Genomic DNA, 57,273 nt, shown 5'->3' with positions numbered 1-57,273 from the left:
CAAAGGGAGCTCAAGCCCATAAGGAGGGCCTACGAGGCATGGGTCGAGGCCGGACTTCCGCTCGATTGGGACAGGCAAGCCTTCGAGGCCGAGCGCAAAATGGATTCTAAAAAACACCTTGCCAAATAGGAGCGTCAGACCAGAAGTGCCCCCGTTCGTAGCTCCGAAGGAGCAGAACGGGGGCACTTCATTGGTCGAGGACGTTTTCAAAACCAAGCCCGGCCCCGGCCGGACAGCCCACGAACGCTACAAGTTCTTGACACCCATCGCGCGCATGGCGTTCAGGATGGCGATGATCGCCACGCCTACGTCGCCGAACACGGCAAGCCACATGTTGGCGATGCCCAGCGCTGCCAGCACAAGGATCAGCAGCTTAACGCCCAGCGCAAAGATGATGTTCTGCCAGACGATCGTCATGGTCTTGCGTGCCACGCGGATCGCGCGGGAAATGTTGGACGGCTTGTCGTCCATGAGCACGACATCGGCGGCCTCGATCGCAGCGTCAGAACCCATAGCGCCCATGGCAATGCCCACATCGGCGCGCGTAAGCACGGGCGCATCGTTGATGCCGTCGCCCACAAAGGCGAGCTTGCCCTTGCCACTCTCGGTTGCAAGCAGCGCCTCGACGCGCTCGACCTTATCGCCCGGCAGCAGCTGCGCGTGGAACTCGTCGAGACTGAGTTGCTTGACCACAGACGCCGCAACCTCCTCGCGGTCGCCCGTGAGCATGACGGTGCGCTTGACACCGGCGGCGTGCAGGTCGCGAATCGTTTGCTCAGCATCGGCCTTGACGGTGTCTGCAATCACGATGTGGCCGGCGTACACGCCGTCAACGAGCACATGCAGAATCGTTCCGACGACCTCGCAATCGGGCGCTTCGACTCCGGCCGCGGCGAGCATCTTTGCGTTGCCAACGACGACGTGCTTGCCGTCGATGGTTGCCGTCACGCCATGGCCCGCGTCGTTGGTGGAGTCGCTTACGCGCTTGGGGTCGACCTCGCCCTGGTAGGCGACACGTACGGACTGCGCGATGGGGTGATCGGAGAACGACTCAGCAAGGGCTGCGACTTCAAGCAGCGATTGCTCGGTATAGCCTGCCTCGGGGTGCACCGCCACGACCGAAAACGTGCCGTTGGTGAGCGTGCCGGTCTTGTCGAAGACGACGGTGTCCACGTCGGCGAGCGTTTCGAGGTAGTTAGAACCCTTGATGAGAACGCCTAGTTTGGATGCGCCGCCGATGCCGCCAAAGAAGCTGAGCGGCACGCTGATCACGAGCGCGCACGGGCAGCTGACGACCAGGAAGGTCAGGCCGCGCAGGATCCAGTCGGACCAGGCGCCGGTGACCAAGCCGCCGCCAAGCGCGAGCACCGCGGCAGCGCCGGTGACGGCGGGCGTGTAGACGCGGGCGAAGCGCGTGATAAAGTTCTCAGTGCGCGCCTTCTTTTCGCTGGCATTTTCCACGAGCTCCAGGACGCGTGCGACGGTGGACTCGCCAAAGGGCTTGGTGGTGCGCACGTGGATGAGCCCCGTCATGTTGATGCAGCCGCTGATGATATCGTCTCCGGTTTTGGCCGGGCGGGGGACCGACTCACCGGTAAGGGCGGCGGTGTCGAGCTGGGTTTCGCCCTCGACGATGACGCCGTCGATAGGCACGCGCTCGCCGGGCTTGACCACGATCACGGTGCCGACCGCGATGTCATCGGGGAAGACCTGCTCGAGTGTGCCGTCGGGCTGCTCGACGTTAGCGTAGTCGGGCGCGATGTCCATCATGGCACTGATCGACTTGCGGCTCTTGCCCACGGCGTACGCCTGAAACAGCTCGCCAACCTGGTAGAACAGCATGACGGCGGCGCCTTCGGCCATGTGCGGGTCGGTATCGGGGAAGAGCACCATGGCAAACGCGCCGATGGTCGCGACGGCCATGAGGAAGCTCTCGTCGAAGGCCTTGCCGCGGCGGATGTTGTTGAACGCCTTCTGGAGCACGTCGTAGCCGGCAATTAGGAACGGCACCAGGAACAGCACGAAGCTGGCGTAGATGTCACCCGGGGTACCGAATGCGGCGGTAAGGGCACCGAGTTCGTCGAGGGCATACACCACCGCAAAAATGCCCAGTGCTACCAGGATGCGGTTGCGCTTATGCTTGAGTGATTCTTTTTTCTTGCGCTTCTTCTTTTTCTTTTTGGGGTCGGCGGTGGCCATGACTCGTATCCTCCCATTTGAATGTATGAACACTCGCTCATATAATTTCGCGAGCAAAGGTCGCGGCAAGCGCGGTCTTGCGGGTTGGCGTAAACCTTGGCTAGAGAATGATCTCGCAGTCCGGCTCGGCGTCGGCCGTAAACTCAACAACGCGGTTGAGCACCTCGTCGAACTCAGCATCATCGGCCTCGAGCGTCAGCTTCTGGGTCATAAAGTTGACGGACACGGATTTGACGCCCTCGAGCTTGGCCAGCTCGTCCTGAAGCTCGCGCGCACAGTTGGCGCAATCGATCTCATCGAGCTTGTACTGCTTTTTCATGGTGGGTTCCTTTCCCGTTTTTGCGGCTTGGGTGCAGGCCGCGCTGGTACCGTGGTTGGTTGCTATTCGCAGATATGGCTCATGCCCTGGTTGAGCATGGTGTAGACGTGGTCGTCGGCGAGCGAGTAGAGGATATTGCGCCCGTCGCGCCGGAATTTAACCAGGTGCGACTGCTTGAGTGTGCGCAGCTGGTGCGACACCGCGGACTGCGAGGTTTCGGTCGCTTCGGCGATGTCTGCCACGCAGAGCTCGCGGCCCATGAGGGCGTAAAGGATCTTGATACGCGTGGTGTCGCTGAAGACCTTGAACAGGTCGGCGAGGTCGTAGAGAAGCTCCTCGTCGGGAAGGTCCTCGGGCGAGCAGGTGGTGGGGATCACTGGCTCGGTGGCCTCGGTGTCGGGTTTCGTTTCATCAACGCGGATGCTCATTGCAATATCCTTTCATATGAACATACGCTCAAATAACTTACTTCCGATTATATGAGCGTATGTTCATATGTCAATAACGTTTAAGTAATTCATCGCACAAAATGATGGGGAATAGTGGACGAGATTCCGGATTGAGCGGTTTTGATAGTCGATGCCGAGGTGGGTGCCCCCGCGCCGTGCAAAAATTGGAGTATTCTGCAACTATAGGGGGTCTGTTTATCTATTTCGGGCCAAATAAAGCCGCTCAAGAGTTATCCAAGGGCGGTAAACAGATAAGATCTTCCTCAAGTGTTGCCTAACGTTCCCGTTCGATAGCGTCTTTGTTTCTCATTTGGATTAACTTGTGGGTGCTGGAGGGCCGACCCTGCTGAATACTCGCAATTTTGCACATCGCTAGGGTACCCACCTTGTTAGCCGGTCTAGCTTCCGGCCCCGAAGATCCTGCCCTCGGGCGCGAGGCTGCTTGTTTGGGCAAATGATGGGCTGTCGGATTCGACTGTCTGCATGTCATCGATTGCTGTAACTTCATTAATTGTCGGGTCATCCAGCGTGATGCCTTCGAGTGTTGCTTTTTCGAGGTCGATTCGTTGGCGCTCTTCGGAATCCTGGCGAAGCTGCTTCTGAATTCGCCTTTTCTCTTCTATAAACCTTCTGAGCACAAACTGTCTCAGGTCCTCTTGCATGATTTGAAAGTCTTTTGGTAGACGCGAGGGGCGTACGCCCTCTTTCCGCTGGATTGCTTCCATGACCCTAACGAAAGAGCTGGCATGCATAAAGGAATAACGGCTGACGGTGATGATTCCGTATCCCATGGACGCAAGCGCATTCTTGCGTTCCTCATCGATGGCGCGGTCTTCTTCCGCGTCATGATAGAAACCGTTGTATTCAATGTCTGTGCGAGATTTCTTTAGATACGCATCCATAAAGAACTTTTTGCGTCTCGTGAGATTCTTTGCGGCGGCGGTGACCTGCACCTCGTAATCGGTCTCAATTCCCTTAATACCAAGCCCTCCTTCGCTTTTGGGCAGCGTTAGCATCATGACAAATGCCGTTTCCATGGGAGACCGGCATCCGTCGCGTACACATTGGATCGCCTTTCGGGCAAGGGCCAAACCGTCGCATCTGGTAATGGAATTAAAGAACTGCTTTAACCTCTCGGTCGAGGTGAGCGCGAAACGCTCGTTATAAGAGGTGGAAGAGCCGGTTCCAAGGGAGTAAGCGCTGCACAATTCAAAGTAGTACTCCACCAGTTCGCGAAAAGGGAGATAGGTGGCGGCTTGAAGTGCGCAAAGCTCAACGCCAACAATGAAGATGCCATCTTCAAGCTCTATAAAGCGTGAGTTCGAGAATCGTTTTGACGAAACGTGGCATTGACAGTTCATTGCATAGCGCGCATTCCTGCGATCAAACACCATCACCTCGAGGGAATCATTTGCGTCGAGGGAAACATCATTTTTGGTGAGCCATTCTGTGGCTGCGTCAAGGAGCGTTCCGGTGGGACATGATCCCTAAATCGCGGCAGGACTACAGGATTCGATGCCTTTCGCAGACACCGAATGCGCGGCCTGGTAGACCGCTTTTGCAGTGGTATGTGACAATACGATACTCATGGTATATATCGTGTCAGCTAATGCCGTGTTGATGGCACTGAGTGGAAAAGCCGTTTTAGAGGTCTAACCAAATGCTGTCCAAAAGCTTGACGCAATTATGAGTTGGTATGCCCTAAATAAAAGTTTTCGCAGCTTAGCTATAGCATATAAATACTCAATTGCTGCACATTTGATATCGATGTATCACCATCCGACAACGAATTGCGTGTTGGGAATTGGTCGAAATCGTTCAAAATGAGGGTTCAGAATTTGTGATGGCAGATCTATCTGTGGAACGTAGGGCGGCCCCGCTGCGGGGTTTCCCGCTGCGAGGCCGCTCGTGATCTACGTCGGAGTTTGTCGTAGACGTTTCTACTTGGCAAACAGGTTCTTGAGGTTGAACTCGGCTTGGACGGTGCGGAGCATGAGGTCGGTGTCGTCGAGGCCCAGGTGCTGCTCGTTGGCGTCGGCGGCGAGGGTGCCGCGGCGGCGGGCCCAGTTCTCGAGCGCGGCGGGCGCGGACTCGCGGGGGAGCGAGCGGACGTCGGCATCCAGGCTGCGGCAGATCTGGCGCGAGTCGATGACGATAATCTTGCCGGCGCGGCGTGCCTCGGCGTAACCGTCCAGATGAATTTTGAACCAGCTGTCCTCGAACGCGGCGTTATGCGCCATGTACGGGTATTTCTTCATAAGCTTGAGCAGCTGCTTCTGCAATTCCTTGTTCTCGCGGAACGGCTTTTTGCCGTCAATGTCGTCCCAGGTGATGTGGTGGATATTCGACAACGGCACATCCTCGCCGCGGTAGATGTCGGGCAGGCCACAGTAGTGTGCCTCGGCGTCATGCGGCACGGCGTCGCTGGTGAGATCCATGATCTCCCAGCCCACGTTGATGATATAGCCGCGCTCGGGTGCACGGCCGGTGGTCTCGATGTCGATACCGAGCACGGTGCCCTGGATGGGCTTGCGGGCGTAGGCCACGCCGAGCGCGTCGCGGTCGCCGCGGATCTCGCGCATGACCGACGCGGCGGTGCGCTTTTGCATCTTACCGATGGCGGCGCAGGTGTCGGCATCGGACAGGCCGCGCGAAAGCGTCGCGGGCGTCACGTTGCGCAGGCGTGCCTCGCCAATCTGGTCGCACAGGTCGCGGTTGCGGTCAGCCAGGTCGCGCACGGTGGCAAAGTCGAAGCTGGGGTCGCCCTCGGCGGTAAAGTACTCGGTTTCGAGCACCTTAAGGGCCTCCTCGCCCTTCTGGCGCTCGGACTCCATGGCGCCGTGATCGCCATAGATAAACATGGGAATAAACGGCTGGCGCTCGTATTCGAGTGCTTGTGAAACGTTCATATAACTGCTCCTTGGACGGGCCGCACCGCGCGGCTCGGGTTCATTGAGATGTGGCGAGATGATAGTTTACCATGGGCAACTATTGGCATCGCGCCTAGGACAACTACAATACCCTAGTTGACCGCTAGGACTTTTACAATGCTGCCGAAAGACATGAAAGGTTCCATCCGTCATGGATTTGCTGATTGATATTCTGCTCGACGCCGGCAAGGACACGCTCTCGCTGGCGCCGTTTTTGTTGGTGACGTATCTTGCTCTCGAGACACTTGAGCACGTTGCGGGCGACCGCGTCAACGGCGCTATCAAGCGCGCCGGCGCTGCGGGTCCCGTGGCTGGCTCGCTGCTGGGCATTGTGCCGCAGTGCGGATTTTCGGCCATGGCAGCAACGCTGTACGCCGGTCGTGTCGTGACCTTGGGCACGTTGGTGGCGGTGTTCCTTTCGACCTCCGATGAGATGCTGCCGCTGTTGCTCGCCGAGCAGGTGCCCGTGCAGACCATGGCGATGCTTTTGGCTTCGAAGGCACTGATCGCGCTGGTCACGGGCTTTATCGTGGACGCGGCTATCCGCGGCCTTCGTCGTAATGCCCGCGCGCATGCGGCGATTCGCCGTACCGTGCTGGGGACCGCTGCCAATCCGGCTCATGTGAACTGCGCGCACGACGACCATACCGGGGGCGACATCATTGATGAAGTGGCCGAGGCGGGCGTGAGCGCCGACCACATCCACGAGTTGTGCGAGCGCGACCATTGCGGTTGCGATGATGATGAAGATGAACACGAGCGCGACCACGGACACAGCCATGACCACGGTCACGCAGGCGAGCATGAGCACCACCACGGCCATGGGCACGACCACGGTCACTCCCACGAAGGTGCGCCCGTCCTGTCGATTATCCGCAGCGCGATCTCGCACACCGTGCAGGTTTCGGTTTTTATTTTCCTGGTGACGCTGATTCTAGTTGCCGTGCTCGAGACCTTCGGAGAGTCCGCGATCGAGCAGTTCCTGCGTGGCAACGAGACGCTCGCCGTCTTGGGCTCGGCACTCGTCGGCCTGATCCCCAACTGCTCGGCCAGCGTGGTCATTACGCAGCTGTACCTGGAGGGCGCGCTACAGCTGGCGCCGATGCTCGCCGGCACGCTCATTTCCGCCGGCGTGGGCTATCTTGTCCTGTTCCGCACCAACCGCAGCGCTCGTGAAAACGCCGTGTTCCTGGTCATGATGTACGTCATCGGCGCCGGCTGGGGCCTTATCCTATCCGCCTTCGGCCTCTAAGTAGGCCTAAAAAATGGGCTTCAAATAGCCATGCTCGGCGCCTGCGCAATGCGGCGACGCATGGCATTTTGAAGCCCGTTTTTTGTTGAGCCATGGATTCCGAGCGCTCACACCGCTCAAAACAAAAAGGTAGATTTCCGGGCATGTCCCGAAAATCTACCTTGGTTAGCGCAGCAGCTCGGTGAGGTTGCGCTTAAAGCGGGCCCGGTCTTCGCTGGTAAATGCCGCCGGACCGCGAGTGCGACCGCCGGCGCGGCGCACCTTCTTTTCCTCGTGGCGAATAAACAGTTGCATGTCGATGGTCGCCTTATCGTAGACGCGCCCGCGCACGCCGATGGCGGCGGCATCGCGCCCGAGCACCATGCTCGCCAAGCCAATGTCCTGCGTCACGACTACGTCGCCCGCCTGCAGGCGTTCGACAATGGCAAAGTCGGCGCTGTCGGCGCCCACGCTCACATCGAGCGTCGTGACCCAAAATCCGCGTCGCGCATGCTCGACGTCGCGCGGATCGTCGCGGCGAATGTGGCGTTCCAGGTTCTGTGTGCTGTTGCCGGCGATAACGACGGCGACGCCCGCCCGCCGCGCGCAGTCAATTGACTCGCGCGTGACCGGGCAGGCGTCTGCATCAATAAAGAGCGTTCGCGGCATCTAGTGCACCAGTTTGCCAAATTGAATAGCGCGAACAATCAGCGTTACGCCAAACACCAGCAGTGCGGCGCCGCTAAAGATGACGAGCATCTTGGCCGACCACAGCGGATAGATAAACACGAACATGCCGGCGATGATGGAGAGCGCGCCGCTCAGGATGGCGAGGGCACGGTTGGACGAAAGCTCGGACTCCAGAATGGACATGACACCTTCGACGATCCAGCCAAAGCCGGCCACGATAACCACCATCGTGGTGAGCGTCGCGGTCGAGAAGGCCTGGTTGCGCAGGATTATGACGCCGCCCAAGATAATGAGTAGGTTGGAGATGATGCTCGTCACGCGCCAGCCGGTGGGCAGCAGTGGCTCGAAAACAGCGGTAAACAGCCTGATCGCGGCCGTGATCACAAAGTAGAAGCCCAAGACGGTCGTTAAGAAGACGAGGGACTTGGCGGGCGCAAACAGCAGTGCGATGCCGGCGACGAGCGCCAAGACGCCCGTGATGGCGTAAATCCAGCGCACGGCCTTGACGGCCTTGCCTGCCATGCTTTTCTCGTCAAATCCAAACTGGCTCGATTTTTGGTCATCATTCTTAAAGATGCCCATAATGTCTCCTTTCCGTGCGGCGTAAGCCTTGATCGTTACGACCAGTATCGCCTAAAGGCGCTGACGTATGGGTCGGGGAGGGTGAAACGTAACCCAAAGGCCCCGAATTGTTTCCGTTGTTCCCCACGTCGCGATTTTCTATTCAACAGGTGTAGAACATTGCAGCCCTGTTCGTTATTGCCTACGTTTTAGGTTAGATTTTCCTAAGAACAATTGCCCGAAATTGGGGGTCCCTATGAACGAAACAGTTCCCGCGGCGCCGTCTAGCGCGGAGTCGATGGCAAAGCAAGGTTGCGAAAAGCTCGGCCTGGACACGTTTGACGCGCTGGTCCGCCGCGCCCGTACGTGCCGTCGCTTTGACGAGTCCATGCGCGTGCCGCGCGAGTTTTTGCTCGAGCTGGCGGAACTGGCGCACCTGGCTCCCTGCGGCGCCAATGCTCAGCGTCTGCGTTTTCATGTGGTAAGCGGTTCCGAGGACTGCGCTCGCGTGTTTGACGAGCTTGCATGGGCCGGCGCGCTTAAGGACTGGTCGGGTCCTGCCGAGGGCGAGCGCCCGACCGGCTACATCGCGATTCTTGCCGAGCGCGCCGTTCCGGGCAAGCCCGCCGCTCCTATTACCGAGGTCGACACGGGCATTGCCGCGCAGACGATGATGCTCGCCGCCCGCAGCGCCACGCCCGAGGTGGCTGCCTGCATGTTCAAGGCCTTTACGCCCCACGCGATCGATGCCATGGGGCTCGATAGCGACAAGTATGAGCTCAAGCTGATCATGGCGTTTGGCGTTCTGGCCGAGACGCAGGTGATTGATGCGATCGATTCCAACCCCGACGGCTCAATTAATTACTGGCGCGACGAGGCGCAGGTGCACCACGTACCCAAGCGCCCGCTTGCCGACGTACTGGTGTAGCTGAGCGTCACCGCGGTGTGATCCGGCGGTAAACCACCACAAAGGTACCTGTCCCCTTTGCGGTGGTGCGAGGGGAGGACGTGTGGCAGATTTGTATTTGGTGCGGCATGGGCAGACTGAGCTCAATGTGCAGAACATTTTGCAGGGCGGGCACGATTCGCCGCTTACGGCGCGCGGGCGCGAGCAGGCGCTGGCGACGCGCGCGGCGTTTGAGGCGCGTGGCGTGACCTTTGACCGTGTGTATTCCTCGCCGTTGGGCCGGGCGCGGCATACGGCTGAGCTAATTGCTGGTGAGGGCCGCTCGATAGAGCTGGTCGATGACCTGCGCGAGTGGCATTTGGGCTCGCTGGAGGGTACATCAAATCGCGAGATGCCGCCGCAGCCCTGTGGCGATTATCCGGTGGCCTTTGGTGGCGAGTCTGAAGGCGAGCTCCAGTCGCGCATGGTCGCGGCGCTGTCCCACATCATGGCCAGGCCGCAGCACGACTGTGTGCTGGCAGTCTCCCACGGCTCTTCCTGCCAGGAGTTTCTTGAGTATGTGACTGGCGGGGGAGAGCTACCCGACAACGGTGCCGTGCTTCATTTTGGCTATTGCGACGGTGCGTTTTCGCTCCTTGATTGGTAACGAACGAAAGGACCCCTATGAATAAAGACCTGTATCTGGTTCGTCATGGGCAGACAATATTCAACCTTGAGCGCATTATTCAGGGTTGGAGTGACTCGCCGCTCACGCAGCTGGGATGCGACCAGGCGGCACGTGCCGGCATGTTCTTACGTGCGCGCGGCATTGAACCCGATCATGCCTACACCTCCACACTTCATCGCACCGAGCAGACTATCGCCAACCTGTGGCCGGGCTTGGCGTACGAGCGCCTGGACGGTCTGCGTGAGTGGTTCTTTGGCGACTTTGAGGCCGAGCGCGTGATGCTTATGCCCGAGCGGCCGTGGCGAGATTTCTATCGTCAGTTTGGCGGCGAGGGCCAGATGCAGGTGCGCGAGCGCATGGCGGCGACGATAACCGATCTTATGCGACGTCCGGACCACGAGTGCGTGCTCGCGGTGAGCCACGGCTCGGCTATCAAGGAGTTTTTGGACCACGTGCGGGGCGCGGCGGCCGACGAGCGCGAACGCGTGCCGGGCAACTGCTCAGTGCTGCAGTTTGCGTTTGACGATGCGGCCGATACGTTTGAACTGGTCGAAGTCTTTACGCAGGAAGACTACGCGCGCGAGCTGGGGCTTGAACCGCTCGTGGCTACTGCGGGTCCGCAGCGCGGATAACGCGAGCGCGGCGGCACGGGTCGTCGGCATAACTTCTCGACGCAAAAGGGGCGGAGATGCATGTACCTGCTGCATCTCCGCCCCCTGTTTGTTGGGCTGCCGATTTTTGTGCTGGACGGTCTGGTCTTGCTAGAACCGCGCGACCTGGTGCGTGAGCAGACCCGTCGGAACCTGCGCCGCGCCGCCGCTGACCTGCGCGGCGGGGAAGAGCGCAGCTACGGCAAAGTTGAACGGCTCTTTGCCCGTGTAGGTGCCGGCGGCACGTGCATCGTCGGCCAGGAGCTGTGATGCCTCGACTAGTGCGACAGCGTAGGCAGGGTCGTCGGCCAGTGCCGGCTCCGGCGCCTGGTCGAGCATGGCGCGGATGGCCCCGACGGCGTCCTCGCGCTTGACCTCCCACACGCGGTGCGTAATGCCGGCGGGGTCGGTGACGGCATAGAGTGAAGCGCCCTCTTTTGCGGCGCCGAGGATGATATCCATGACGGGAGAGGCTTCGTAGACAAGCGTTACGGGACGGGGCTGTACCTTGAGGTCGGCGATTGCGCGCGCAGCGGCGGTCGTATCGGCGGCAACCGCGTCGCCGCCCGCCAGCGCACCAACCGGGCAGATCGCCACGACACCCGTCACACGTCCCGGCTCGCCCGAGCATTCGTACACGTAATACGCCGCACCCGGGTCCTTGAGCATCAGACCATCGGCAATGGCTCCGCGCAGAGCATCGTTGCCGCTCAGGATGCTGCCCATTGCAGGCAGCGCCTCGAGCACGCGGTCCTGAGCCGGGCGGATGCAGGGAAACGGAAGTGCTTTCATGGGCGGTCCTAACGCACGAGTCGGTTTGTTCGCGGCTTATTATGCCCCAACTTGGCCGCTCGCGTCCCAGAGCACGTTATCGGCGAGCGCGATTAGCACCTGCTGACAACGAACGATATCGGCGTGGGGCACATATTCGTTGGGCTTGTGCGCGAGCGCGAGCGACCCGGGACCGTAGCTCATGCAATTGCGGTTGTCTGTCTTGCCGGCAATGACGGCGGTGTCGGTGTAGCCGGTAAAGAAGCCGACGGTCGTGTCCGCGTCCGTCACGTCATCGGCGGCACGCTTGAGCGCTGCTAGAAGGGGAGAGTTCGGGTCGCGCTCGATGGCGGGGCGGTCGCCCGTCACGGTGTAGCTGCCATGGCAACCGGGAACGGCGGCTTCGGCGCCGGCGATGGCCTGCTCTACCATGCGCGTCGCGGCGGCCGTATCGGTCGGCGGGGTCAGTCGCATGTCGACCCAGGCTTTGGCGCGGTCGGGTACGACGTAGGGGCGATATCCGCCCTCGATTTGGCCAAACGTGATGGTCGAAGGCCCCAGCTCATCGTGCGCGGGCAGCGCCACAAACGCGCGACGGAGCGAACACACGACCTCGGCCATGGCGGCGACGGCATCCGCGCCCTTCCAAGGCTGGCTCGCATGCGCCGTGACGCCGGTCATCTCGATCTCGAACCACGTGCGACCCTTGTGCGCCACCTGGATCTGTCCGTCGGTGGGCTCGGTGTCCAGCACCCATTCACGCGAGCCGACCCAGCCAGCATCGATGGCTGCCTCTGAGCCGCGCATAAAATCTTCCTCGTCGACCGAGCAGATGAGCGAAAAGCCGCGGCGGGGCAGCGCGCCATCCGCCGCCACGCGCTCGAGCGTATGGACCAGTGCGGCAATGGCGCAGGCCAGGCCACTCTTCATGTCGCAGGCACCGCGGCCGTAGAGCTTGTCGTTACGCACAACCGCTCCGAGTGGCGGCGTGTTTGCGTCCCAGCCATCGCCCAAGGTAACGGTATCCATGTGGCAGATATAGACCAGCCGCGCCTCGTCGCTCAAACCGGGCACGGTGACCATGAGATTGCGGCGTCCGGTCAGCACCTCGAGTTCCTCAACCTGCACGGCATGGAGCACCGGATGGCTCAACCGCCCCAGTTGAGCCTCAACCAACGCTTTGATATAGCGTTCAATCTCGCCCTCATACGCACCTGGGTCGGAACTGTCGATCCGCACGAGTCCTTGCGTAAGCCGCCAAGCAAAATCTGTATCTACCATAGGCACCTCACAGATAGTTAGGTCAACATACAGATTGTATGCCAAGAAGCGGCTCAGTGCATTTAATGGAGCGCTCACAAAAATGGGGGCGCCTCTCGTGCGAAAGGCGCCCCCGCGGGCATTCAATGTCAGCGACGGGCAGGCCACATGGGGAACTGCCCGTCAGATCAGCCGGCGCTACTTGATCACGCGCACGCGATACATCGACGGAATCTGCTTGAGCGCCTCGATGGTGCTGCTGTCCAGGTGCTCATCGGTGTCGAACATGGTGTAGGCGTTCTCGCCGGCGGACTCGTTGGTCATACGCTGCACGTTGGCGTTGTCCTTGGCCAGGATGGCCGTGATCTGGCCGATCATGTTGGGCACGTTGGCGTGCAGGCAGGCAATGCGGCTTGCGGCGCGCGCCTTGCCCATGCTGCAGGCGGGGTAGTTGACGCTGTGCGCGATGTTGCCGTTCTCCAGGTAATCCTTGAGCTCGCTGATGGCCATGTCTGCGCAGTTGGCCTCGGCCTCGCCGGTGCCGGCGCCCGAGTGCGTGGTGATAAACGTATTGGGCATCTTGACGGTCTTGGGAGTGGCAAAGTCGCAGCTAAACCAGCTGAGCTTGCCTGCACGCAGGGCGGCGTCGACGGCGTCCTCGTCAATGATGGTCTCGCGTGCGTAGTTGATGAGCACGGCGTCCGGTGCCAGCAGGTTAATCTGCTCGGTGCTGATCATGCCGATGGTGTCGGCCTTGCTGGGCACGTGCACGGTGAGGTAGTCGCAGCCGCGGCAGAGATCCTCGAGCGTGCCCACGCGCTGCACCTCGCGGCTCAGCACCCACGCGTGCTCAACGGAAATGAACGGATCGTAGCCATAGACGTCCATGCCCAGATCGACGCAGGCGTTGGCGACCTTGGAGCCCACGTTGCCCAGGCCGATGACACCGATGCGCTTGCCCTTGAGCTCGCGGCCCACAAAGGCCTTCTTGGCCTTTTCGGCATCGACCTGAATCTCGGGGTCGTCGGCGTTGTCACGCACCCAGTTCATTGATTGCACCACGCCGCGGCTCGAGAGCACCAGCATGCCCAGGACGAGCTCCTTGACGGCGTTGCTGTTGGCGCCGGGGGAGTTAAAGACGACGACGCCCTTCTTGGCGTACTCCTCGACGGGGATGTTGTTGACGCCGGCGCCGCAGCGGGCGATGGCACGGATGCCCTCGGGCAGCTCGTAGCCGTGCAGGTCGGTCGAGCGCATCAGGATCGCATCGGCCTCCTCGGCGGTGCCCACAAACTCGTAGCCCTCGCCAAACTCGACCTTGCCGTCCTTGGTAATGTCATCGATGGTTTTAATCTTGCGCATGGAAAACTCCTTAGCAGGTTTTGATCTAAGCAGGGTGGTCTGAAGTGGCTGGTCGGCCCGCGCGTTGCGGGCTAGTTAGATCGCGGACTCAAACTATGCTGTGCTTCGAAGTCCTTCATGTACGAGGCCAGCGCCTGCACGTCCTCCATGGTGACGGCGTTGTACACGCTGGCGCGCATGCCGCCGACGAGGCGATGGCCCTTGACGTTTTGAATCTGGCGCTCGGCCGCGCCTGCAACAAAGGCCGCATCGAGCTCAGCGTCGCCGGTGCGGAAGGTGACGTTGGCGATGGAGCGGCTGTTGGCCTGCGTGGTGCCATGGAACAGCTCGCTGTGCTCGAGCAGGTCGTAGAGCAGGTTGGCCTTGGCCCAGTTGCGCTCGGCCATGGCGGCAAGTCCGCCGGTCTGCTCCACCCAACGGAACACCTTGCCGCACACGTAGATGCCAAAGGTGTTGGGCGTGTTGAGCATGGAACCCTTGGCGGCCTGGGTCTTAAGGTCCAGGTACTGCGGCGTCTGCGCAAAGGCGGGGCCTTCGGCGATCAGGTCGTCGCGCACGATAACCACGGTGACGCCCGCGGCGCCGGCGTTTTTCTGAGCGCCGGCGTAAATGAGCCCGTAGCGCTCAACGTCGAGCGGCTGCGACAGGAAGCAGCTCGAGACATCGGCGACTAGCGGCACATCGCCGCAAGCGGGCAGCTCGTGGTACATGGTGCCAAAGATGGTGTTGTTTTGGCAGATGTAGACGTAGTCGAGCCCGTCGCCCGCGGCCTCGTCGGCAATGCGCGCGTTGATGTCGGCCATGTTGGGAATGCGGTCGAAGTTGGTGTCCTCGGAGCTCGCGAGCAGCACGGCCTCGCCGTACTTGGCGGCTTCTTTGTATGCCTTGTTGGCAAAGTTGCCGGTCACGATGTAGCCGGCGCGGCCGCGGCGCATGAGGTTCATGGGGATGCCCGCAAACTGCAGTGTGGCGCCGCCCTGCAAAAATAGGACACGGTAGTTGTCGGGGATGCTCAGCAGGCGGCGCAGGGTTGCCTCGGCGTCGTCGATGATCTGCTGGTACATGCTAGATCGATGGCTCATCTCGAGCACGGACATGCCGCAACCGCGGTAGTCCATCATCTCGTCGGCGATCTCGGCGAGCACGCTTGTGGGCAGTGCGGCCGGGCCAGCTGAGAAGTTGTGCACACGTGCCATCTTCTAGTTCCCCCTCGTAGTCGTTTGAACGTTCGGGATACTTTAGCACAGTGGAGCGCCAGGCGCGACCGCATCACGGTAAAACCCGAGTGTGTCGCTATGATTTACAGGATGGTTACATGGGGGAGGCTACTTGAGTAGTTTGAATCTACTCAAAGGGTTCTTTCGATGGTCCTCGATTGCCAGAATGCTGATGTTTCGCTGCTCAACATCCACGTGGTAGTACACGCCGTAGTGCGCGCAAAAGAAGACCCTGCAGTCAATGGGCGGAAAGGCCGCCTGATAGTAGGGGTCGTATCCTTCGCCAAAATAAGGATGCTCGGCTAGAAAGTCGATGAGGTTGCCGATTCTGGCGTAGACTCGCTTCGAAGGAATCTCGGCATAGGCATAGAGTGCCTCGTCAGTCATGACAACATCAAAAGGCTCATCAAGTTCGTCGAGCTCTGAGTAGAACTCGACGTCTGCGTTATCCAATTTCATGGCGAGCTGCCCTGATGCGATCTGCATCTGCCTTGGCCTGTTTCCACGGTCGCACACGACCGTTTACTAAGTCGTCGTAGCCACGCGTGATGGCTCGCTGGATGCGTTCTTCGCGCTCCTGAATGGCGGTTAGTGCGCGGGTCTGCTCGTCATAGGCCTCGGCATCCATAACGACAAGCGATGCCGATCCGTTTTTGGTTAGGTAGACGGGCTCTTTGGTTTGGTGGCAGCTATCTGCTATGGAACCAAAGTTGCGTTGCAGATCGGAAATAGGCTTTACGACAGGCATATGAAACTCCTTACATAGAATCATATGTATAACTCTATGCTGATTATAGCGGAGGACGAGGGGTCTCAGCGCGAAAGGAGTGTTATGCGTATGCGCGTCTGAATTCACAAGCGCGTTTATGCTCGAAGGACTAAGCATGACTGTCCGGTGAGATATGTCGCTTTGTGGTATCCACCCCATCCATCAAGTCTGTCGTCTCAACGGCTCCAACAACCGCAATAAACCAGACCCTCTTTTCGCCGTTCACAGAATATTTTTACCGTTCAGAGAGTTTTCGCAGCTAAAATGTTGTGCAACAAAATGTTGCTCAATGGATGCGAAGCGTTTTGTCGTATGAATCAAATGTACCTATTTGATTCGTCGAGAGGCTGAACGACATGAGCATGCCCACCACCTATCGTGGTTCTATGACACGCGAGCAGTGGCTTGTTAATGAGACGCGTGTCGTTGCGCGCCTCATGGCGGACGAGAGCCTTTCTGATACGAAAGAGATCGTTGAAAAGGTTACCGCCCAAAATCTCTTTCAATATCCTACTGAGCGTGAGCAAAAGTCTATCGCCCGTGCTTGCTGCCGCCGGTTGTTGGCTCTTAGCGAAGACGAAGGCGTGCGCGCGAGCCTGATTAATCTTGCTGCGCATGGCTCGCTCGAACAGCTTGCGCAGGTCAACCTGTATGCAATGATGTGCGACAACCGAGTTGTCTGGGACTTTATGACGTGCGTGATTGCCCCTAAGTTCAGTCTTTTTGATCTCTCGCTTCGAAAATCGGAGATCGTTACGTTTATCGAAGGGCTTCGCGCGCAGGACGATCGCGTTGCAACGTGGTCGGATGCTACGTGCAATAAAGTGCGCCAAGTCCTCGTCAACTGTATAGAGGGTGCTGGATTGTATAGCCGCAAAACTGAAGCCCTTCGTCCGCCATTGCTCGATTTTGAGCTCGAGCGTTGCGTTCGGGCCAACGACGATGCTGCGGTTCTGCCCGCCTTTGGCATAACGGAATAGGGGTGCGAGATGACAGCAACCGAGTTGCCTTCAATCGACATGAGCTTTGAGCTCATTCGTTCCAAATTCCACGACCCTGAGTTTTTGAATTGTCGTGGCTTGGGTGGCGAGGTTCCACTCTATATCTATCCATATGCAGCTAGGCAAGAGGACCAGGTACGTGCTCTGACTCAGCAGCTAGTGGATGATAACGAACGCGAGCGCCAGGCGAAAATCGACACCCCTAATTTTGTTTCGTTTGATCTGTGGAGCGTATTTATCGGCATTTGCGAAAAACGCGGCATCTTAGAAAAGATGAGCGCCCTCGAGGAAAAACGAGGCAGCGATCATTTCTTGCAACGCATGCAGAGCCGAATGGGGCCCGAGAAGTACCTCGAGTTCATTCACGGCAGCTTTATCGAGAGATACGGCGAGCCGAAGCGCGGGCGCGACGTCCTGATTATCACGGGCGTTGGCAAGATTTACCCGTTCATGCGTGCCCACATCATTCTCGAGTCTATTCAGCCGGTATTTTCCGATATACCCGTCGTTTTGTTTTATCCCGGCACCTATGACGGGCAGCAGTTAAAGCTGTTTGGCACGATTGCCGACGGCAACTACTATCGCGCGTTTAACCAACTCTAAAAACGTTTCCGGTCATCGAAAGGCATTCCCATGAAGATCAAAGATATGTTTGAGCACGACATCGACCGAAACATTAACGGTGTTATTAAGGTCGATCAGGAGGATGACGGCAGTGTCAGGCAAGAGCTGAACGAATACGTTGTGACCGACGAGCTTCGCCGCCATTTCAAGACGCTTTTCGATGCGTATGACCGAGCTCTCGATGATACGACGGATAAAATCGGCGTGTGGATTAGCGGTTCGTTTGGCTCGGGTAAATCTCACTTTCTCAAGATGCTCAGCTACCTGTTCACGAACCGTGAGGCGGCAGGTAAAACTGCGATTGAGTATATTGCTCCGCGTTTTGAAGATGACGAACTTGCCGACAAAGCAAAGCGCGCGGCGGGCGTGACGACCGACGCTATTCTCTTTAATATGGGCATCAAAAGCCCGCTCAATAAGGATGGCAGCGCGGTTGCGCGCATTTTTGCCAAGATGTATTACGAGAGCCGCGGGTTCTACGGTGCAGATTTTAAGCTCGCTCGCCTGGAGCGTCGTATTGACGACGCCGGTAAAACTCAGGAATTCCGTGCCGCATTTGAAGAGATTAATCATAGCCCCTGGGTCGATGGCCGCGAGGACTACGACTTTAACTCCGACGACGTTATCGAGGCACTCAGTCGCACGGGCGTCATGAGCAAGGACGAGGCAGAGCGCTGGTATGAAAAATCGGAAAGCAATGATTTTTCAATCGACCAGCTTACCGACGATATTGCTAAATACACAAAGCGTCGAGAGCAAGAATGCGGCGGCTTATATCGCATGATCTTTATGGCCGACGAGATGAGCCAGTTTATCGCGAGCGATACCGAGCTAATGCTGAACTTGCAGAGCATTGTCGAGGCGCTAGGCACCAAATGTGGCGGCCGTGTATGGGTTATGGTCACCGGACAGCAGGCGATTGATCAAATTACCAAGGTTAAGGGCAGCGACTTCTCCAAGATTCAGGATCGCTTTAATACGCGCTTGTCGTTGAGCAGCTCGTGCGCCGATGAAGTTATTCGTCGCCGCATTTTGGCGAAAAATCAGGATGCGAACGACTTGCTGAAAGCTGAATACCAGGAGCGCTCGGCGGTCCTCAACAACTTGTATAGCTTTAAGGATGCGGCGGCCGATTTAATTGGCTACGAGGGCGCCGAAGACTTCGCCAGCACGTATCCGTTTGCTGATTACCAGTTTAAGCTCATTCAAAAAATCATGGATGAGCTGCGCAATCACGGCGCGTCCGGAAAAAACAGCTCAAGTGCCGAGCGTTCCATGCTGAGTGGCTTTCAAGACTCCGCTCGATGCATAGAGGATAAGGACCAGAATGCCCTGGTTCCGCTCTGGCGTTTCTACAATACGATCTCGACGTCGCTCGAGGACTATCATCGTCGCGTAGTTCTTCGAGCGGCGGATGCCGCCCAAAAGGGACAGGGTCTTGAGGAATGCGACATTCCGGTACTCAAACTGCTTTTCTTGATCCTGTATGTCGATAAGGACATGCCGGCAAACGTTGATAACTTGGTCACCCTTATGACCGATGACGTGCGCACCGATCGCATTGTCGTTCGCGAGCAGATTTCGCAGTCCTTGGAGCGTTTGGTACGTCAAAACTATGTGGCTCGCAACGGCGAAACGTATAAGTACCTGACCGACGAAGAGCAGGAGATCGCCCAGCAGATTTCGCGCGTGCAGCCGGACGCTACGAAGATTACGTCCAAGGCCGCGCAGATTATGTTTAGGCAGGTCTTCGAAAACGCTAAGGTGTCGGTCGGTAAAAACGTTTTCGACGTTGAGGAATATCTGGACGACACCCGTTATAACAGCGCATCGGGGCTGGCGCTGCGCGTTATTTCTGGCGTGGATGGCGCCCCGATCCCTTCGCGCGAGGACCTGCTCCTTAGCTCTTGCAGGGGAGAGGCCATCGTGGTGCTCGATTCCCAGCAAGACTACTACGACTGTCTGTATCAGTCGGCATGTATTGAGCAATACCTCAATAGCCGTCAGGCAGACAATCGCAGCGAAGTGGTGGCTTCGATCTTGCGTGGCAAGCAGGAAGAGCGTGTTGCTCTGGATAAGCGCGCAGAGGACCTTATGCGCCAGGCTGTGCTGCATGGAACGTTCTATGTCTACGGCAGTGAGTATTCGCCAGTCAAATCGGCGTCTGCCAAGAATATGATCGAGGACTGCGTACGCCAGCTTGTTTCCGTTACGTACAACAAGTTGTCGCTTATTGACAAAAACTACGACAGTGATGTGCAGATCAAGCAAATTCTAACCGCGTACACTCCGGCAATGAATGGACAAGAGCCCAATGCCGGGGCCATCGAAGCGGTTATGCGCCTGCTGGAAGCTCGCGCTGCCCAACATATGCAGGTAACAATGAGCGAGCTGCTCGAGACATATCATGCGAAGCCTTATGGTTGGGCGGAGATTGACATTGCCGCCGTGGTTGCAACGCTGCTAGCGCAAAAGCGTGCTCGCCTGCTCTGTGCGGGACAAGCGATTGATTTTAGGGATTCCAAGATCATCGATTATCTGCGAAAGGCTGCTAAGGCACGACAGGCTGTTGTTGAGGCGCGCCAGCAGCTTTCTCGGTCGGCCATATCTAAGGCGCGACAGGCTGTAGAAGAGTTGAGCGGCAATCATACTCTGCCGCTCGAAGAGGACAGCCTTGCCGAGGCATGTCGCGGGGAGCTTGAAAAGCGCCGCGATAGCTTGGCGAGCTTTCTTTCGGTCGAGTACCAGCGTAACCCCGATTACCCGGGCCATACGGAGGTCGTGGATGCAAAGAGCCTTATCGAGGGTTTATTACAGAGCGGCCGCGATGCCGTCGATCTAATTATGGCGATCGCCGGAAAAGAGAGCGAGCTGGGAGATGCGGCTGAAGCTCTCGAAGATATTGACGAGTTTTTCGGCAGCAAGGTAACTGTATTTGACAGTGCCTGCGAGATATTCGAGCGAATGGAGAACGAGCGCGATTACTTTGAGGCCGATTCGGAGACGCTTGATGCGCTTTCCGTCATTGGAGGAGCGGTTAAACAACCGAGTTTGAGTTTGCAGTTCCAAAAGCTTTCAGAGGCAAACCTGCAGGTGAAAGTTGCCTACAAAGAGCTTTTAGACCAAAAGCGTATCGCCATGCTCAATTCTGTCGAGGAGCGCTATGGGGATATCGAAGCGTATGCCCAAAGCAAGGGCATCGCTCTGGCACGCATCGGGGAGTCGCGCAGCGCTCGAAAAGATGAGGTGCATAATGCGGCAACGCTGACCGCCCTGGATGCTGTGCCCGTCAAGCTCGATCGTGCTCAGACGACTCTGTACAAAATGATTGACGATGCCTATGAAGAGGCGAATCGTCCCAAACCGGCAAATACGAGCGTGACGGTAACGACTGATCATTCGGGGTCCGCTGCGCCTGGCTTGCCGAATGAGCCCCAATCTGCACCGGCGCCTAGGCGACGTGTCAAATCGGTGAGCCGCAGCATGGTTTTTAGGCCGCTGGAGCTGAACTCGCAACAGCAGATAGATGAGTATTTGGATGCCGCGCGCAAAGAGCTACTGCGAAGCCTTGAGGGTAATGACGCCATCCGTTTGGGCTAAGGGAGAAACATGGATACGAAAGATCTCGAAAAGTTCTGCCCTTGGGCACGCATCCGCTTAATTGACGAGGTGCGCCAGCGTTGCTATGCCTACGGACTCGACGACGCAGGGCGTGAAGAATTCAATCGCGATGCAACCATCGTTAAAGGCACGGTGCTCTCTGCGCTCGAGCGTTCGCAACGTTCGGAGCTATATCGCCGCATAGAGCATGACGGCTATGCGCGCTTTTGCGAGGAAATGGCCTATACCTGGTTTAATCGCTTTGCTGCAATACGCTATATGGAAGTGCGAGGCTATCTACCCTGTGGCGTGCGCATGCTAAGTTCATATTGCGAAACCTCGGAGTACGATAGTTTTTCGCCAGACTGCTTGCGTATGCCGACGGAGCTTGATCTGCCGGGCTTAGAGCGCGATCGCGTGTTTGACCTTGTCGCGGCGGCAGATGATGAGGCGCTGTTCCGTCTCATTTTGGTGGCGCAGATGAACGAGCTCGCCGAGTGCTTGCCCGCCATCTTTGGCCGCGTGGGCACAGCGGATGCGTTACTGCTTCCGACAAGGCTTTTGGACCGCGGTGAAGAAGGCGTACTGTGCGCTCTAGTCGAACGGATTGAACGCAGCACGTGGGAAAACGTCGAGTCCTTGGGCTGGATGTATCAGTTCTACAATTCCGAGGTCAAAGACGCATTCTTTAAATCTAAGGCCAAGGAGACGCCGGACACCATCGGTCCTGCCACACAACTGTTTACGCCCAACTGGATCGTACGCTACATGGTGCAGAACTCGCTGGGGCGTTTGTGGATGCTGAACAACCCGGGAAGTCCCCTGCGTGATGAAATGGAGTACTACATCGAGCCCGATGCGGAGCACGAGGACTTCATTAAAATCGAGAGTCCCGAGGATATTTCGCTGTGCGACCCGGCTTGTGGATCGGGCCATATTCTCGTTTACGCCTTTGAACTTTTGGCAAAGATGTATTTAGAGCGCGAATACCGTATGCGCGACATTCCCGGACTCATTCTATCCAAGAACCTCCATGGTATGGAAATTGACCCTCGCGCTGCCCAGATTGCAGGGCTTGCGTTGGCCATGTGTGCCCGAGAGATGGATAGGCGTTTCTTTGGCCGTGGGGTTCAGGCGGATGTTGCCGTGCTCGAGCCGGTTATGCTTGAGGAGGATGATATTCCGCACGGCGTCGCGCTTGCCAAGAAGAAGGATCTCATCGATGCCCTATCGCATCTGGACGAGGTCGGCTCGCTGCTCGCTCCAAGTGAGGGCGACCTTGCCGCACTGCGTGAGGCGATCGAACTCATCGGCACCGATGGTCTGTTTGACGGTAGTTCTAAAAATAAACTGGAATGTGCTCTTAAGACCTGCGAGATCCTCGCTCGCCGCCACGACTGTGTGGTGGCCAACCCGCCCTACATGGGCAGCTCCAGCTTCGGCCCCTTCATGTCCAAGTGGGTCAAGAAGAACTACCCCGACGTGAAGAGCGACCTGTGCACGTGCTTCATCGAGCGTATTTTTTCTCTTACGGAGACGGCGGGCCTTGCGGGTCTTGCAACATCAAATAGCTGGATGTTTTTATCGTCTTTCGAGAATTTGCGCCAACAGCTGGTCGATGTCAAAACGATTGATAGCTTAGTGCAGCTTTCCGTCCATGGATTTCATGGCATCGCTGCTCAGGTGTGTACATTTGTAATCAGGAACAAACATGTCGCCGGCTATCGTGGCGGCTATGTCAGATTGAATGATTTCGATCATTGGTCGTTGCAGGAAGGAAAAGCCCTCGAGGCGATCAGGAACCCCGACTGCGGCTGGTTCTACCGCCGCGACGCTGGGACCTTCAAACAGATCCCCGGCACCCCCATAGCCTACTGGGCCAGCGACCATTTGATCCAGTCGTTTGTTGCTGGTAAGCGCCTCGACTCCATTGCGACTCCGAGGCAAGGTCTTGCGACGAGCGATAATAATAGGTTCCTCCGTAAGTGGTGGGAAGTCGAGCCGGAACACACCGACAGGAGCTGTTCCGACAGGGACTCCGCAAAGAAGTCGGGCAGGCGATGGTTCCCTATTATCAGGGGAGGATTTTATCGAAAATGGTGGGGAGAGTACGACGAAGTCGTTAACTGGTACGACGATGGGCGCGAGATGAAGGAAGCCATCCTGGCAAAGTACACATACCTTTCTAAGCCTGATTTTGTCATAAAGAACCAGAATGATTACTTTAAGCCGGCAGTTTCTTGGTCGAAGATTTCTTCTAGCCTCGCATCCTTTAGGTTCGCGCCCCAAGGAATGCTTTTCGAGGTTGCTGGGGCATGCCTATTCGCGGAACCGGATGAGCTTCGCTACATCCAGGCTTTCTGCAACTGTTCTATCGCTGAAATCGATTTGGCATTCATGTCGCCAACTCTCAATTTTGAGGTGGGTCAAATCGGGCAACTGCCAATCATTCAAGATGAATGCGCTGAGCCGACTGTTTGTACGCTTGTTGAAGCTGCTCGCACGATTTCAAAACTTGATTATGATTCGCTTGAAACTTCTTGGGATTTCAAGCGCCATCCATTGGTCTGATGTCTTATGGGTGGAAAGAAAATCAAAGCGTTAACGTCATGTGGCAGGTCGGATTGGGTAAATTCGCGCACGGAGAATAAGGAACGCACTTTATTCTTGTTTAATAATTTGCTTGCAGGCTGTCCGGTGCCAAAAGCATCGGCCGTTAGAAAACACTTGCCTGCTTTGGACAGCGTTGACAATTCGCTTGCTTTGAATTGCATTCAATCGCTTTTTGCTGATTTGGATGAGGATCGTTTCTATGTGAACTATGAGCTTAGGGGGGTTGCAAAGTATCTAATTGGCAACGGGTTTGCTGACGGTGGCATTCCTAGCTCGAATATAGAGTTCCTTGCTTTTACTAAAACTCCGATTGGAATGCTGAAAGACGGATACGGACTATTTCCTGATAAGGATAAAAAGGCAATAGCCATTTCGGATGCCAAGCCCTACGACGCCATGCTTACCCTTGATGGCTTGTACAGACATTTGCGCAATTCTATTGCTCACGGTCAGTTTGCTGAAGTTAAACGGAAGTCTGCGAGTAACGGCAAGCGAGAACCTTTTCTCTATTTCCAGGACACTAATGCGAAGGGTCAGATTTCCGCCCGCATGTTCCTGTCGTATAAACGCATTAAGTTAATCGGTGAATTGCCGAACTAGTTAATGGCAGGAAGCTCGGGGGAATTGGCCATTTGACTGCGTTGCTGATTTAGTTCAACTGTGTTTGGAGATTGTTCATGCCAGTCTTGCTTTCTGAAAAATACGAGGCTCGCAAGGCCGAGGTTAATGCTCGCTTTGAGCAGCTTCGCGCTAACGAGGAAGAGCTCAACCGAATCTTTGCCAAGATCTACAACATGGAGGGCGAGGTGCCCATCGAGGTTGAGGACAAGTACGTATCGGTGGCGCGCATCTTTGATACCGCCGATGAGATTCCCGAGAGCTATAAGGGCAACAAGTACGTGCGCACCAAGCGCGACGAGATCACCTCTCTCATAAGCTATGCCGTGGGCTGCATGTTCGGCCGCTATTCGCTGGACGTGGACGGTCTGGTTTTGGCCGATCAGGGTGCCACGGTCAACGACTATCCGGTCAAGATGCCCGATCCCAATCACGTGACCTTTATGCCCGACGGCGACAACGTGCTGCCCATTACCGACGATGAGTACTTTGACGACGACATTGTGCGTTACTTTATCGACTTTGTGCGCACCGTGTACGGCGAGGAGACGCTCGAGCAGAACCTGGCCTTTATTGCCGAGGCGCTCGACGGCAAAGGCACCTCGCGCGAGGTCATCCGCACCTACTTTTTGAAGGACTTCTTTAAGGACCACTGCCAGACCTACAAGAAACGTCCCATCTACTGGCTGTTTGATTCAGGCAAGAAGGGCGGCTTTAGGGCGTTGGTCTACATGCATCGCTATCGCCCTGATTTGTTGGCGCTGATTCGTACGGGTTATATCCATCCTCAGCAAGAACGTTACCGCAATCGGCTGATGTGGATTGCCGACCAGATAGAGGTAAGCGACAGTCGTGATCGTGCTCGTCTTGCTAAGGAGCAAAAGCGCATAAGCGACCAAGCTGCCGAGCTCGTGAGCTACGAGGAGAAGGTCCATCACCTTGCAGACCAAATGATTGAGATTGATTTGGATGACGGCGTTAAGGTCAATTACGCCAAGTTCCAGGACGTTCTCGCCAAAATCAAATAGTCGTCTGCGCGCTAGAAGTCGAAAGAGCCGCTATGGGAGCATTGGTAAACAACAATCAGATCATTCGAATCGATAGCAATCTTCTGCTCGATCCAACCATGTGCGATGCGTACATGGACGGTTCCTACTTATGCTTGACCCCCAATGAGTTCAACATCTTGTTTTGCATGGCTCAAAAACCGGGTCATGCATTTTCTCGCCAAGAGCTGTTTGTTGCGACATTTGGCCACGATGACCCTAAGTCACATCGAGTGCTCGATAGCCATATCAAGAACATTCGCAAGAAATTGAAAGAAGATGCCCGCAACGCTCGTTGGCTTAAGGGCGTTCACGGTTATGGCTATCGTCTCGATTTTGCTCCGGGATTTGAGCCTGAGGCGAGCATTGGTGAAGGCGTGCGTGTATTTCGTTCTGCGCATGGCGACCGTGTGCTTGTCGTTGATTCTGAGAACCGTATTGTTCAGCTCGATGGCGAGGAGCTTGCGCTTACGCCAATTGAGCACAGTGTCTTGAATGCACTTACGGCTAGGTCAAACGTTGAGATTTCAAATGAGGAACTCTCTCAGATTTCGATGGGCGTTGGCTTCGCTGAATCGAATAGAGCTCTTGCTTCGCATGTTAAAAACCTCCGTAAGAAGCTGGGAGATGAGGTAAAGAATCCCCTTTGGATTAAAACGGTGCATGGTTTTGGCTATCGGTTCCTAGGTGTCGATGAGACCCCCGCGCCATGCGAAGAACAAATGCTGGATGACTCTCTGATCAAGCTTTCCGAGCAGCTGCAAATGGCATTTGATACAACGTCCGGTTCCATTCTTTTATGGCATGACGTTGGCAGTGCATACGCGGATGTTGTTGAGCGGCTATTATTGCCCGACGATGTTGTGTTGATTCGCGAGGATGTGGCCGGCAAATTCGATACGATTCGAGCTATTAACGAACTCGGCTTCGATGAACGAGCGCTGTTCTATCGGTCATCACCGTGCGTTGTCGATGCGAACGATTGGTTTGCGGACGTTGAAGCGAGTGCTGAGAGCTTTGTTCCCGAGACGCAAAGTGATCCGGTCGAAGCCCGAGAAAACGTTATTGAAGATAATGAATGCGGGCCGGCCACGGCGGCTCCGCGCGTTGCTGTGGCTGAAGACGTACATCCCCAGCCGTTCCATGGCGAGCGTGTTGATACCGGATCTGAAGGCGTCATGGCCAGTGAGCCAACTCTTCCCAAGCTTGATGAGGATTGGTACCTGCTTTCCCAGTTTGCGGAGCTGGCGGGATGCTCGCCCGACGAAACGCTCAAGCTGGAATTGTTTGCCTATCAAACGGGGTTCACGCTTTATGCTGACTGCGCCTGTAGAGGCCGGGGTGTAAGCCAGACAGATTTCTATCTGTCTTTGATGCACGGAGCCATCGTCGAGCATGATAGCCTGCCTCAATCCATGTTGAACTGTATGTCCTTTAAAAACATGGTCTATCGAGCCATTAGGTCGGGCGACTTGCTTGACTACGACGAGTCGAGCTGGATTACGCGCGATGGTCTTGATGAGCTTGATATTAGGGATGCCGATTTGCGCAGCTTTGCTTTGGATGCCATCGAGCGTGGCGCTGATGACGACACGCCGTACTTTACCGTGCCGTGGCTCAGGCGCTGCGCATCCGATTTGCCCTTACTTGAGTACGGTCTATCCGATGCATTTTACGAAAGTGTGCTCCTGTCGCAGGAGGACCTGCTGGGGCACGGAAACCTTGTGGGCATTAAGCTCTTTGCGCCGCGCGGCCACCCCATGAAGGGTCGCGATTTTATCCAGGCGGTGGTGGGTCGCGAGATATCGATCGATATCGACGATCTTGTCGACTTGCTTTCGGAAGAGTACGGCGTAGTGATTCCGCGCGCGCAGCTCATCCAGATAATTCGTAAGTCGGACTTGTTTTATTCAAGCGCTAGCGAGCGCGTATTTGTTAGCCATGACCAGTTTGTACTAGAAGTGGAGTAAGACAATGGAAATGGAAAAGTTCATCAACACGGGCATTGCTGAGGGCTGGGTTCGCAAAACCGACAATATCGAGCGCAAGTTTATTGGTGGCCAGAACCAGGATTGTCCGATTTACGAGGTTCGCGTCGATAAGCTGCACTTTAATGTGCAGAACGGGCGAATTGCTACGTTCATTTCGCGCTATCAGGCGGAGCATCCCGAAGGTTTGCCCCAGGATCAAACGGAACTCGATAACCTTATTGCTGATATGATCGAGGCCGATAACCCCAAGCATCTTAAGACGACCATGTTGGATATTAAAAACAAGGGTCAACAACAATCTGCGATCATTCTGACCAACGGCGTTGTCATTGACGGTAACCGTCGTTTTACTTGCTTGCGTAAGTTGTCTGCTGCCGAAAACACCCTTCGCATGCTGCGCTGCTGTGTGTTTCCCGATACCTATGACGAGAATGCCATTAAGGGTCTTGAGCTCGAGATTCAGCTGGGCGAGGACACCAAGCAGGAATATGATGCCATCTCTCGTCTGGTCGATATCGATAGGTGGGTCAACGAAGGGCGTATGACGGCAGAAGAATATGCCAAGCATGCCAATATGAAGCAGAGCAAAATGAAGAACTGCCTCGCTCAAATTGATATGTTGAAAGATTTCCTTGAGTTTTGTGAAGCTCCCGGGGCATTTCATATTGCTCAGGACCTTAAGCTGCAAGGCCCTATCGAGTCGCTTACGAACGGGCTCGTGAAGGTCAAGAACAAGGACAAGCGAGAAGAAATTAAAAACGCAGTGTTTGTAAATTTAATGTGCCAGACATTCGGCGACGCGACGCGTGGGGTTCGTGAGTTCATCGATAATCTGATTGCTGACGACAAACTGCGCGAAGAGCAGCTGGATTATGCCGTTGAGGTCTTGGAAAGGCTTGCGGAAAAGCCCGAAGACGTGGTTGTCACTACGGAATATCTTCGCGATGCGTTTGGCTCTGATACCCGCTTGAAAGAGGGAATGAAGGCGTCTAGAAATGTAGCGCGCACTAAGGCCGGCAATCGTAAGATCAAAAACGGACAGGTACGCGCCGTTCGCAATGCGCTCTCGGATGTTAATAATGTTGACGTGGAAATACTGCACAAGTTAGAGCCTGAGCAGCTTGCTGATATGCAGGATGGGCTTCAGTCCCTTCTCGAGAAGGCCCAGGAAGTTCTCGATGTCGTCCAAAAGACTTTAGAGGGCTAAGCAATGCGCCTGTATCAGCGAAACGGACAAATCTATCTTGATCCTGATCCTCTTGATGCTGACTCTCTTCGTCGCAATGCTCGCTTTAAGATGACCTGCAGGGCATACGTTAGGTGTGTAGTCCAGGGCCACATTTTGCTCGAAGAGATCGGCAACTATACGGAGTTCGAAAAGATTGTTGGCAAGCTTTCGAAGGTTGCTGGCCGTCTTGGTGTGGCGCTATCGGTCGATGACGACCTTCAGGACGGCTTTACGCAGATTCGCGAACTTGCCGAGCAACGTTCGCGTTTGGGAAACGAGATCAAGCGCGGCGACCACAAACACGATGCCCATCTCGCAGAGTTCTCGGAGGTCGTCGATGCCGCCATGGCGCGTCCACTTAAGGATCGCCAGATGCGCGACGCGTTTTTCTTGGCAACGATGGGACGTGCAGGCAACTTCTCGGTGCCGGGGTCGGGTAAAACGGCGACCGTTCTTGGTGCGTTTGCCTTTTTGGCGGCCCGCAGCATGGTCGATCGCATTATGGTCGTGTGCCCAAAAAACGCATTTGATTCCTGGGCTACGGAGTGGAGGCTCTGCTTTGGCGATAAGTGGCCACTCAACTTGTTTACAACGCAAGACGATGCTTACCGAAAGCTTGGTAAGTCTGACCGTCGGAGCTATATTCGCGCTCGTGTGGGCGGTTGCAATTTGCTGCTTGTGAATTACGAGGCGGCTATTGGCGTTGCCGAGGAACTCAGTAAGGTCGCTGGTGAGCGTACACTTTTGGTGTTCGACGAAATCCATCGCGTTAAGCGCGTTGGCGGAAAGCAAGCTAACGCGGCTCTCGTGGTTTCCAAGAGTGCTCCCTATACGTTTGCCCTGACGGGCACGCCAATTCCTAACGGATATATCGATATTTACAATATGTTGCATATTCTGTACCCGCGGGAGTATGACAACTTTTTTGGCTTTGAGAAAAGCGAGCTCAAAAACGCCGAGGACTCGGACATTGAGCTCGTGAACAACAAGTTGCAGCCATTTTATTGCCGTACGACCAAGGATGACCTAGGCGTCCCGAGGGCTGAGCCCGACGAGCTTATCAAGGTGTCGTCTGGCGAGCGTACGAATCTACTGCTCGGCGTTATTAAAAACCGTTACCGTCGCAACAAACTGACCTTGATGCTGCGTGCGCTGCAGATGGAGAACGATCCGATCGACCTGCTCGAAACGCTTAATCCCGAAGACTATCGTTGGATTATCGAAGAAGACGAGGAGACCGGCGAGGTCGATGCCGTCGACTACTCCGATAAGATTGTGGGCATGATTCGCTCTGCCGGGACATCGAGCAAACGTGCTCGTTGCTGCTCTCTGATTGGCGACTTGGTGGCACAGGGGCGCTCGGTTATCGTCTGGTGCATTTTCATCAAGAGCATGTCCGATCTTCAGCGCGGTCTGGCTGATATGGGGATTGAGGCACGTACGATTAACGGCCAGGATGACCTTGTCTGTCGTTCGGCAGACCTGGATGACTTTAGGGCTGGCAAGTTTCCCGTACTCATCACCAATCCTCATACGCTTGCCGAGTCTGTCTCGCTGCATTCGATTTGTCACGATGCCGTGTACTACGAGTACAGCTTTAATCTGGTCCATTTGCTGCAGTCCCGCGATCGAATCAACCGTTTGGGCCTGCCGCAAGATCAGCAGACAAGGTACTACTACCTTTCGGAAGATTACGACCTTGGAAAACCCGACCCGTGGTCGCTTGACGAGGAAATATATACTCGCCTGCGCGAAAAAGAGAACACCATGCTCAGGTGTATTGATTCCGAAATACTCGAGACGCAGCCTACCTCTCAAGAGGATTTGGATGCTATTTTCGCCGGTTTGTTTGATGACTAGTTTTGAGAGTTTGCCATGAAGCTTGCAGATATTACATCCGAGCTGCTGCATTTGTTTGCAGGTCAGGACGCCGATTGCGGGGGCGCCATTGTTGTATGGCATGATCCGTCCGGTGAATTTGAGGATGTGCTTGCAGATTTGGAGTTGCCGGGCGTCAGCGTTCTCGTTGATCGCGAGGGTGGTCGGTTTGCTATCAAGCGTAAGCTCAATGGTGACTTGGGCGGACGTAAGGTGCTCATATATCGTCGCTGCGCAGGGGAGCCGTCTGGCGATTGGCTGGCGGATGTTGAAGCGCGTTGCGTCCCGTTTGCCGCCGACTATGTTTCCGTGCAGCTACGCGAGATCGGCGCGGTTGATTCGTATGAGATGCGCGCGGCGCTTGAGTCCCATAAAGCCTTTTTTGCCAAGCGCCGCAACGTTATAAAGCTCAATAAGTTGCTACATTCATCGAGGGAAGTCGCTGTTGCGACCGTCGATGAGCTTGAGCTTGGCATTTTGGCTGCCTGCTTGGGTGCCAGCGAACTCGATCCCGCGGCAAACGTATCAGGCTATTTGGCACTCCTGCACGAGGGCAATGCTGATCAGGTGGTTGTCCTACTTGCTGAATATGAGATGAATGGCTATTTCTGCGAGCTCATTCGTCATTGGTGTGGTTTTGATGGGAACGCGCTCGAGCTATCTCGTGTTCCCGAGTTGTTGGTCCACGTGTTGCTCACCGCCTGCTCGCGGTCAATGACGGGTGGATGTCTGGACGCGCTGTCGGGACGTTTCTCTTCCCAGGCTGTTCATGCCGCGTTCTGCCGCGCATGCGTTGATTATTGGGTTCGTGGCGGTAATCGTCTATTGCTGTTGAGTATGACAACGGCGGTTGAGCGCGAGCTTGAGCTTGGAAAGATACTTGCTGACGTTGGTCTTGACTGTATTGCAGGAGCCGACGTCTTTCCCTGCATCGATGCCACCATTCTGCGCATGCTGTTTGAGCGGGTGCGTCTGTCTGTGGATGCTGCTGATGAGGTTTTGTCGGTCGTCGCCTCTCGTCGCGGATCGCTCTGGTATGAGGAACTTGCCTGCTATTATCGTGGCGTTTCGGCTGCAGCTCATATGCAGTGTTTTTATCGCGACCATGTAGAAGGTTTTGCGGGCATGGGGGCTTTGGCCCTTTGGGGTTCTTATGCCAGCGATTTCTATCGCATGGACGCTTGGTACCGTGAGCTGGTGACAGAGTTCGCCGGTGCCTTTAGAGCGGGGGAGTACGAGCTCGATGAAGACTTCCGGGCCTGCTTTGAGTCGATGGAAGCTTTGTATAAAGGCTGGTTTCTTAAGGAGCTCTCTCGCCGTTGGGCAAGCGCGTCGGGCGATGCATTGGGCTTGCAGGGATATGTGAAAGGTATTCCGCGTCAGGTTGATTTTGATCTGAGCTACGTTGAGCCCGCGAATCGCCGCGGAAAGCGTATTTGGGTCATCGTTTCTGATGCTTTGCGCTATGAGGTTGCTGCAGAACTTGCCGAGCGTCTTGAGCGCGAGACAAAGGGTCGGTGCGAGCTTGGCGCCGTGCAAGGCGTGTTTCCTTCGATAACCAGATGCGGTATGGCTGCCTTGTTGCCTCATGGAACGATGCGTTACGAGGCATGCGGAGAGGGGGGATCGGGCTTTGGCGTGCTTGTTGATGGGGGGCGCGTCGATACTATCGAATCTCGCCAAAAGGTGATTGGCGAGCATTATGAGGGTGCTGTTGCGGTTCGCTATGACCGTTTTGTCGGCGAGATGGACCGTGCCGAACGCAAGAAGGTCGTAGGAGACGCGAGCGTTGTCTATATCTATCACGATCTCATTGATGCCATTGGTGACAAGGCCGCAACCGAGCGCAGGGCGTTTCATGCCTGCGATGAAACAATTGACGAGTTATCGGTGCTGGTCAAGCTCATCGTGCGTGAGTTTATGTCGTCTCGAATCGTCATTACGGCAGATCATGGGTTTCTGTACACCGTAGAGCCGCTTACCGAATATGATCATACGAGTGTCGCGGACGTGGCGGGCGACGTCATTGAGGCTGGACGCCGCTGGGCTGTTGCCTCGAGCGATTCTGAGTCCGATACGCTGCTTAAGGTTGCTCTACCCGCTTCTGCTGGTAGCCTCGTGGGCTTTTCGCCGCGTGAATGCGTGCGTTTGCGACGTCCCGGCGGAGGCGAGAACTTTGTCCATGGCGGTATCTCATTGCAGGAGATGTGTGTGCCGGTTTTGACCTTTAGCAATAAGCGCGCCGGAACGCGTGGCTTTGTCGCATCGAGCCCTGTTGGCTTGTCCCTCGTTACGCAACTTGAATCCATCTCGAATACGTCTTTCTTCCTGGAGTTTCTGCAAGATGAGGTAGTGGTCGGCAAGATCCTTCCTGCGAACTATGAAGTGTTTGTTGCCGATCGCAGCGGAAACCCCGTAACCGACATTGCAAGAATCGTAGCCGATTTGACCGAAGTCGATGCGAGGGCGCGCCGCTTTATGGTAATGCTGACGGTGCGTCCAACCGTTGAACTTGATGAACGCGCGGAGTATGCACTTTGCCTGAAAAACGCGGATAGCGGCGAAGATCGTGTTCTTCAGACGCTGCACTTCCATGTTTATCTGGGTCGTGAATGGTAAGTGGGGGGGCTGAATAGGGAGGTTGCACCATGGAGATCGAAGTTGATGTAGACCAACTGTGCGAGAGTCTGCTCGACCGCGCGGGGAGTGCAGCCGGCGTGGGCTTTCCGGCCGCCATGCTCGAAGTAGTAGATATCGAGGACGAGTCACCTCAGGAGCTCCTAGCCCGAGCCGAACGAGAAGGCCTCGACCTCCGCGATTTTGCCGTCGACGATGACTAGGGTAGCTAATTTGGGACGGGCGTCTGTACCCGCAGCTGCGCGAAAATGCACGATAAGCCGTCGCAATGGAGTCTAATGAGCTCGCGACCGTTCTATTTTGACTGCACGCTGGCTAAGTGAGTAGGCTTTATTCGAAATCCAGAGCACCCGACAATTTTGCTTCAACAAACCCGCAGGTCACAGACTTGTGCTTTGGTGACGTGGTCGGCGATTCTACAAAAGTCTACTCACTTAGTTTTGAGAGGCACTAATTGTCCGCAACGAGACCCCAGCCGGGGCGATTGATGCTCAAATGTAGCCAATTCGGGACGGTTATCCCCTTGCCGCTACGACGCCAGCGTGGCGATGACGGCTTCGTCGCCGGCGTATATGAGGGTGTTGCCGTCGGGGATGATCGTTTGACCGTCGCGCTTGAGCATCACGACGATAAAGGGGTGCTTGCCTTGCGGCACGTCGCGTAGACGTTGGCCGGCCAGACGCCCGTGGGGCGTTACGGTGACCTCGCGCAGCGTAACCTCGGCACGCTCTTCAAACGTCGGCGCGGCCATAACCAGAAGGTCGCCTTCTTCAATTACGGTATCACCGTTGGGCAGCACGGGGTGTGCGCCGTCGCGCAGCACCAGGACCACCAGCATATCCGTCGCGCTGCCAATATCGGCGAGCGAACGACCGGCAAACGGATGGCCCGCGCCTACCTTGAGTTTGACGAACGACATACCGTCCTCGTCACGGTAATCGTTAAACGTACGGCGAACGTCGCCTTCCGCGTCGATCATATCGAGCTTCTTTGCCACCGCCGGTAGCAGCGAACCTTGCACCACAATGCTCGATACGGCAATTACAAACACAAGGTCAAACAGGTCGTGACCGCCGGGAACACCGGCCACCACGGCAAAGAGACTAAACACGACCGAAGCTGCGCCGCGCAGGCCAGCCCAGCTTACGAGCGCAACCTGGCGGGGGTTCGTCTTAAAGGGCGCCAGTAGTACGCCTACGGCGAAGGGGCGGCTCGCGAAGAGCATAAACGCCATGAGTGCCAGGCCCGGCAGCAGCATTTGCGGCAGGCGGGCGGGCGTCACGAGCAGGCCGAGCAAAAAGAAGATGGTCATCTCTGCCATCTCGGTGAGGGTGTCGAAGAAGTGCGCCAGCTCGACCTTGCCGGTGATGTCGCTCGCGCCCAGCACAATGCCCGCCAGGTATACGGCCAAAAAGCCGTTGCCGCCCAGGTAGCTCGGCAGCGCGTAGGCGACGATAGCCACGGCGAATAAAAAGATAGTCTGCGCGCCCTCGGCTGTTGCATGCGCGCGCTCGATCAGACGGCTGGATGTCCAGCCAATGGCAAGACCCAACCCCACGCCTAGGATGATTTGCTTGGCCAGCAGCACGGGGATGTTAACGTCGCCGCCCGCCGCGAGGGTCGCGAGCACGGCGGTGAGCATGTAGGCGACGGGGTCGTTGGAGCCCGATTCGACCTCGAGCAGCGAGTCGGTGCCACCTCTCAGCGACAGACTGTGCTCGCGCAGCACGCTAAAGACGCTCGCCGCATCGGTCGACGCCACGACCGATCCCAGCAGCAGGCCGCCGATCCAGTCGAAGCCCAGTACAAAGTGCGCGAACACGCCGGTGATGCCAGCGGTGATGACGACGCCGAGCGTGCTCAGCAGCACCGCGGGCACGGCGACGGGCTTGGCGCGGTCGATGTTGGTGTTAAAGCCGCCGTAGAACATGATGAACAGCAGCGCCGTGCTGCAGACGGTTTCGGTGAGCGCATAGTCGCTAAAGTCGATGTGCGCCGGGCCGTTGACGCCCAGCAGCATGCCCAGCGCGATAAAGATGAGCAGGGTGGGGAAGGGGAGCTTTTTGCCGACGGGTTTGATGGTCAGGCACAGAATAATGACGAGGCCGATAAAGAGAAGTATCTGGTTCATGGATGGTGTCCGCTCCTGGGTGGTTGGCGTGGCACGGTCAGTTGTCTGCGGTTATTTGTACCCAAAGATGGTGGGTATATGGGGGCGGATTGCGGACGTGCGCATTTTCGACACGAGGCTGCGACGCGAGCGTTGCTGGTCGGGGAGCAGCTGCCAGCGGTGCACCGTGAACGGCGCGCGCGGGCGCGTGGGCGGCGGCGACCGTTGACGGTATGCAACCCTTTCCAGCTTTATTGCAACGGAGTACAATGGATAACGTTTAAGTTCAACTTGAAGTTTTAGTTGCGGCTCCGGGCTTCGGCCGCAATGTAAAGAGAGGCGTTCCATGGCGATCTATGTGACATCCGATGCTCACGGGCACGTGCGTGCGCTTGACGAGGCCCTGTCCAAGATTTCGCTGGCGTCCGACGATACGCTGTACGTGCTGGGTGACATGATCGATCGCGGGCCCGATCCAGTTGGCGTTATTAAGCTCGTTCGCTCGCTGCCCAACGCTCGCGTGCTCAAGGGCAATCACGAGCAGATCATGCTCGATGCCATTATTGGCCAAGATCCGCTCGATGCCGAGACCTGGGATATCAACGGCGGTTGGACTACCCGTCAGCAGCTCAACGATATGGAATTTGAGGCGTACGAGGAGCTCGTGCGTTGGATGGCGACGCTGCCGCTCTACGCGGTAGCCGGAACTGACGAGCGTCCGTATCTGCTGGTGCATGCCGGCATCCAGACCGAGGCGGCGCGGGCGTTTTTGCTTGAACATGGGGTTGATTGTGCCGATGGTGCCGGAGCGGTTGGCGCCGATCGCGAACTGCTGAAGCAGATGCTTGCCGTGCAGTCGTCCGATGACTTGCTGTGGATCCGTCACGGCTATTGGGATGCGCCGACGGGGTTGCTTTCTGCCGAGGGCAAGGGCCCGGTCGTGGTGAGCGGCCACACGCCAACGGTGTCGCTCGGGCGTTATTGCGAGGTAGGCGGCCTGGCGGGGCTCGATGAGGAGTCGGGCCGCGGGCAGATTGTGCGCCTGGGCGGCGAGGATACCGCCGGCGTTCCCGATCGCATCGACATCGACTGCGCCGCCGCCACCGGCTCCGAGTTCGGTCGCGTGGGCATCCTGCGGCTCGATGATGGTGCGGAATTCTACGCCAACATTCTTCCTGGCGAATGATTACACAAAGGGTAGCCAATTTGAGACGGGGCTTTTTGACTACTTTTGCCCTTCTGCCCACCAAATGATTTTTCTGGGACGAGGATTTAATAATCATTTGGCTGCCCGCTGGCTAAGTGAGTAGACTTTTTTGGAAATGCCGAGCACCCAACATATTTGCCTCAATAAAACCGCAGGTCACAGACTTGTGGTTTGTCGGTGTGGTCGGGGATTCGGTAAAAGTCTACTCACTTAGTTTTGCGTGATGCATATTGTCCGCAACGAGACCCCAGCCGGGGAGATTCCATCGCAAATTCCGGTACCGGGGGCAGCTAATTAGGCGCCGTATGGGTTGCGGTCGCGTTCGATGCGTTGGCGGATGTGGGCGTACTCGATAATCAGTAGCACCAGGAGCAGGGCCATGATGGCTAGGTAGCTCACCACAGCGCCCATCAGACCCAGCAGCTTAATCAGGATCACCGGCAGCACCACGCTTACGGCGAAGCAGATCAGGTAGATCTTGGTGACGTCGTCGGCGTGGCGCAACACCGTGATGATGGCGTAGATAAAGTCGATTGCCGCGGTGACGCCGCCGGCGACAACCATTAGCAGCGCCAGCGTGCGGTAGCGCTCAAAGTTAAGGCCGTACATAAAGCTCATGATGGGGATGCCGGGGCCTGCCATAAATGCGGCGCACGCTCCGGTAATGACCACGATTAGTGCCATAACGGCAATAATAATCAAGTCAAAGCGGCGACGCTTGCGTGGATTCGCCCAAATACTCGACAGGCGCAAAAGCTGCGGTTTATAGATAAATCCGATGCTCAACAAAATGGCCTGCGCCGGAAAGAACAGGGCATTAAAGTACAGCTGATACTTGTAGGCCAGCGTGCCTTCCATCACAAACTTGGGCATGCTCTCGATGAGGTTGAACAGGAACAGTGCACCAAAGAGCGGGGCGCACTGGATAAACAGGTGGCCAGCCTCGCGCAGACTCATGCGGCGTGATTTTTCGGTTTCGAGCAGGGCGAGCGGGGCGGTGACCAGCACGAGCGAGGCGATGGCGGTGACACCCATGGCCATGGCCGCGATGGGCATGCTGCGTGTGAGGAACAGTGCCACGCTAAAGACCGCGATGACGCCGGCGGAGCGCAGCGTTTGGCTCATGCCGGCCAGGTAGAGCTTGTCGGCCTGCTGCAGGCGGCCCTCGTACACGTCGGCGATGCCGTCGACCACCTTATAGAGGTAGACGCCCAGGCCGATCGTGGCCATCTGCGCATCGTAGCCGCGGGCGCTGCTGTATACCAGGCCGCATGCCAACGCGAGCGCTCCGCAGAGCCAGCGGTTGAGCTGGTAGGAGGCGAAGGAGGTTTTTTCATCGATGTCCGAGACCTGAAAGTTGCGCACGCCGTAGTTGCACGCGATCATGATGAGCGTGCCGGTGACAAAGGCGATGGAGAACTTGCCGGCCTCCTCGGCGCCCACGAGCTGCGTCGACACAATGGTGAGCAGCGGAAACGCCATCCCCCATACGGCGGTGCCCAGAGTATTCCAAAGGTAGTCGCGACGGGTGGCGTGATCTTCGTACTCGGCTTCTTGCGTGGAGAAGCCGCCGCCGTAGACGGCTCCGAGAAGGCGGTTCCACCAGGCATTGACCATGCGGTGGATGGGGCCGGGCTCGCGATTGCGCTCGCGGCGACGGCGCGTGGTCTGGCTGGTGTCGGGACCGCCGGCGTTACGCTGGCTTAGCTCTTGGATTCGTGCAAGCTCCTCGGCGGTGTGCGATGCGGGGAACAGGCCGTTCTCGATGCGTCCGCCCTGTCCGTGCGCCCCACCCGATACGGTGGGGTCGGCGACGCCATTGCGGCGGGCGATGGTGCGGCGGATGCTATCGAGGGGCGTGATGCTCAAGACGATTCCTTTCTCTTACTGCGCTCTAGTATAGTCGCGGTGGTGTCCATTCGTGTTTTTGAACAGGTTGTTCAATAATTTCGGCGGGCGGATGTAATTTGTCGGTAAACGTGCGGTATCCTTTTGAAGTTTTGTGACCCCCCGATGCCGCTTGCGCGGTACCAAGGAGTTTTTACCCATGGATGTCGCTGCGTTTTTGCTGGCTCTTGTGCCGATCATCTGGCTCGTCGTGATGCTGCTGTGCTTTAAATGGCCGGCTTGGAAGGCCGCCATTGGCTCGTTTGCCCTTTCGTGCGTGCTCGCCTTTGCGTGGTGGCATCTGCCGGCGGCGCAGATAGCCACGGCCTCGCTCGAGGGCTTTTTGATGGCCCTGTGGCCCATCGTGCTCGTGATTATCGCCGCGGTGTTCACGTATAACCTGTGTGTGCGCACGGGCGCCATGGACGTGATCGGCAGCATGATTACCTCCATCAGCAGCGACCGCCGTCTGTTGGCGCTGCTCGTGGCTTGGTGCTTCGGTGGCTTTATGGAGGGCATGGCTGGCTTTGGCACTGCCGTTGCCATTCCCGCCGGCATGCTCGCGGGCCTTGGTTTTGAGGCCGTGCCTGCCGTGCTGATCTGCCTGCTGGCCAACGGCGTGCCCACGCCCTACGGCTCCATTGGCATCCCCACGGTGTCCGTTGCCGACCTGGTGGGTCTGGATTCCCTGCACCTGGCGACCGTTCAGCTGGTGCAGCTCGCGCCCTTCTTTGTGGCGATGCCGCTGCTTATTGTGCTGGTTGCGGGTCGTGTTGCCGATGACCAGGGCAATGTTGCGAGCGTGAGCGAGCGCCTGCACGGCGTGGCCGGCGTGGCACTGCTTTCCGGCGTGTCCTTTGTAGGTGCGGCCCTGGTCGTTGCCATGTTTGTGGGTCCCGAGCTGGCCGTGGTCGTGGGCTCCATCGTGTCACTCGCGCTGACTGCCGCGCTTGCCATGCGCGCCGAGAAGTCCGGTCACCTGGACGCGCGCTTCCATATGAATATCGAGGCCGGCGAACAGCTCACCGTTAAGTCGGCGCTTTCTGCTTGGTCGTGCTTCATCCTGATTTTTGTGCTGCTGCTGGGTACCTCCAACCTGGTTCCCGTCGTGCACGCCGCGCTCGTGCCGTTTGCGAGCCACGTGCAGGTGTATTGCGGCGAGAACCCCGGTACGCTTACGTTTTCGTGGATCAACACACCGGGTGTTTGGATCTTCCTGGCCGCGTTTATCGGCGGTGCGATTCAGGGCGCTTCGCCGCGTCTGATGGGCGAGGTGCTGGCCGCGACCGTCAAGCAGATGATGCCGACGGTAATCACGATGCTTTCGGTGCTGGGCTGCGCCAAGGTGATGGGCTATGCGGGCATGATCTCGTCAATCAGTGCGTTTTGCATTGCCGTCGCCGGTGGGCTGTACCCGATTCTGGCTCCGTGGATCGGTGCCGTCGGTGCGTTCGTGACCGGTTCGGGCACGTCCTCGGGCATGCTGTTTGGTCCCATTCAGAGCCAGGCCGCTTCGGCGCTGGGTGTGAGTGACTACTGGATGGTCGCGCTGAACGCCCTGGGTGTCGCCGCCGGTAAGATGATTTCGCCGCAGACCCTCGCCATTGGCCTTGCCGCCGTTCACGTGCGCGGTAAGGACGCCGAGCTTCTGGGCGCGGTGCTGCCCTACGCCGCCGGCATGCTGGTCCTCATGAGCGCCATTGCCATGCTCGGCCAAGGCCTGCCGCTGTAGCCGGCACTTTGGGAACGTCCCTAAGTGCCGGCAGCTGGGGACACTCCTTGGCTGTTGCCTGTTCAAGAGTGTCCCCAACGACTAGTCGTTTAAGAACGTCCCTAATGACTAGGCCGCTTGCGTGCGATTTTTGACCGTTGAGCGGGCGCTTCGCCGTTGCCGCAAAAACGTTTTTGCATATCGGGTACAACGGGCTTTACGTGAGTAAAGTGCGCGCCGCGTCCACGTGTCGCGTTTTTAAAGGAGGCCCCATGCCTGGTGTTACCCCTGCAGAAGTTCTGTCCAACTTTGGCATTACACTGGTCGAAGATCCCGCCGAGAATCAGCCCCGCCTGCTGGTTGACCTGCCGGCAGCCGAGCTCGTCGAGCACGCCATCCGCCGCAACGAAGGCCGCATGGCCTCCAACGGCGCGCTGGTGATCGAGACGGGGGAGCGCACTGGCCGCTCGCCCAACGACCGCTTTATTGTTGATACGCCCGACGTGCACGACAAGATTGCCTGGGGTGCCGTCAACCGCCCGCTTTCTGCCGAGAGCTACGAGGCCATCAAGGCCGGCATCGTCGACTATCTCAACGAGCGCGACGTGTTCGTCACTCGCGGTATGGCTGGTGCCGATCGTAATCACACGCGCCGACTGCTTGTTGCCTGCGAGCGCGCAAGTCAGGCGCTCTTCATCAAGCAGATGCTCGCCCGCCCGCTCGCCCGCGAAATCGCGCGTACCGGCGAGCCGGACTTCTGCGTGCTCGCCGCGCCGGGCTACCAGTGCGACCCTGCCATCAAGGGCCTCAACTCCAGCGCCGCGGTGATCATCAACTTCCAGGAGCGCGTGATTCTGGTCGCGGGCACCGGCTACTCCGGCGAGATCAAGAAGTCCATCTTCAGTGTCATGAACTACCTGCTGCCCGTCGAAGACGACGTTCTGCCTATGCATTGCTCGGCCAGTATGGATCCCGTCACGCACGAGACCGCGGTGTTCTTTGGCCTGTCCGGCACCGGCAAGACCACGCTTTCGGCCAATCCCACGCGCCTGCTGATCGGCGATGACGAGCACGGCTGGTCCGATATGGGCATCTTTAACGTCGAGGGCGGCTGCTACGCCAAGTGCGAGGGCCTGGATGCGTTCCACGAGCCCGAGATCTTCAACGCCGTTCGCTTTGGCGCCATCTGTGAAAACGTGGTACTCGATGAGAATCGCAAGCCTAACTACGACGACGTCTCGATCACGCACAATACGCGCGTGGCCTACCCTGTGGAGCATATCCCCAACGCGTGGACCAGGGGCATGGGCACCACTCCGAGCGTCGTGCTGTTCCTGACCTGCGACGCCTTTGGCGTGTTGCCGCCCATCTCGCGCCTGACGGCCGACGCCGCCATGTACCACTTTGTGACGGGCTTCACCGCCAAGATCCCCGGCACCGAGGTCGGCGTCACCGAGCCCACGCCCACGTTCTCCTCGCTGTTTGGCGAGCCGTTTATGCCGCTCGACCCCATGGTCTACGCTAAGATGCTCGGCGAGCGCATCGCCGACGGCCGCACGCGCGTCTACTTGGTCAACACCGGCTGGATTGGCGGCGGTTATGGCGTGGGCCATCGCATCGAGCTGGCCTACACGCGCTCACTGGTCGCTCGCGCCCTCGACGGTACCATCGAGGACAGCGAGTTTGTGCACGACGATATCTTTAATGTCGACATTCCCACCACGTGCCATGGCGTGCCCGACGGCATCCTGGTGCCGCGCCAGTACTGGCAGAGCACCGCGCGCTACGACGAGGCAGCTCACAACCTGGCGGTGATGTTCGAGGAGAACTTCGAGAAGAAGTACTCGCACCTGCCCGAGTCCGTCAAGGCCGCCGGCCCGCACGCCCAAGTGTCCGCCGAGGCCCGTCATCGCGGCCGCGGCCTGCTGGGATTCCGCCACTAGCGTCGCCGCAAGTCCATAACCACCACAAAGGGGACAGTTACCTTTGTGGTGGTTTTGCTTGGGCGGATGACTCAGGTTACAATACGCCTGACATATCGCCCCCTTCTCCGGATGGGGGCAGCGCAAGCGCTCTTGTGGCGGCACCGTAGGACTTTGAAGGTGGCCGCTGTGAGGGCGCTTTTTGTTTAGGCGCCCTCACTCGGGCGCGCACAATGAAGGGAGAGCGTATGAAGGGCTTTGTTGCCGAGAATTCGTTTTGGGAGCTGTTTCCACAGGCGGCGGTCGGCGTCGTGGTCGTAAAGGGCATGAAGCCCGCGGCTCAGATTCCCCAGGAGGACGTGGATGCCATTGCCGCGTTGCTCGACCGCGCCAATATCGAAGCGGAGCGTCGCCTGACGAGCGATACCATCAGCGAGAACGCGCCGGTGAAGGCTTGGCGTGACGCGTACCGGCTGTTCAAGACTAAAAAGGGCGCCCGCTGCTCGATCGAGAACTTGCTCAAGCGCGTGCTCAAGGGCAAGCCGGTCGGTCATATCACACCGGCGGTGGATATTTACAACACGGTGTCGTTGACCTATGCGCTGCCCGTGGGAGGCGAGGATCTGCATGCGATTGAGGGAGACCTTCGCTTGAAGGTGACCGACGGCGGCGACGCGTTCTTGCCACTTGGCGAGGAGGCGGATGATCCGACGCTGCCCGGTGAGCTTGCTTATATCGATGATGCGGGCGCCGTGTGCCGTTGCTGGAACTGGCGCGATGGCGTTCGCACGGCGCTGTCCGACGATTCGGCGGACGCATTTCTGGCGATTGAGTGCGTGGAGCCCGAGCGGATGGGGGATTGCCAGGCCGCCATCGATCGCTTGGCCGAGCTGCTCGAGCGCTATCTGGGAGCGACGGTTGTCGTTAAGACGCTTGTGACCCGCGACAATCCCTGCGTGGAGCTGTAGCGGCGCCTAGAACCTATTGATGCCCCAGACCACCACAAAGGTGCCTGTCCCCTTTGTGGTGGTTTTTATGTTGATGGGTTAACAATTGGGTCGCGTGGAGGCGGCAGTCGCTGAGTACGGCTAAGATGTTTACCCGTTAGCATCATGCAAGCGAAAGGCGGTCGTCTCCCATGCAGCAGAACGACGAGACACGTTTCGAGGATTTTGTCGGACTGATTAGCGGGCTGTACAAGGAGATCCAGCGCATTAAGACGTCTGAGGGCGCAAGGCTGGGCCTCAAGGGCTCCGACGTTATGTGCCTGTACTACCTGGAGCGCAGCAAGGACGGCATGACCGGCGCCGATCTGGCTCGCGTGGCCGGCGTGACGCGCGCTGCCGTTTCGCGCACGCTGGCGCACCTGGAGGAGGGCGGCTTTGTCGAGGTTGATGACTCGGGCGATGCTGCCGTCAAGTACCGCGCACCGGTTCGCCTGACCACGCTGGGTGGCGAGAGCATGAACGAGGCCGACCGTATCATCCACGACGTGCTCGACACCACCGGTAAGGCCATGGGCGTGGAGCAGCGCGAGCAGATGTATGCGTCGCTGCGTACGATTCTCAACACCCTGCGCGAGATCTAAGGCCGCCAAGGCATTTGCTTCCCATTAACAACTGCATAGTCCCGTTTGAGCGCGTATACCGTGCCGGGGCAATGCTGTCTAAATTCCCCGCGCGAGACCTGCGCAAGAAAGGATTTGTTATGTCCGTCCGCATTATTACCGATTCCGCAAGCGATATGTCGCCGGCGGAGCACCCCGCTCTGCGTGTTCTGCCGCTGTCCGTCACCTTTGGCACCGATGTGTACATGGATGGCGTCGACATCGATCACCAGCGCTTTTACGAGATGCTCGTGGAGCGCGATGAGCTGCCCAAGACCGGCCAGGTCAACCCGTACGCGTTTTCGCAGGCGATTGCCGAGGCGCGTGAGGCCGGCGACGAGGCCGTGATTATTACCGTGGGCGCCAAGCTTTCGGGCACCAATCAGAGCGCCCGTACCGCACTTGCCGAGGCGCCGGGCGGCGACGTGTTCGTCGTGGACAGCAATAACGTGACCTTGGGAGAGCGCGTGCTGGTCGAGTATGCGCTGCGCCTGGTTGATGAGGGCCGTAGTGCGGCCCAGATCGCGGCAGCGGTCGAGGCCGTGCGCGACCGCGTGGTGGTTATCGGCCTGCTCGAGACGCTGGAGTATCTGGTGCGTGGCGGTCGTCTGTCTGCTGCGGCCGGCGCCGTGGGTACGCTGCTCAACGTGAAGCCGGTCGTGGCCGCCGAGGACGGCCTCATCGTGCAGCTGGGCAAGGCGCGCGGTTCCAAAAACGGTAGAAACCTGTTGAACCAGAAGGTCGAGCAGGCGGGCGGCGTCGACTTCTCCATGCCGCTGGCGCTCGGCTATACGGGCCTTTCGGATGCGGTGCTCAAGAAGTATGTCGAGGACAGCGCGGCACTGTGGGCTGGCCACACCGAGGGCGAGTTGCCCGTTCACACCATCGGCGCCACCATCGGCACCCACGTAGGCCCCGGCGCCGTCGCCGTAGCCTTCTTCCAGCCCGCTAACTAACCGATCTGCCATAAACCACCACAAAGGGGACAGGCACCGTTGTGGTGGTTTATGCTTTTCCGGGTGGAAGGGAGCGAGCAATGGCGTCTGAGGGCTTTTTTGAACGGGTGTACGAGGTGGTCGAGCAGATCCCCGAGGGGATGGTCGCCACGTATGGCCAGGTGGCGCTGCTTGCCGGTCGTCCACGAAGTGCGCGGTACGTGGGGTATGCCCTGCATAGTAATCCGCGCCCCGGCGAGATTCCCTGTCACCGCGTGGTGTTTGCCGACGGGCGCATATGCGAGGGCTTCGCTTTTGGCGGTCCCGATGCTCAACGTGAGCTTTTGCTAGGGGAGGGTGTGGCGTTTAAGGACGACATGCACGTCGACTTGGCCGCCTGTCGCTGGCCTGCCGGGCTCTAGCGGTTCTGCCGTGGCGAAAACCACCACAAAGGCGCCTGTCCCCTTTGTGGTGGTTTTACGCTGTAGGTTTACCAGAGCTAACTTATGGAGAAGGTGTGGTGGCGTACTTTGCCGTCAGAAAGTAAACCACGGTGAACTATATTGGTTTCAGCAACGGAGCAGGCAATAGGCGATGAAAAAGCCTGCCCTGTTGAGTTTGATTCGCATTCCTCCCCTCTGTGCGATTCAACGGTGTACTTCGGGAACAGGCCCGCTGGCAACTAGCTGCCGGCGGGCCTGTTCCTGTTTGTCGAGGGGGTGCGATGGACGGAGTCGAAGCGGTCCGGCTCCAAAAAAGGCGGACGCCGTAGCGCCCGCCCTAAAGCAATCGAAAACTCAAGCCAGCAAATCGGTCTAGTACACCATGCCCATGGCGTCCTGAACCTCTGCCAGGGTCTGCTCGGCGATCTCGTTGGCGCGACGGTTGCCCTCGTGCAGCACGTCCTTCACGTAATCCAGATCGTTCTCGTAGCGCTGGCGACGCTCGCGGATAGGTGCGAAGTACTCGTTGACGACCTCGGTCACGTACTTCTTGAGCTGGCCGGAGCCGCCCATGCCGATCTCCTCGGCAATCTCGACCTCGGAGCGACCGGTGCAGATGGCGGCTGTCGAAAGCAGGCCAGACACGCCGGGGCGGTTCTCGGGATCGAACGTGATCATGCGCTCAGAGTCGGTCTGGCTTTTCTTGATGCGCTTGGCCGTCTCCTCAGCGGTCATCGAGATGTTGATGGCGTTGCCGTAGCTCTTGCTCATCTTGCGACCGTCAAGGCCGGGAAGCAGCGGGGTCTCGGACAGCAATGCGTCGACCTCGGGAAATACCTTGCCGTAGCGGTTGTTAAAGCGGCGGGCGATGGTGCGGGTGAGCTCGATGTGCGGCAGCTGGTCGCGACCGACGGGCACGACGTTGCCCTTGCAGAACAGAATGTCGCAGGCCTGGTGCACCGGGTAGGTGAGCAGAAGGCCGGTAAGCTCGTGGCCCGAGGCCTCCATCTCGGCCTTGACCGTGGGGTTGCGCGCCAGCTCGGCCTCGGACACCAGCGACAGGAACGGCAGCATGAGCTGGTTGGCGGCGGGCACGGCGGAGTGCGCGTAGATCATGGTCTTGTCGGGGTCGATGCCGCAGGCAAGGTAGTCCATGACCATGTTGTACACGTTGTCCTGGATGTGCTCGGTGGTGTCGCGGTCGGTGATGACCTGGTAGTCGGCGATGAGTACGTTGGTCCTGGCGCCCATGTTCTGCAGCTCCACGCGGCCCTTGAGGGTGCCAAAGTAGTGACCCAGGTGCAGACGGCCGGTGGGGCGGTCGCCGGTAAGCATGGTGAACTTCTCGGGCGTATTGGCCAAGCCCTCGCGAATGGCGTTGCTCTTTTGCAGCGCGACTTCGTAGCTGTTCTCGTTTGGCATGATTGCTCCTAACGTTCGTTCGCAGGTTTTGATGATAGCGTGTTTATTGAGAGGGGTGGGCGTGAGTGGGTGAGGGACTGCCAGGGGCCGGCTTTCAAGTCCGCCGCGGCGTTCGCGCGAACGGCTGCCAACGCCTTGGCACATCCTCGGCAGCTTGCCCTAGAGCTTGTGGTGGCGCTCTTCTTTGCGCTCCTCGGCTGCCTGCTCCTCCTGCTTAAAGGCGGGGTCGTCGGGGGTGACCAGTTCGTCCTCGTGCGTGCGCTTGTTGTAATGGTGGCGCAGCACGGGTTCAAACAGGTGCAGGTGCTTGGCAAAGGCCGCCGAGCCAATGGCAAGCACGGTAAAGATGAGCACGCGCATGGGCGCCTCGACCTGATTGATGGCGGCGGCGCCGGCCGAAAGCATAATGCACCAGGCATAGATGAGCAGCACAGCCTGTTTTTGGTTGTAGCCTTTTTGGATCAGGCGGTGGTGGATGTGGCCCTTGTCGGCCTGCCCGATGCTAATGTGGGCGCGCTTGCGGCGCACGATGGCGCTAAACGTGTCGATGATAGGCACGCCGGCAACGATGAGCGGGATGATAAGCGAGGTGAGTGCGGCGGTGCGGCTCACGTTGAGCAGCGAGATGGAGCCCAGCGCAAAGCCCAGAAGCAGCGACCCCGAGTCGCCCAAGAAGATGCTTGCGGGGTTGAAGTTGTAGCGCAAAAAGGCCAGACAGGCGCCAAAGAGCGCAATGGAGAGCGCGGCGGCGTCGATGCGGCCCGAGAGAACGGCCATCGAAAACATGGTGAACGAGGCGATGCCGCAGATGCCCGTGGCCAAGCCGTCGAGGCCGTCGATGAGGTTAATGATGTTGGTGAATGCCACCAGATAGATTACGGTGATGGGGTAGGCGAGCCATCCGAGCATGATCTCGCCGGGAGCAAACGGGTTGACGATGACGCCGATTTTTAGGCCGCCCATGCAGGCGATAAGCGCGGCGAGGACCTGTCCGGCCAGCTTTTGCTTGGGCGTGAGCTGGAAGACGTCGTCGATAGCGCCGGTCGCAAAGATGACGGTAAAGGAGAGCGTCAGCATGGGATAGCTAATGTGAAGGCGCGGGTGCGGCACCAGGACGGGTGGCCAGCCTAGGTACCAGGTGCCTAGGATTTGCACAATGCAGGCAACGACCAGGCCCAAAAACACCGCCGTTCCGCCCAAACGCGGGATGGGCTTGGTGTTGATGCGGCGCTTAGAAGGATAGTCGACGGCATCGAGCTTAATTGCCAAGCGCTTGACCAGGGGCACCGCGAGGAAGGTCGTGATAAAAGCCGCCGCTGCCACGCATAGGTACGGTATGTAGCTCGGGGATGAAGCCATGAATCTAAAAACCGCCAAGCGTCGAAGGAAAAGGTCAAAGGTTGCTACGCGGAAATGGCATAGCTGTCCCATGATACTCGACCGAGGGGGGTGCGGAGGTTTGCACCGTGCGATTATCACGCGCATACCAGATATTGGAATGTTGTCGATGGCTTGTCGGGATGCCGGCGGGGATCCATATGGACTGTATGGTGATTTTCGGCAAAAGAAAACCACCCCCCACGTTACGAAAATGAACCCACCTAAAACAGGTGGGTGCCCTCATCGACTGTTCCAGCGTCCTTAACAACGAAGGATACCTGTACTAGGCACGACTGTGTGGGCTCCCTAAATAAACGCGACGGTTCACCCAGTTGCTCCGCGGGGGGCGGAATAACTACATCATAAAGCGGCACTTTATCGATTCCAGTCTTGACATTACAAAAATCGTGTCGGACGATTACGGCGCCTTAGGGACGGAGCCGTCTACCCGGTCTGGCCCTTTACGTTTGAGCTGCTGAATCGTTGTTTTGGAGCATGTTTTTATGCCGACGTCGTTGACCGAACTTTTTTCGCCCGCCTGCCATTTGTGTCCGCGCCGTTGCGGTACGGCGCGCGATGAGGGCGCGCACGGCGTCTGCGGTGCTAACGACACGCTCAAGGTGGCCCGCGCCGCGCTTCATATGTGGGAGGAGCCGCCTATCTCGGGCGAGGCCGGTTCGGGCGCGATCTTCTTTAGCGGTTGCTCGCTTAAATGTATCTACTGCCAGAACCACGAGATCTCGACCGGCAATTTTGGCCTTGAGATTTCGCCTGAGCGCCTGGTCGAGATTATGCTGGAACTGCAGGACCAGGGTGCCAACAACATCAATTTGGTGACGGCGACGCACTATGCGCACCTGTTGCCTGCCGTGATTGCCGCGGCACGGGCGCGCGGACTGGTTATCCCGATCGTCTACAACACGAGTGGTTACGAGCGCGCGAGTGCCGTGGCGGCGCTGGGCGACCTGGTCGATGTGTGGCTTACCGACTTTAAATATGCCAATGCCGGGCTTGCGCAGTCGCTCTCTCATATAAAGGACTACCCACGTGTGGCCGTGTCAGGCCTGGCTCAGATGGCGCGCGAGATCGAGCGCCGCGGGGGAGAGATGGTGGATGAGGGCGGGCTCATGAAGCGCGGCATGATTGTGCGCCATCTGGTACTGCCGGGACATGCAGACGATTCGTGTCGCGTGCTGGACCTGGTGTGGCAGACGGTGGGCGATGTGCCGATCTCGGTCATGAACCAGTACACGCCCAATGCACTTATGCGCGAGCAGGGCGGCGACCTGGCGCGTGCCGTGACGCGCGAGGAGTACGAGCAGGTGCTCGACCATGCCGACGACCTGGGTTTTACGACGATGTTCTGGCAAGAGGGCGGCGCGGTAGACGAGAGCTTCACCCCGGCCTTCGACACCACCGGTGTTCTTACCAGCGCAAAGTAGTGCGTTCGTCGATGATTTTTCTGGGACGGGGATTAAAAAATCATCGAGAGGATCGCCTGTTCGAAAAGTTGTCAAAATAGCCGCGCTCCAAAAAGACTGGTTATTGGGCGTTGACAGTTGGCGAGCCGTAGGTAAAATATCGACTTGTCCTGGGGACGTAGCTCAGTTGGGAGAGCGCTGCCGTCGCATGGCAGAGGCCGAGGGTTCGACTCCCTTCGTCTCCACCCTTGGATTTGATAAGCCGCTGACATTGTGTCGGCGGCTTTTTTTAAAAGAAAGGGCTGTACCATGGCCGAGCTTGAGTCCCAACCATTGTCCGACGAGGAGCGCGCTGAGTTGGAAGAGCTCCGCGCCGAGAAGGCCCGCCGCGAGGCTCGTGAAGAGGCCCGTCGCGAGCGTGAGGAGCTGGCTGTCCTGCGTGCCGAGCGTGCGAAGGCCGAGGAGATCGCCGCGAACGCCGCATCCGCATCGGCGCCCGCGCCCGCACCCAAGCCCGCTGCTGCGAAGCCTGCACCTGCCGCGCCCAAACCTCAGCCTAAAAAGGCCGCTTGTCCCAAGTCCGTCGAGCCTAAGCCGAGTCGTGACGAGATGACCTTTGCCCAGCGCATGGTTACCTCCAAGGAGCCTACGGGCGAGAACGAGATCCCTGGCATGGCGCCGGCTCAAAAAATCATCATTGTCCTTGCCCTCATCGCGTTTGTCATCTTTATGGGCTACACGATCCTGACCAGCATGGGCCTGCTCTAACCGATTTGCATCGGGCGTCATGTCCGCATGCTCTGCTCTCGTCCAACCCTCAAATTCTGCACCACACATCCGAAAGGTCGCCCCATGGCTTTGACCGACATCTCTCATCCCACCGACATCGCAATGCTCACCGATCTGTACGAGCTCACTATGGCCCAGGGCCTGTGGGAGAGCGGCAAGGCCAATGAGCAGGGTTGTTTTACCGCGTTTTACCGCGACCATCCCTTTGGCAGCGCCTATGCCGTCATGTGCGGCACCGCCGAGCTGCCCGAGCTGGTCGAGAATCTGCGCTTTACGCCCGAGGACATCGACTACCTCGCCTCGCTCCAGGCCCCTGCTGGCGGTGCGATGTTCAAGTCTGGATTCCTCGACTACCTGCGCGATTTTCGTGCGCATGTAAACATCGACGCCGTGCCCGAGGGCGAGCTCGTCTTTCCGCGCGAGCCCATGGTGCGCGTCACCGGCCCCGCGCTGGAGTGCCAGCTGCTCGAGACGGCGCTGCTCAACATCGTCGGGTTCCAGACGCTTGTCGCCACCAAGACGGCGCGCGTGGTGCTTGCCGCCGACGGTCGCCCCGTGGCGGAGTTTGGCCTGCGCCGAGCCCAGGGTCCCGATGGCGGCCTGGCCGTCGCGCGCGCGAGCTACGTCGCCGGCTGCTCCTCTACGTCCAATGTGCTCGCCGGCCGCCGCTACGGTATTCCCGTCTTTGGCACGCATGCGCACAGCTGGGTGATGAGCTTCGATTCCGAGCTCGAGGCCTTCCGTGCCTTTGCCAAATCGAGCCCCAAGAACTGCACGCTGCTCATCGACACCTATGACGTGCGCGAGGGCTGTGAACATGCCATTACGGTTGCCAAGGAGATGGAAGCGGTGGGCGAGCGCTTGTCGGCCATTCGCATTGACTCCGGCGACCTCGCCAAGCTCTCCAAGTATGTTCGCGGCCGTTTTGATGCCGAGGGCCTGCCCTATGTGGGGATCTCGGTTTCTAACGATCTGGATGAGTACACGATTCAGTCGCTGCTCGACCAGGGCGCGCCCATCGACAGTTTTGGCGTGGGTACCAAGCTCGCGACCTGCTATGACCAGCCGGCGCTGGGCGGCGTGTACAAGCTTTCCGCCCGCCGTGCGAGCGAGACAGATCCATGGACGCCGGTGGTCAAGCTCTCCGAGCAGCCCTATAAGCGCACGATCCCGGGTGTGCAACGCGTGCGCCGTTATTACGACGGCTTTGGCGGCCCAGTCTGCGACATGATCTACGACGAGGACCATCTGGCGGGGGAGGGCGCCGCGCGCGGCAATACCCTCGTGGCCGTGAATGATGCCGCCCTGGTGACCGACGTGTCCGAACTTGAGTATCGCGAGCTGCTGGTGCCGATCGTGCGCGATGGCAGTGCGGTGGCTCCGCGTGAGAGCATCCAGGACGCGCGCGAGCGCTGTGCTTGGGCGCTCGATCATCTGGACGCAGCTTTCAAGCGCTTCCTGTACCCGCAGACCTATGTGGTGGGCATGGAGCAGGGCCTGGCTCAGGTGCGCGACGAGCTCGTGCGCAAGAACATGGCCGCGGCTTCTGCCTTTCCCTGGGCTCACTAATTTCTTGGGTGGTAGGGGCGAGTCACGCTCCCTTGGCCGCCAGCTCGGCCGTTCGCTGAACAGTTGATTGGTTTGACGTATGACGACTTCTTATAAAACGATGGTGGTAAAGATCGGTTCGTCCACGGTTGTGGGCACTGACGGCAAGGTCAACCGCTCCTTTATCGGCGGGCTTGCCGATCAGGCCGCAGCGCTGCGCAAGCTCAGCTGGCGTCTGGTCGTGGTGAGCTCGGGCGCTATCGCCTGTGGCTATCCCGTGCTGGGCTTCGACCGCAAGCCGGTCGGCGACCTGCCGAGCCTGCAGGCTTGCGCCTCGGCTGGTCAGTGCATCATCTCGTCGGCCTACGACGAGGAGTTCCATGCGCGCGACCTGCTCACCTCGCTCGTACTGCTCACGCGCCACGACACGGCCCGCCGCACGTCCTACCTGCATGCACGCGACGCCCTGCTGCGCCTGGTGGAGCTGGGCGTGGTGCCGGTCGTCAACGAGAACGATACCGTCACCGTCGACGAGATCAAGTTTGGCGACAACGACACGCTGGCGGCGCTTGTGAGCTGCCTGGTTTCTGCCGATCTGTGCGTGACGCTCTCGGACATCGATGGCCTCTATACCGCCAATCCGCACGAGGACCCCACGGCCGAGTTCGTCCCGGTCGTGCATAAGATCGATGCCAAGATTATCGCCTCGGCAGGCGATTCTTCGACTTCGGTGGGCACGGGCGGCATGATCACCAAGATTCGCGCGAGCCGCATTCTCATGACCGCGGGCATTCAGAGCGTGATTTGCTCGGGCGAGGAGCCCGATGCGCTCGTGCGCCTCGCCCGCGGCGAGAGCGTGGGCACGCTGTTCGATCCGCCGGCGGAGCGTCTGGACATCGCACCCCGCAAGCTGTGGATCGCACTGGGCGACAAGGCGCATGGCTCGGTGACGGTCGATGATGGTGCTGCGAAGGCGCTGGTCAGCCGTGGCTCTTCCTTGCTTGCGGTGGGTATTCGCGAGGTCGATGGCCAGTTTGCCGAGGGCGATGTGCTCGACGTGTGCGACCCGAGCGGCATGGTTGTCGCCCGCGGTATCGCCGAGGCCGATTCGGACGTGCTGGAGCTTGCAGCCGGACGCCGCCAGGACCAGATCGCCAGCAACCGCCTGCTCGCTAACCTGGCCGAGAAGCCTGCGATCCATCGAGACAACTTGATTGTATTTGCATAAAGAAAGACAGCGCTGCGGATCGTTTCCCGCAGCGCTGTCTTTCTCGTGCCGGAACCTGGGGACGTTCATTTTGTGCCGGCAGGTGGGGACACTCCTTTGCTAGAAGATCTGACGCAGGTCTCCGCGGTTGAGGGCTTCGTCGAAGAGGCGCTTGAACACCACGCTGCCGTGCAGACCGTCGTGCTCGAACTCGTTGGTCACCCAGGCATGCGAGTTGCCCACGCGGCTGAGCGTATCAAGCTGCAGGCCCGAATCCACGTACATGTCGTCGAAATACACCGCGGCCTGCAGGGGCACCTCGTTGCACGCCAGTCGCTGCGGGTCGTAAATCTTGTCCCAGCTGGTGTCTTCCATCAGCAGGTCCATGGCGGGCTTGAAGGGCTTGAGCTCGGGCATCTGCTCGAACATCCACGGGAACATGGCCTCGCCGGTAAACATGAGCGGGCGCGCGAGGGTGTCGAACTCGGCGCGGTGAGCCTTCTCTTCAGCCGCGGCCCAGCCAATGGGCATAGTGTTACCGTCGGCGTATATGAACTCCTGCAGCGTCCAGTACAGCGGATTCGTGCGCGTGTTGGTGCGCTCGAAGGCGCGCATCAAAAAACTGTCAGATACCGAGGCGTCGCAGGTCAGCGTGCCGTCGCCATCAACAAAAGCGTGATCGATAATCCAATGCATGCGGTCAAAGCTCGGCTTCATGCCAAAGTCGCTGCCCATGAGCTGTAGGCGCTCGACCGTCATCGGCGAGCCGTCGGGCAGCACGGGCTTCTGTGCCTCGAGCGCATCGGCCAGGGCTGCCACGCGATCGACGTCGGCGGGGTAGCGGTCGTAATACTGCTGCGTCTTGGCGGCCATGCGCGGGAAGGTGTGCACGTAGACCTCGCTGGCGCTCGCCGGCACGTGGGGGATGCCGCCGCAGGTAAAGCTCGCCGCCACGCCCTCGGGGAAGAGCGACAGATAGCTCAGCGTCAAAAAGCCGCCGTAGCTCTGGCCGAGCGTGACCCACGGCTTGCCGCCAAAGCCCACCAGTCGCAGGTATTCAAAATCGCGCACGATGGAGCTGGCGAGGTGGCGCTTGAGGAAGTCCGCCTGCGAGCGTGCTGTATCGGCGCCGGCGGCCGTTGCGCGATCACCCAGTGCCTTGATCGTGCGTCCGTCCACGCAGCTACTGCGTCCGGTGCCGCGCTGGTCGGGAAGGACCACGCGGAAGTGCTTGACGGCCTCCTCGATCCAGCCGTCGCTTGTGGGCGACAGCGGACGCGGGCTCTCGCCGCCGGGGCCGCCCTGCAAAAACAGGAGCAGTGGCAGATCGTCGTTGATGCGGTCGGGCGCGCAAACCACGCGGTAGAAGAGCTTGATGCTCTCGGGCGCGCCGGCGATGGGTGCCGGCATAGCGCCGCGGCGCATGGTGCTGCCGACGGCCAGGAGCATCGGCTCCAGGCCGCGCCAGTCAAGGGGGACGTCGATGCTGTGGTCCTCGACGTAAAGGCCGGGGACGTGGTACGAAGTGATGAGGGCCATGTGAGTCTTCCGTTCGTTGCGGTGTTTCGGGTTGACCAATTCTACCGCCGCGGGCGAGGCCATGCGCAAATCGGCTACCATGGTTGCAAACTTCTAGGAGAAAGGGCCGCCCATGTCGGTCGATATAGCCACGTATGTCCACGATCTTGCCGTTGCCGCCAAGGCAGCGTCGGCCTCGCTTGCCACGGCGAGCGATGAGCAGCGCCAGGAGGCCGTGCGCGCCATGGCCGCAGCACTGCGCAACGGTGTCGACTCCATCGTCGCCGCCAACGAGCTCGATATGTCCGCCGCGCGCGATGCGGGCACTTCGGCCGGTCTGCTCGACCGTCTGCTGCTGACGCCTGAGCGCGTCGAGGGCATGGCCGCCGGTTTGGAGAAGCTCGCCGAGCTGCCCGATCCCGTCGGCCGCGTGCTCGACCACCGCGTGCTTGCGAGCGGTGTGGACCTGACCCGCGTGAGCGTGCCGTTGGGCCTGGTCGCTATGGTCTACGAGGCGCGCCCCAACGTGACGGCCGACGCCGCAGGTATCTGCATCCGTACCGGCAACGCCTGCATTCTGCGCGGCGGCTCGCTGGCCTATCACTCGTGTGCCATGATCGCCGAGCTGCTGGCCGATGCGCTCGAGGCCAAGGGCTTCCCGCGCGAGGCCGTGTCGATGATCGAGTCCACCGACCGCGAGGCCACTGGCGAGCTCATGAAGCTCCGCGGTATCGTCGACGTACTCATTCCGCGCGGCGGTGCAGGCCTGATCCAGCGCTGCGTGCGCGAGTCGCTTGTGCCGGTGATCGAGACGGGCACGGGCAACTGCCACATCTACGTGCATGAATCCGCCGACTTTGATAAGGCGCTCAACATTATCGTCAATGCCAAGACCCAGCGCGTAGGCGTGTGCAATGCCGCCGAGTCGCTGCTGGTCGACCGTGCCGTTGCTGATCGCTTCCTGCCCGCAGTCGTTGCCGTGCTGCACGACCACGGCGTACTGATTCACGGCGACGAGGCCACGTGCGCCGCATGCGCCGACGCTGGGCTTGCCGAGGGCGACAACTACGTCGCCGCGACTGAGGAGGACTGGGGTCGCGAGTACCTGGCGCTCGAGATGAGCGTGAAGGTCGTGGCAAACGAGGACGAGGCCATCGCACACATCAATCGCTACGGCACGATGCACTCCGAGGCCATCGTTGCCGAGGACACGGATGCTTGCGAGCGCTTCCTCGATGCGGTCGATGCCTCGGCCGTGTACGCCAACGCCAGCACTCGCTTCACCGACGGCGGCGAGTTTGGCCTGGGTGCCGAGATCGGCATCTCGACCCAAAAACTCCACGCCCGCGGCCCCTTTGCCGCCGAGGCCCTCACCACCTACAAATACAAGCTCCGCGGCACCGGCCAGGTCCGCCCCTAAACCCCTCGTAAACGAAAAACCACCACAAAGGTGCCTGTGAACTGCGCCCCGAAACTTGGACTGAATAAATAGCGACTACGCCGCAAGGGCCCGGTTCCGGAACTCCTCCGGCGTCAGGCCCTTCAATCTTACCTGCCTGCGCCGCGTGTTCCAATGGGCTATGTACTCCTCCAGGTCGCGCTTGAAGTCCCCGAAGCTGCCCCACTCCCTGCCGCGGTAGAACTCGTCCTTCACGTGGCCGAAGAGCTGCTCGGTGGCGGCGTTGTCGATGCAGTTGCCCTTGCGCGACATGCTCTGGGTGATGCCCGCCCCCTCCAGCCTGGAGGCGTAGGACTCGTGCTGGTACTGCCAGCCCATGTCCGAGTGCATGGTCGGCGCCGCCCCGTCTGGCAGGGCCTCGAGGAGCCGGTCGAGCATCCTGTGCTGCTGGGCGAGGTCCGGCGAGGTCGATATGTCGCTCGCCACGATCTCCTTCGTGCAGAAGTCGAGCACCGGGGCCCAGTAGGCCTTGGCGCCGGCGACCTTGAACTCGGTGACGTCGGTGCCGAGCTTCTGCCACGGCCCCTCGGCGCCGAAGTCCCTCGCGACGACGTTCTCGAACGTGCTCCCCACGAGCCCCCTGTAGGAGCTGTACCGGCGGCGGGAGCCCCGGCGGCGTATCCCGCACCGGATGCCCATCTCGCGCATCATCTTGAGCACGGTCTTGTCGGCCACGACCGCGCCCAGCTCGGCGCGCAGGCACATGGCTATCTGCCGGTGCCCGCAGCCGTTGGCGGTGCGCGAGAATATCTCGGCCGCGGCGTCGCGCAGCTCGGGCCTGGTCGGCCTCCGCGGGTGCGCCAGCGCGTAGTAGTAGGTCGACCTCCTGAGCCCCGAGCACTCCAGCAGGTGGCGCAGGGAGTGCCCCTCCGCGCGCAGCGCCCTCACCGCCTCGGCCGCCGCCCTGGTCAGAGCCCGTCCCGCTCGACCAGGGCGCGCAATTTTTTTAGGTAGGCGACCTCGGCCTCGAGCCTGCGGCAGCGCTCCTCGAGCTCCTGCTCGCGGGTGCGGGCCCGGGGCTTCGACCTCGACCCCCTCGGCCTGCCCTTCGGTCCGGGCCGCAGCGCCTCGGCGCCGCCCTCGCGGTAGAGCCTGCACCAGCGCTCCAGCGGGGACTTCGACCTGATCCCGAACTCGGCCATGGCGTCGGTCTTCGCCATCCCGCCGTCGACCACGGCCGACGCCGCGGCGACCCTCTGCTCGAATGTGTACCTGGATTGTTTCCCGCCCATGGACAGCAGCGCCTCGCTTCCGAACGCCCGGTATACCCACTGCCATTCTCTCACGGTCTCGCGGGGGACGGACAGGGCCTCGGCCGCCGGCTTGCAGCCGACGCCGGCGTCGAAGAGCTCGACGGCCCGCCTCCTGGACTCCAGGTCGTGCTTCACCCTGAGGTCTATACTCATGGAAAACTGGAGTGGGAAGGATAAACTGGACTTTCTTTTAAGGATCCTCAAGCGTATTGCCGCTCGTATTCCACTGGAGACATG

General features: G+C 58.7%; 47 protein-coding genes and 1 tRNA gene. 28 read left to right on the top strand and 20 right to left on the bottom strand.

The window, feature by feature from the left end; genetic code table 11:
• Positions 1-246: 246 nt before the first annotated feature.
• From I4W09_RS06020 to I4W09_RS06000, 5 genes are all read right to left on the bottom strand, one after another.
• Positions 247-2,199 (bottom strand): heavy metal translocating P-type ATPase, encoded by a 1,953-nt coding sequence (locus I4W09_RS06020; protein WP_196032800.1) that lies wholly within the window; start codon positions 2,197-2,199, stop codon positions 247-249.
• Positions 2,200-2,299: 100 nt separating this feature from the next.
• Entirely contained in the window at positions 2,300-2,518 is a 219-nt protein-coding gene (locus I4W09_RS06015; RefSeq protein WP_022095001.1) for a cation transporter, read from the bottom strand.
• A 62-nt stretch (positions 2,519-2,580) separates the two neighbouring features.
• On the bottom strand, positions 2,581-2,946 hold the full coding sequence (locus tag I4W09_RS06010; RefSeq protein ID WP_082437811.1) for an ArsR/SmtB family transcription factor: 366 nt from the start codon (positions 2,944-2,946) through the stop codon (positions 2,581-2,583).
• Between the two features lie 419 nt (positions 2,947-3,365).
• Complete coding sequence (locus tag I4W09_RS06005) at positions 3,366-4,361, bottom strand: putative endonuclease domain-containing protein (protein ID WP_196032796.1); 996 nt, start codon at positions 4,359-4,361, stop codon at positions 3,366-3,368.
• A gap of 546 nt (positions 4,362-4,907) precedes the next feature.
• Positions 4,908-5,876: a 3'-5' exonuclease gene (locus tag I4W09_RS06000; protein ID WP_117639708.1), complete on the bottom strand. Its 969-nt coding sequence runs from the start codon at positions 5,874-5,876 to the stop codon at positions 4,908-4,910.
• 172 nt (positions 5,877-6,048) lie between these two features.
• Between I4W09_RS06000 and I4W09_RS05995 the strand changes: the two genes are divergently transcribed.
• The gene (locus I4W09_RS05995; RefSeq protein WP_195361775.1) at positions 6,049-7,149 is read left to right on the top strand and encodes a putative manganese transporter; all 1,101 of its coding nucleotides are present in this window, start codon (positions 6,049-6,051) and stop codon (positions 7,147-7,149) included.
• Positions 7,150-7,314: 165 nt separating this feature from the next.
• On the opposite strand, the gene I4W09_RS05990 is transcribed toward I4W09_RS05995, so the two are convergent.
• On the bottom strand, positions 7,315-7,797 hold the full coding sequence (locus I4W09_RS05990; protein WP_055310731.1) for a YaiI/YqxD family protein: 483 nt from the start codon (positions 7,795-7,797) through the stop codon (positions 7,315-7,317).
• Positions 7,798-8,400 (bottom strand): HdeD family acid-resistance protein, encoded by a 603-nt coding sequence (locus tag I4W09_RS05985; protein WP_035137275.1) that lies wholly within the window; start codon positions 8,398-8,400, stop codon positions 7,798-7,800.
• A 235-nt stretch (positions 8,401-8,635) separates the two neighbouring features.
• Between I4W09_RS05985 and I4W09_RS05980 the strand changes: the two genes are divergently transcribed.
• From I4W09_RS05980 to I4W09_RS05970, 3 genes are all read left to right on the top strand, one after another.
• On the top strand, positions 8,636-9,307 hold the full coding sequence (locus tag I4W09_RS05980; protein WP_196032793.1) for a nitroreductase family protein: 672 nt from the start codon (positions 8,636-8,638) through the stop codon (positions 9,305-9,307).
• Positions 9,308-9,389: 82 nt separating this feature from the next.
• Positions 9,390-9,932: a histidine phosphatase family protein gene (locus I4W09_RS05975; protein ID WP_196032790.1), complete on the top strand. Its 543-nt coding sequence runs from the start codon at positions 9,390-9,392 to the stop codon at positions 9,930-9,932.
• A gap of 17 nt (positions 9,933-9,949) precedes the next feature.
• Positions 9,950-10,585: a histidine phosphatase family protein gene (locus I4W09_RS05970; protein WP_196032787.1), complete on the top strand. Its 636-nt coding sequence runs from the start codon at positions 9,950-9,952 to the stop codon at positions 10,583-10,585.
• Positions 10,586-10,714: 129 nt separating this feature from the next.
• On the opposite strand, the gene I4W09_RS05965 is transcribed toward I4W09_RS05970, so the two are convergent.
• From I4W09_RS05965 to I4W09_RS05940, 6 genes are all read right to left on the bottom strand, one after another.
• Positions 10,715-11,395, bottom strand: a complete 681-nt coding sequence (locus tag I4W09_RS05965) for a DUF1015 family protein (protein ID WP_196032784.1) — start codon at positions 11,393-11,395, stop codon at positions 10,715-10,717.
• A gap of 39 nt (positions 11,396-11,434) precedes the next feature.
• Complete coding sequence (locus I4W09_RS05960; RefSeq protein ID WP_196032781.1) at positions 11,435-12,655, bottom strand: M20 family metallopeptidase; 1,221 nt, start codon at positions 12,653-12,655, stop codon at positions 11,435-11,437.
• 177 nt (positions 12,656-12,832) lie between these two features.
• Positions 12,833-13,996: a phosphoglycerate dehydrogenase gene (locus tag I4W09_RS05955; RefSeq protein WP_022095013.1), complete on the bottom strand. Its 1,164-nt coding sequence runs from the start codon at positions 13,994-13,996 to the stop codon at positions 12,833-12,835.
• Between the two features lie 71 nt (positions 13,997-14,067).
• Positions 14,068-15,192, bottom strand: a complete 1,125-nt coding sequence (serC, locus tag I4W09_RS05950) for a 3-phosphoserine/phosphohydroxythreonine transaminase (protein WP_196032778.1) — start codon at positions 15,190-15,192, stop codon at positions 14,068-14,070.
• Between the two features lie 129 nt (positions 15,193-15,321).
• Positions 15,322-15,672: a type II toxin-antitoxin system RelE/ParE family toxin gene (locus I4W09_RS05945; RefSeq protein WP_196032775.1), complete on the bottom strand. Its 351-nt coding sequence runs from the start codon at positions 15,670-15,672 to the stop codon at positions 15,322-15,324.
• On the bottom strand, positions 15,659-15,961 hold the full coding sequence (locus I4W09_RS05940) for a type II toxin-antitoxin system Phd/YefM family antitoxin (RefSeq protein WP_196032773.1): 303 nt from the start codon (positions 15,959-15,961) through the stop codon (positions 15,659-15,661). The genes I4W09_RS05945 and I4W09_RS05940 overlap by 14 nt, the downstream gene beginning before the upstream one ends.
• Positions 15,962-16,338: 377 nt before the next feature.
• Here I4W09_RS05940 and I4W09_RS05935 point away from each other — a divergent pair, with 377 nt between their 5' ends.
• The 11 genes from I4W09_RS05935 to I4W09_RS05885 all read left to right on the top strand — a co-directional run bounded on the left by I4W09_RS05935 (position 16,339) and on the right by I4W09_RS05885 (position 33,421).
• Positions 16,339-16,962 (top strand): DUF1819 family protein, encoded by a 624-nt coding sequence (locus I4W09_RS05935; protein WP_196032771.1) that lies wholly within the window; start codon positions 16,339-16,341, stop codon positions 16,960-16,962.
• 9 nt (positions 16,963-16,971) lie between these two features.
• Positions 16,972-17,586 (top strand): DUF1788 domain-containing protein, encoded by a 615-nt coding sequence (locus tag I4W09_RS05930; protein ID WP_196032769.1) that lies wholly within the window; start codon positions 16,972-16,974, stop codon positions 17,584-17,586.
• A gap of 30 nt (positions 17,587-17,616) precedes the next feature.
• Positions 17,617-21,207 carry a BREX system P-loop protein BrxC gene (brxC, locus tag I4W09_RS05925; RefSeq protein ID WP_196032768.1) on the top strand — a complete coding sequence of 1,197 codons (3,591 nt, stop codon included), beginning with the start codon at positions 17,617-17,619 and terminating at the stop codon, positions 21,205-21,207.
• A 9-nt stretch (positions 21,208-21,216) separates the two neighbouring features.
• The gene (pglX, locus tag I4W09_RS05920) at positions 21,217-23,778 is read left to right on the top strand and encodes a BREX-1 system adenine-specific DNA-methyltransferase PglX (RefSeq protein WP_196032766.1); all 2,562 of its coding nucleotides are present in this window, start codon (positions 21,217-21,219) and stop codon (positions 23,776-23,778) included.
• 96 nt (positions 23,779-23,874) lie between these two features.
• A complete protein-coding gene (locus I4W09_RS05915) occupies positions 23,875-24,420 on the top strand; it encodes a hypothetical protein (RefSeq protein ID WP_230318705.1) in 546 nt (181 codons plus the stop codon).
• Positions 24,421-24,497: 77 nt separating this feature from the next.
• Positions 24,498-25,466: a BREX-1 system adenine-specific DNA-methyltransferase PglX gene (locus I4W09_RS05910; protein WP_196032762.1), complete on the top strand. Its 969-nt coding sequence runs from the start codon at positions 24,498-24,500 to the stop codon at positions 25,464-25,466.
• A gap of 32 nt (positions 25,467-25,498) precedes the next feature.
• Positions 25,499-27,454 (top strand): winged helix-turn-helix domain-containing protein, encoded by a 1,956-nt coding sequence (locus I4W09_RS10685; RefSeq protein ID WP_196032760.1) that lies wholly within the window; start codon positions 25,499-25,501, stop codon positions 27,452-27,454.
• A gap of 4 nt (positions 27,455-27,458) precedes the next feature.
• Positions 27,459-28,682, top strand: coding sequence for a hypothetical protein (locus I4W09_RS05900; RefSeq protein WP_230318704.1), 1,224 nt, complete (start codon positions 27,459-27,461; stop codon positions 28,680-28,682).
• Positions 28,683-28,817: 135 nt separating this feature from the next.
• Entirely contained in the window at positions 28,818-30,563 is a 1,746-nt protein-coding gene (locus I4W09_RS05895) for an SNF2-related protein (protein ID WP_196032754.1), read from the top strand.
• 15 nt (positions 30,564-30,578) lie between these two features.
• Positions 30,579-33,200: a BREX-1 system phosphatase PglZ type A gene (gene pglZ / locus I4W09_RS05890; protein ID WP_196032751.1), complete on the top strand. Its 2,622-nt coding sequence runs from the start codon at positions 30,579-30,581 to the stop codon at positions 33,198-33,200.
• A gap of 29 nt (positions 33,201-33,229) precedes the next feature.
• Positions 33,230-33,421 (top strand): hypothetical protein, encoded by a 192-nt coding sequence (locus tag I4W09_RS05885; RefSeq protein WP_196032749.1) that lies wholly within the window; start codon positions 33,230-33,232, stop codon positions 33,419-33,421.
• Between the two features lie 326 nt (positions 33,422-33,747).
• Here I4W09_RS05885 and I4W09_RS05880 read toward each other — a convergent pair whose 3' ends face one another.
• Positions 33,748-35,349, bottom strand: a complete 1,602-nt coding sequence (locus I4W09_RS05880) for a potassium/proton antiporter (protein ID WP_196032747.1) — start codon at positions 35,347-35,349, stop codon at positions 33,748-33,750.
• 325 nt (positions 35,350-35,674) lie between these two features.
• Between I4W09_RS05880 and I4W09_RS05875 the strand changes: the two genes are divergently transcribed.
• Positions 35,675-36,514, top strand: coding sequence for a metallophosphoesterase (locus I4W09_RS05875; protein WP_196032745.1), 840 nt, complete (start codon positions 35,675-35,677; stop codon positions 36,512-36,514).
• Between the two features lie 315 nt (positions 36,515-36,829).
• On the opposite strand, the gene I4W09_RS05870 is transcribed toward I4W09_RS05875, so the two are convergent.
• Complete coding sequence (locus I4W09_RS05870) at positions 36,830-38,404, bottom strand: lipopolysaccharide biosynthesis protein (protein ID WP_230318703.1); 1,575 nt, start codon at positions 38,402-38,404, stop codon at positions 36,830-36,832.
• 178 nt (positions 38,405-38,582) lie between these two features.
• Between I4W09_RS05870 and I4W09_RS05865 the strand changes: the two genes are divergently transcribed.
• The 6 genes from I4W09_RS05865 (at position 38,583) to I4W09_RS05840 (ending at position 45,018) form a co-directional block, all read left to right on the top strand.
• Positions 38,583-40,154 (top strand): L-lactate permease, encoded by a 1,572-nt coding sequence (locus tag I4W09_RS05865; RefSeq protein ID WP_196032743.1) that lies wholly within the window; start codon positions 38,583-38,585, stop codon positions 40,152-40,154.
• 251 nt (positions 40,155-40,405) lie between these two features.
• The gene (pckA, locus tag I4W09_RS05860; protein ID WP_196032741.1) at positions 40,406-42,076 is read left to right on the top strand and encodes a phosphoenolpyruvate carboxykinase (ATP); all 1,671 of its coding nucleotides are present in this window, start codon (positions 40,406-40,408) and stop codon (positions 42,074-42,076) included.
• A 227-nt stretch (positions 42,077-42,303) separates the two neighbouring features.
• Positions 42,304-43,023 (top strand): B3/B4 domain-containing protein, encoded by a 720-nt coding sequence (locus I4W09_RS05855; RefSeq protein ID WP_196032739.1) that lies wholly within the window; start codon positions 42,304-42,306, stop codon positions 43,021-43,023.
• Between the two features lie 170 nt (positions 43,024-43,193).
• The gene (locus I4W09_RS05850) at positions 43,194-43,643 is read left to right on the top strand and encodes a MarR family winged helix-turn-helix transcriptional regulator (RefSeq protein WP_196032736.1); all 450 of its coding nucleotides are present in this window, start codon (positions 43,194-43,196) and stop codon (positions 43,641-43,643) included.
• Positions 43,644-43,762: 119 nt separating this feature from the next.
• A complete protein-coding gene (locus I4W09_RS05845) occupies positions 43,763-44,617 on the top strand; it encodes a DegV family protein (RefSeq protein ID WP_196032733.1) in 855 nt (284 codons plus the stop codon).
• An 80-nt stretch (positions 44,618-44,697) separates the two neighbouring features.
• Positions 44,698-45,018 (top strand): MGMT family protein, encoded by a 321-nt coding sequence (locus I4W09_RS05840; RefSeq protein WP_196022493.1) that lies wholly within the window; start codon positions 44,698-44,700, stop codon positions 45,016-45,018.
• Positions 45,019-45,411: 393 nt separating this feature from the next.
• Here I4W09_RS05840 and trpS read toward each other — a convergent pair whose 3' ends face one another.
• Together trpS and I4W09_RS05830 are read right to left on the bottom strand one after the other, a co-directional pair.
• Entirely contained in the window at positions 45,412-46,461 is a 1,050-nt protein-coding gene (gene trpS, locus I4W09_RS05835) for a tryptophan--tRNA ligase (protein WP_196032730.1), read from the bottom strand.
• Between the two features lie 159 nt (positions 46,462-46,620).
• Positions 46,621-47,820: an MraY family glycosyltransferase gene (locus tag I4W09_RS05830; protein ID WP_196032727.1), complete on the bottom strand. Its 1,200-nt coding sequence runs from the start codon at positions 47,818-47,820 to the stop codon at positions 46,621-46,623.
• A gap of 524 nt (positions 47,821-48,344) precedes the next feature.
• Between I4W09_RS05830 and I4W09_RS05825 the strand changes: the two genes are divergently transcribed.
• From I4W09_RS05825 to proB, 5 genes are all read left to right on the top strand, one after another.
• Complete coding sequence (locus I4W09_RS05825; RefSeq protein WP_196032724.1) at positions 48,345-49,283, top strand: radical SAM protein; 939 nt, start codon at positions 48,345-48,347, stop codon at positions 49,281-49,283.
• Between the two features lie 151 nt (positions 49,284-49,434).
• Positions 49,435-49,507, top strand: a tRNA-Ala gene (locus I4W09_RS05820).
• Positions 49,508-49,571: 64 nt separating this feature from the next.
• Positions 49,572-50,030, top strand: coding sequence for a hypothetical protein (locus tag I4W09_RS05815; RefSeq protein ID WP_196032721.1), 459 nt, complete (start codon positions 49,572-49,574; stop codon positions 50,028-50,030).
• 84 nt (positions 50,031-50,114) lie between these two features.
• Positions 50,115-51,620, top strand: coding sequence for a nicotinate phosphoribosyltransferase (locus I4W09_RS05810; RefSeq protein ID WP_196032717.1), 1,506 nt, complete (start codon positions 50,115-50,117; stop codon positions 51,618-51,620).
• A gap of 79 nt (positions 51,621-51,699) precedes the next feature.
• Positions 51,700-52,827 (top strand): glutamate 5-kinase, encoded by a 1,128-nt coding sequence (gene proB / locus I4W09_RS05805; protein ID WP_196032714.1) that lies wholly within the window; start codon positions 51,700-51,702, stop codon positions 52,825-52,827.
• A 99-nt stretch (positions 52,828-52,926) separates the two neighbouring features.
• Here the strand turns inward: proB and I4W09_RS05800 are convergent, their stop codons facing one another.
• Positions 52,927-54,345, bottom strand: a complete 1,419-nt coding sequence (locus tag I4W09_RS05800) for an alpha/beta fold hydrolase (RefSeq protein ID WP_196032711.1) — start codon at positions 54,343-54,345, stop codon at positions 52,927-52,929.
• Positions 54,346-54,457: 112 nt separating this feature from the next.
• On the opposite strand from I4W09_RS05800, the gene I4W09_RS05795 reads away from it, so the two are divergent.
• Entirely contained in the window at positions 54,458-55,744 is a 1,287-nt protein-coding gene (locus I4W09_RS05795) for a glutamate-5-semialdehyde dehydrogenase (RefSeq protein WP_196032708.1), read from the top strand.
• A 75-nt stretch (positions 55,745-55,819) separates the two neighbouring features.
• Here I4W09_RS05795 and I4W09_RS05790 read toward each other — a convergent pair whose 3' ends face one another.
• Together I4W09_RS05790 and I4W09_RS05785 are read right to left on the bottom strand one after the other, a co-directional pair.
• A complete protein-coding gene (locus I4W09_RS05790; protein WP_371732501.1) occupies positions 55,820-56,671 on the bottom strand; it encodes an IS3 family transposase in 852 nt (283 codons plus the stop codon).
• Between the two features lie 20 nt (positions 56,672-56,691).
• Positions 56,692-57,273, bottom strand: a 582-nt coding sequence (locus tag I4W09_RS05785) for a helix-turn-helix domain-containing protein (RefSeq protein ID WP_230318702.1), incomplete at its 5' end; no start/stop codon positions are given.

Origin of the sequence: Collinsella aerofaciens, assembly GCF_015670795.1 — a bacterium.
Taxonomy (GTDB): domain Bacteria; phylum Actinomycetota; class Coriobacteriia; order Coriobacteriales; family Coriobacteriaceae; genus Collinsella; species Collinsella aerofaciens_Q.
Note: the sequence above shows the minus strand (reverse complement) of the source record. Positions and strands in the feature narration are given on the sequence as shown.

What these genes read in the sequence shown, in the direction of transcription:
- I4W09_RS06020 (WP_196032800.1), bottom strand. Translation starts at nt 2,199, where the DNA reads ATGGCCACCGCCGACCCCAAAAAGAAAAAGAAGAAGCGCAAGAAAAAA.
- I4W09_RS06015 (WP_022095001.1), bottom strand. Translation starts at nt 2,518, where the DNA reads ATGAAAAAGCAGTACAAGCTCGATGAGATCGATTGCGCCAACTGTGCG.
- I4W09_RS06010 (WP_082437811.1), bottom strand. Translation starts at nt 2,946, where the DNA reads ATGAGCATCCGCGTTGATGAAACGAAACCCGACACCGAGGCCACCGAG.
- I4W09_RS06005 (WP_196032796.1), bottom strand. Translation starts at nt 4,361, where the DNA reads ATGGTGTTTGATCGCAGGAATGCGCGCTATGCAATGAACTGTCAATGC.
- I4W09_RS06000 (WP_117639708.1), bottom strand. Translation starts at nt 5,876, where the DNA reads ATGAACGTTTCACAAGCACTCGAATACGAGCGCCAGCCGTTTATTCCC.
- I4W09_RS05995 (WP_195361775.1), top strand. Translation starts at nt 6,049, where the DNA reads ATGGATTTGCTGATTGATATTCTGCTCGACGCCGGCAAGGACACGCTC.
- I4W09_RS05990 (WP_055310731.1), bottom strand. Translation starts at nt 7,797, where the DNA reads ATGCCGCGAACGCTCTTTATTGATGCAGACGCCTGCCCGGTCACGCGC.
- I4W09_RS05985 (WP_035137275.1), bottom strand. Translation starts at nt 8,400, where the DNA reads ATGGGCATCTTTAAGAATGATGACCAAAAATCGAGCCAGTTTGGATTT.
- I4W09_RS05980 (WP_196032793.1), top strand. Translation starts at nt 8,636, where the DNA reads ATGAACGAAACAGTTCCCGCGGCGCCGTCTAGCGCGGAGTCGATGGCA.
- I4W09_RS05970 (WP_196032787.1), top strand. Translation starts at nt 9,950, where the DNA reads ATGAATAAAGACCTGTATCTGGTTCGTCATGGGCAGACAATATTCAAC.
- I4W09_RS05965 (WP_196032784.1), bottom strand. Translation starts at nt 11,395, where the DNA reads ATGAAAGCACTTCCGTTTCCCTGCATCCGCCCGGCTCAGGACCGCGTG.
- I4W09_RS05960 (WP_196032781.1), bottom strand. Translation starts at nt 12,655, where the DNA reads ATGGTAGATACAGATTTTGCTTGGCGGCTTACGCAAGGACTCGTGCGG.
- I4W09_RS05955 (WP_022095013.1), bottom strand. Translation starts at nt 13,996, where the DNA reads ATGCGCAAGATTAAAACCATCGATGACATTACCAAGGACGGCAAGGTC.
- serC (WP_196032778.1), bottom strand. Translation starts at nt 15,192, where the DNA reads ATGGCACGTGTGCACAACTTCTCAGCTGGCCCGGCCGCACTGCCCACA.
- I4W09_RS05945 (WP_196032775.1), bottom strand. Translation starts at nt 15,672, where the DNA reads ATGAAATTGGATAACGCAGACGTCGAGTTCTACTCAGAGCTCGACGAA.
- I4W09_RS05940 (WP_196032773.1), bottom strand. Translation starts at nt 15,961, where the DNA reads ATGCCTGTCGTAAAGCCTATTTCCGATCTGCAACGCAACTTTGGTTCC.
- I4W09_RS05935 (WP_196032771.1), top strand. Translation starts at nt 16,339, where the DNA reads ATGAGCATGCCCACCACCTATCGTGGTTCTATGACACGCGAGCAGTGG.
- I4W09_RS05930 (WP_196032769.1), top strand. Translation starts at nt 16,972, where the DNA reads ATGACAGCAACCGAGTTGCCTTCAATCGACATGAGCTTTGAGCTCATT.
- brxC (WP_196032768.1), top strand. Translation starts at nt 17,617, where the DNA reads ATGAAGATCAAAGATATGTTTGAGCACGACATCGACCGAAACATTAAC.
- pglX (WP_196032766.1), top strand. Translation starts at nt 21,217, where the DNA reads ATGGATACGAAAGATCTCGAAAAGTTCTGCCCTTGGGCACGCATCCGC.
- I4W09_RS05910 (WP_196032762.1), top strand. Translation starts at nt 24,498, where the DNA reads ATGCCAGTCTTGCTTTCTGAAAAATACGAGGCTCGCAAGGCCGAGGTT.
- I4W09_RS10685 (WP_196032760.1), top strand. Translation starts at nt 25,499, where the DNA reads ATGGGAGCATTGGTAAACAACAATCAGATCATTCGAATCGATAGCAAT.
- I4W09_RS05900 (WP_230318704.1), top strand. Translation starts at nt 27,459, where the DNA reads ATGGAAATGGAAAAGTTCATCAACACGGGCATTGCTGAGGGCTGGGTT.
- pglZ (WP_196032751.1), top strand. Translation starts at nt 30,579, where the DNA reads ATGAAGCTTGCAGATATTACATCCGAGCTGCTGCATTTGTTTGCAGGT.
- I4W09_RS05885 (WP_196032749.1), top strand. Translation starts at nt 33,230, where the DNA reads ATGGAGATCGAAGTTGATGTAGACCAACTGTGCGAGAGTCTGCTCGAC.
- I4W09_RS05880 (WP_196032747.1), bottom strand. Translation starts at nt 35,349, where the DNA reads ATGAACCAGATACTTCTCTTTATCGGCCTCGTCATTATTCTGTGCCTG.
- I4W09_RS05875 (WP_196032745.1), top strand. Translation starts at nt 35,675, where the DNA reads ATGGCGATCTATGTGACATCCGATGCTCACGGGCACGTGCGTGCGCTT.
- I4W09_RS05865 (WP_196032743.1), top strand. Translation starts at nt 38,583, where the DNA reads ATGGATGTCGCTGCGTTTTTGCTGGCTCTTGTGCCGATCATCTGGCTC.
- pckA (WP_196032741.1), top strand. Translation starts at nt 40,406, where the DNA reads ATGCCTGGTGTTACCCCTGCAGAAGTTCTGTCCAACTTTGGCATTACA.
- I4W09_RS05855 (WP_196032739.1), top strand. Translation starts at nt 42,304, where the DNA reads ATGAAGGGCTTTGTTGCCGAGAATTCGTTTTGGGAGCTGTTTCCACAG.
- I4W09_RS05850 (WP_196032736.1), top strand. Translation starts at nt 43,194, where the DNA reads ATGCAGCAGAACGACGAGACACGTTTCGAGGATTTTGTCGGACTGATT.
- I4W09_RS05845 (WP_196032733.1), top strand. Translation starts at nt 43,763, where the DNA reads ATGTCCGTCCGCATTATTACCGATTCCGCAAGCGATATGTCGCCGGCG.
- I4W09_RS05840 (WP_196022493.1), top strand. Translation starts at nt 44,698, where the DNA reads ATGGCGTCTGAGGGCTTTTTTGAACGGGTGTACGAGGTGGTCGAGCAG.
- trpS (WP_196032730.1), bottom strand. Translation starts at nt 46,461, where the DNA reads ATGCCAAACGAGAACAGCTACGAAGTCGCGCTGCAAAAGAGCAACGCC.
- I4W09_RS05830 (WP_196032727.1), bottom strand. Translation starts at nt 47,820, where the DNA reads ATGGCTTCATCCCCGAGCTACATACCGTACCTATGCGTGGCAGCGGCG.
- I4W09_RS05825 (WP_196032724.1), top strand. Translation starts at nt 48,345, where the DNA reads ATGCCGACGTCGTTGACCGAACTTTTTTCGCCCGCCTGCCATTTGTGT.
- I4W09_RS05815 (WP_196032721.1), top strand. Translation starts at nt 49,572, where the DNA reads ATGGCCGAGCTTGAGTCCCAACCATTGTCCGACGAGGAGCGCGCTGAG.
- I4W09_RS05810 (WP_196032717.1), top strand. Translation starts at nt 50,115, where the DNA reads ATGGCTTTGACCGACATCTCTCATCCCACCGACATCGCAATGCTCACC.
- proB (WP_196032714.1), top strand. Translation starts at nt 51,700, where the DNA reads ATGACGACTTCTTATAAAACGATGGTGGTAAAGATCGGTTCGTCCACG.
- I4W09_RS05800 (WP_196032711.1), bottom strand. Translation starts at nt 54,345, where the DNA reads ATGGCCCTCATCACTTCGTACCACGTCCCCGGCCTTTACGTCGAGGAC.
- I4W09_RS05795 (WP_196032708.1), top strand. Translation starts at nt 54,458, where the DNA reads ATGTCGGTCGATATAGCCACGTATGTCCACGATCTTGCCGTTGCCGCC.